Origin of the sequence: Rugamonas violacea, from assembly GCF_016461825.1 — a bacterium.
GTDB lineage: Bacteria > Pseudomonadota > Gammaproteobacteria > Burkholderiales > Burkholderiaceae_D > Rugamonas.
In genome coordinates this window covers 68,866-124,624 of the sequence record NZ_JAEMNU010000083.1, presented here as the reverse complement: position 1 = coordinate 124,624, position 55,759 = coordinate 68,866, and the positions used below count along the sequence as shown (strand labels likewise).

At 66.9% G+C, this 55,759-nt stretch carries 54 protein-coding genes (1 of these 54 cut by a window edge); 31 read left to right on the top strand and 23 right to left on the bottom strand.

Translation table 11 applies throughout. From position 1 onward, the window contains the following. Together H7U20_RS16550 and H7U20_RS16545 are read left to right on the top strand one after the other, a co-directional pair. On the top strand, positions 1–553 hold the end of the coding sequence (locus H7U20_RS16550) for an acyl-CoA dehydrogenase (protein ID WP_199760245.1). The gene continues 1,238 nt to the left of window position 1, outside the view; 553 of the gene's 1,791 nt are visible here — the last part of the coding sequence; its start codon lies beyond the left edge, outside the window; the stop codon is at positions 551–553. A 176-nt stretch (positions 554–729) separates the two neighbouring features. Beyond that, positions 730–1,542 carry a c-type cytochrome gene (locus H7U20_RS16545; protein WP_199760244.1) on the top strand — a complete coding sequence of 271 codons (813 nt, stop codon included), beginning with the start codon at positions 730–732 and terminating at the stop codon, positions 1,540–1,542. A gap of 123 nt (positions 1,543–1,665) precedes the next feature. Here H7U20_RS16545 and H7U20_RS16540 read toward each other — a convergent pair whose 3' ends face one another. From H7U20_RS16540 to H7U20_RS16530, 3 genes are all read right to left on the bottom strand, one after another. Next, positions 1,666–2,643 carry a proline dehydrogenase family protein gene (locus H7U20_RS16540; RefSeq protein WP_199760243.1) on the bottom strand — a complete coding sequence of 326 codons (978 nt, stop codon included), beginning with the start codon at positions 2,641–2,643 and terminating at the stop codon, positions 1,666–1,668. 248 nt (positions 2,644–2,891) lie between these two features. Continuing rightward, complete coding sequence (locus H7U20_RS16535) at positions 2,892–3,494, bottom strand: glycine zipper 2TM domain-containing protein (protein WP_199760242.1); 603 nt, start codon at positions 3,492–3,494, stop codon at positions 2,892–2,894. Positions 3,495–3,529: 35 nt separating this feature from the next. Continuing rightward, positions 3,530–3,946 (bottom strand): NINE protein, encoded by a 417-nt coding sequence (locus tag H7U20_RS16530; RefSeq protein WP_199760241.1) that lies wholly within the window; start codon positions 3,944–3,946, stop codon positions 3,530–3,532. A gap of 231 nt (positions 3,947–4,177) precedes the next feature. Here H7U20_RS16530 and rpsP point away from each other — a divergent pair, with 231 nt between their 5' ends. The 9 genes from rpsP (at position 4,178) to H7U20_RS16485 (ending at position 12,119) form a co-directional block, all read left to right on the top strand. After that, positions 4,178–4,423 (top strand): 30S ribosomal protein S16, encoded by a 246-nt coding sequence (gene rpsP / locus H7U20_RS16525; RefSeq protein ID WP_093385996.1) that lies wholly within the window; start codon positions 4,178–4,180, stop codon positions 4,421–4,423. A 15-nt stretch (positions 4,424–4,438) separates the two neighbouring features. Further along, positions 4,439–4,999 carry a ribosome maturation factor RimM gene (rimM, locus tag H7U20_RS16520; RefSeq protein WP_233410809.1) on the top strand — a complete coding sequence of 187 codons (561 nt, stop codon included), beginning with the start codon at positions 4,439–4,441 and terminating at the stop codon, positions 4,997–4,999. A 44-nt stretch (positions 5,000–5,043) separates the two neighbouring features. Next, positions 5,044–5,790, top strand: a complete 747-nt coding sequence (gene trmD, locus H7U20_RS16515; RefSeq protein ID WP_199760240.1) for a tRNA (guanosine(37)-N1)-methyltransferase TrmD — start codon at positions 5,044–5,046, stop codon at positions 5,788–5,790. 117 nt (positions 5,791–5,907) lie between these two features. Next, entirely contained in the window at positions 5,908–6,291 is a 384-nt protein-coding gene (rplS, locus tag H7U20_RS16510) for a 50S ribosomal protein L19 (protein WP_099415880.1), read from the top strand. Between the two features lie 94 nt (positions 6,292–6,385). Then, the gene (locus H7U20_RS16505) at positions 6,386–7,045 is read left to right on the top strand and encodes a CoA pyrophosphatase (RefSeq protein WP_199760239.1); all 660 of its coding nucleotides are present in this window, start codon (positions 6,386–6,388) and stop codon (positions 7,043–7,045) included. Between the two features lie 98 nt (positions 7,046–7,143). After that, positions 7,144–8,103: a CobD/CbiB family protein gene (locus tag H7U20_RS16500; RefSeq protein WP_199760238.1), complete on the top strand. Its 960-nt coding sequence runs from the start codon at positions 7,144–7,146 to the stop codon at positions 8,101–8,103. Positions 8,104–8,329: 226 nt separating this feature from the next. After that, a complete protein-coding gene (locus H7U20_RS16495) occupies positions 8,330–8,674 on the top strand; it encodes a DUF3579 domain-containing protein (protein ID WP_199760237.1) in 345 nt (114 codons plus the stop codon). A gap of 103 nt (positions 8,675–8,777) precedes the next feature. Continuing rightward, entirely contained in the window at positions 8,778–9,227 is a 450-nt protein-coding gene (locus H7U20_RS16490; RefSeq protein ID WP_199760236.1) for a CBS domain-containing protein, read from the top strand. Positions 9,228–9,359: 132 nt separating this feature from the next. Beyond that, a complete protein-coding gene (locus H7U20_RS16485) occupies positions 9,360–12,119 on the top strand; it encodes a M16 family metallopeptidase (RefSeq protein ID WP_199760235.1) in 2,760 nt (919 codons plus the stop codon). Between the two features lie 209 nt (positions 12,120–12,328). Here H7U20_RS16485 and H7U20_RS16480 read toward each other — a convergent pair whose 3' ends face one another. Beyond that, entirely contained in the window at positions 12,329–13,069 is a 741-nt protein-coding gene (locus H7U20_RS16480; protein ID WP_199760234.1) for a GntR family transcriptional regulator, read from the bottom strand. Between the two features lie 379 nt (positions 13,070–13,448). Between H7U20_RS16480 and H7U20_RS16475 the strand changes: the two genes are divergently transcribed. After that, the gene (locus tag H7U20_RS16475) at positions 13,449–16,151 is read left to right on the top strand and encodes a TonB-dependent receptor (RefSeq protein ID WP_199760233.1); all 2,703 of its coding nucleotides are present in this window, start codon (positions 13,449–13,451) and stop codon (positions 16,149–16,151) included. A 200-nt stretch (positions 16,152–16,351) separates the two neighbouring features. After that, positions 16,352–17,665 carry a glycoside hydrolase family 18 protein gene (locus H7U20_RS16470; protein WP_199760232.1) on the top strand — a complete coding sequence of 438 codons (1,314 nt, stop codon included), beginning with the start codon at positions 16,352–16,354 and terminating at the stop codon, positions 17,663–17,665. 175 nt (positions 17,666–17,840) lie between these two features. Here H7U20_RS16470 and H7U20_RS16465 read toward each other — a convergent pair whose 3' ends face one another. The 11 genes from H7U20_RS16465 to H7U20_RS16415 form a co-directional block, all read right to left on the bottom strand. Further along, on the bottom strand, positions 17,841–19,154 hold the full coding sequence (locus tag H7U20_RS16465) for a tetratricopeptide repeat protein (RefSeq protein ID WP_199760231.1): 1,314 nt from the start codon (positions 19,152–19,154) through the stop codon (positions 17,841–17,843). Positions 19,155–19,367: 213 nt separating this feature from the next. Then, complete coding sequence (locus H7U20_RS16460) at positions 19,368–20,570, bottom strand: ABC transporter ATP-binding protein (RefSeq protein WP_199760230.1); 1,203 nt, start codon at positions 20,568–20,570, stop codon at positions 19,368–19,370. Then, complete coding sequence (locus H7U20_RS16455) at positions 20,570–21,886, bottom strand: MFS transporter (RefSeq protein ID WP_199760229.1); 1,317 nt, start codon at positions 21,884–21,886, stop codon at positions 20,570–20,572. The genes H7U20_RS16460 and H7U20_RS16455 overlap by 1 nt, the downstream gene beginning before the upstream one ends. A gap of 60 nt (positions 21,887–21,946) precedes the next feature. Further along, positions 21,947–23,458 (bottom strand): beta-N-acetylhexosaminidase, encoded by a 1,512-nt coding sequence (gene nagZ / locus H7U20_RS16450; RefSeq protein ID WP_199760228.1) that lies wholly within the window; start codon positions 23,456–23,458, stop codon positions 21,947–21,949. Beyond that, positions 23,455–24,273, bottom strand: a complete 819-nt coding sequence (locus tag H7U20_RS16445) for a carbohydrate ABC transporter permease (protein ID WP_199760227.1) — start codon at positions 24,271–24,273, stop codon at positions 23,455–23,457. The genes nagZ and H7U20_RS16445 overlap by 4 nt, the downstream gene beginning before the upstream one ends. Further along, complete coding sequence (locus H7U20_RS16440; RefSeq protein ID WP_199760226.1) at positions 24,273–25,142, bottom strand: carbohydrate ABC transporter permease; 870 nt, start codon at positions 25,140–25,142, stop codon at positions 24,273–24,275. Before H7U20_RS16440 ends, H7U20_RS16445 begins: the two co-directional genes overlap by 1 nt. 14 nt (positions 25,143–25,156) lie before the next feature. Further along, complete coding sequence (locus H7U20_RS16435) at positions 25,157–26,413, bottom strand: ABC transporter substrate-binding protein (RefSeq protein ID WP_199760225.1); 1,257 nt, start codon at positions 26,411–26,413, stop codon at positions 25,157–25,159. A 158-nt stretch (positions 26,414–26,571) separates the two neighbouring features. Next, entirely contained in the window at positions 26,572–27,585 is a 1,014-nt protein-coding gene (locus H7U20_RS16430; RefSeq protein ID WP_199760392.1) for an SIS domain-containing protein, read from the bottom strand. A 5-nt stretch (positions 27,586–27,590) separates the two neighbouring features. Then, on the bottom strand, positions 27,591–28,688 hold the full coding sequence (gene nagA / locus H7U20_RS16425; protein WP_199760224.1) for an N-acetylglucosamine-6-phosphate deacetylase: 1,098 nt from the start codon (positions 28,686–28,688) through the stop codon (positions 27,591–27,593). Further along, entirely contained in the window at positions 28,685–29,419 is a 735-nt protein-coding gene (locus H7U20_RS16420) for a GntR family transcriptional regulator (protein ID WP_199760223.1), read from the bottom strand. The genes nagA and H7U20_RS16420 overlap by 4 nt, the downstream gene beginning before the upstream one ends. 5 nt (positions 29,420–29,424) lie before the next feature. Further along, positions 29,425–30,294 (bottom strand): glucosamine kinase nucleotide-binding domain-containing protein, encoded by an 870-nt coding sequence (locus H7U20_RS16415; RefSeq protein ID WP_199760222.1) that lies wholly within the window; start codon positions 30,292–30,294, stop codon positions 29,425–29,427. A gap of 330 nt (positions 30,295–30,624) precedes the next feature. Between H7U20_RS16415 and H7U20_RS16410 the strand changes: the two genes are divergently transcribed. Next, a complete protein-coding gene (locus H7U20_RS16410; RefSeq protein WP_199760221.1) occupies positions 30,625–30,906 on the top strand; it encodes a hypothetical protein in 282 nt (93 codons plus the stop codon). Positions 30,907–31,039: 133 nt separating this feature from the next. On the opposite strand, the gene H7U20_RS16405 is transcribed toward H7U20_RS16410, so the two are convergent. The 3 genes from H7U20_RS16405 to H7U20_RS16395 form a co-directional block, all read right to left on the bottom strand. Then, the gene (locus H7U20_RS16405) at positions 31,040–32,410 is read right to left on the bottom strand and encodes a GIN domain-containing protein (RefSeq protein ID WP_199760220.1); all 1,371 of its coding nucleotides are present in this window, start codon (positions 32,408–32,410) and stop codon (positions 31,040–31,042) included. Between the two features lie 194 nt (positions 32,411–32,604). Beyond that, positions 32,605–32,955 carry a hypothetical protein gene (locus H7U20_RS16400; protein WP_199760219.1) on the bottom strand — a complete coding sequence of 117 codons (351 nt, stop codon included), beginning with the start codon at positions 32,953–32,955 and terminating at the stop codon, positions 32,605–32,607. A 549-nt stretch (positions 32,956–33,504) separates the two neighbouring features. Further along, complete coding sequence (locus tag H7U20_RS16395; protein ID WP_199760218.1) at positions 33,505–33,837, bottom strand: hypothetical protein; 333 nt, start codon at positions 33,835–33,837, stop codon at positions 33,505–33,507. A 176-nt stretch (positions 33,838–34,013) separates the two neighbouring features. Here H7U20_RS16395 and H7U20_RS16390 point away from each other — a divergent pair, with 176 nt between their 5' ends. The 11 genes from H7U20_RS16390 to H7U20_RS16340 all read left to right on the top strand — a co-directional run bounded on the left by H7U20_RS16390 (position 34,014) and on the right by H7U20_RS16340 (position 44,108). Beyond that, a complete protein-coding gene (locus H7U20_RS16390; RefSeq protein ID WP_199760217.1) occupies positions 34,014–34,931 on the top strand; it encodes a LysR family transcriptional regulator in 918 nt (305 codons plus the stop codon). A 172-nt stretch (positions 34,932–35,103) separates the two neighbouring features. Beyond that, positions 35,104–35,277, top strand: a complete 174-nt coding sequence (locus H7U20_RS16385; protein ID WP_233410808.1) for a hypothetical protein — start codon at positions 35,104–35,106, stop codon at positions 35,275–35,277. A 32-nt stretch (positions 35,278–35,309) separates the two neighbouring features. Next, the gene (locus H7U20_RS16380; RefSeq protein WP_370593164.1) at positions 35,310–35,918 is read left to right on the top strand and encodes a hypothetical protein; all 609 of its coding nucleotides are present in this window, start codon (positions 35,310–35,312) and stop codon (positions 35,916–35,918) included. A gap of 18 nt (positions 35,919–35,936) precedes the next feature. Beyond that, the gene (locus H7U20_RS16375; RefSeq protein WP_199760215.1) at positions 35,937–37,691 is read left to right on the top strand and encodes an AAA family ATPase; all 1,755 of its coding nucleotides are present in this window, start codon (positions 35,937–35,939) and stop codon (positions 37,689–37,691) included. Position 37,692: 1 nt separating this feature from the next. Beyond that, a complete protein-coding gene (locus H7U20_RS16370; RefSeq protein ID WP_199760214.1) occupies positions 37,693–38,505 on the top strand; it encodes a general secretion pathway protein GspB in 813 nt (270 codons plus the stop codon). A gap of 126 nt (positions 38,506–38,631) precedes the next feature. Continuing rightward, on the top strand, positions 38,632–40,074 hold the full coding sequence (locus H7U20_RS16365) for an esterase-like activity of phytase family protein (protein WP_199760213.1): 1,443 nt from the start codon (positions 38,632–38,634) through the stop codon (positions 40,072–40,074). Between the two features lie 65 nt (positions 40,075–40,139). Then, positions 40,140–40,799 carry a molybdopterin-guanine dinucleotide biosynthesis protein B gene (gene mobB, locus H7U20_RS16360; protein ID WP_199760212.1) on the top strand — a complete coding sequence of 220 codons (660 nt, stop codon included), beginning with the start codon at positions 40,140–40,142 and terminating at the stop codon, positions 40,797–40,799. A gap of 79 nt (positions 40,800–40,878) precedes the next feature. Continuing rightward, positions 40,879–41,079 carry a YjfB family protein gene (locus tag H7U20_RS16355; RefSeq protein WP_199760211.1) on the top strand — a complete coding sequence of 67 codons (201 nt, stop codon included), beginning with the start codon at positions 40,879–40,881 and terminating at the stop codon, positions 41,077–41,079. A 452-nt stretch (positions 41,080–41,531) separates the two neighbouring features. Next, positions 41,532–41,807 carry a BufA1 family periplasmic bufferin-type metallophore gene (locus H7U20_RS16350; RefSeq protein WP_199760210.1) on the top strand — a complete coding sequence of 92 codons (276 nt, stop codon included), beginning with the start codon at positions 41,532–41,534 and terminating at the stop codon, positions 41,805–41,807. 29 nt (positions 41,808–41,836) lie between these two features. Next, positions 41,837–43,519, top strand: a complete 1,683-nt coding sequence (gene bufB / locus H7U20_RS16345; protein WP_233410807.1) for an MNIO family bufferin maturase — start codon at positions 41,837–41,839, stop codon at positions 43,517–43,519. Between the two features lie 121 nt (positions 43,520–43,640). Then, positions 43,641–44,108: a DoxX family protein gene (locus H7U20_RS16340; protein WP_199760389.1), complete on the top strand. Its 468-nt coding sequence runs from the start codon at positions 43,641–43,643 to the stop codon at positions 44,106–44,108. Positions 44,109–44,185: 77 nt separating this feature from the next. Here H7U20_RS16340 and H7U20_RS16335 read toward each other — a convergent pair whose 3' ends face one another. After that, positions 44,186–44,473 (bottom strand): hypothetical protein, encoded by a 288-nt coding sequence (locus H7U20_RS16335; protein WP_199760209.1) that lies wholly within the window; start codon positions 44,471–44,473, stop codon positions 44,186–44,188. A 146-nt stretch (positions 44,474–44,619) separates the two neighbouring features. Beyond that, positions 44,620–44,838 carry an RNA-binding S4 domain-containing protein gene (locus H7U20_RS16330; RefSeq protein WP_093386072.1) on the bottom strand — a complete coding sequence of 73 codons (219 nt, stop codon included), beginning with the start codon at positions 44,836–44,838 and terminating at the stop codon, positions 44,620–44,622. A 179-nt stretch (positions 44,839–45,017) separates the two neighbouring features. Between H7U20_RS16330 and H7U20_RS16325 the strand changes: the two genes are divergently transcribed. After that, positions 45,018–46,181 (top strand): hypothetical protein, encoded by a 1,164-nt coding sequence (locus H7U20_RS16325; RefSeq protein WP_199760208.1) that lies wholly within the window; start codon positions 45,018–45,020, stop codon positions 46,179–46,181. A 123-nt stretch (positions 46,182–46,304) separates the two neighbouring features. Here the strand turns inward: H7U20_RS16325 and fumC are convergent, their stop codons facing one another. Next, the gene (gene fumC / locus H7U20_RS16320) at positions 46,305–47,702 is read right to left on the bottom strand and encodes a class II fumarate hydratase (protein WP_199760207.1); all 1,398 of its coding nucleotides are present in this window, start codon (positions 47,700–47,702) and stop codon (positions 46,305–46,307) included. Positions 47,703–47,927: 225 nt separating this feature from the next. Between fumC and H7U20_RS16315 the strand changes: the two genes are divergently transcribed. After that, positions 47,928–49,382 (top strand): type IV pilus assembly protein FimV, encoded by a 1,455-nt coding sequence (locus tag H7U20_RS16315; RefSeq protein ID WP_199760206.1) that lies wholly within the window; start codon positions 47,928–47,930, stop codon positions 49,380–49,382. A 349-nt stretch (positions 49,383–49,731) separates the two neighbouring features. Continuing rightward, the gene (locus tag H7U20_RS16310; RefSeq protein ID WP_199760205.1) at positions 49,732–50,955 is read left to right on the top strand and encodes an aminotransferase class I/II-fold pyridoxal phosphate-dependent enzyme; all 1,224 of its coding nucleotides are present in this window, start codon (positions 49,732–49,734) and stop codon (positions 50,953–50,955) included. 168 nt (positions 50,956–51,123) lie between these two features. Here H7U20_RS16310 and H7U20_RS16305 read toward each other — a convergent pair whose 3' ends face one another. Both H7U20_RS16305 and H7U20_RS16300 read right to left on the bottom strand, forming a co-directional pair. Then, positions 51,124–51,405: a flagellar protein FliT gene (locus tag H7U20_RS16305; RefSeq protein ID WP_199760204.1), complete on the bottom strand. Its 282-nt coding sequence runs from the start codon at positions 51,403–51,405 to the stop codon at positions 51,124–51,126. Between the two features lie 215 nt (positions 51,406–51,620). Then, on the bottom strand, positions 51,621–52,445 hold the full coding sequence (locus H7U20_RS16300; protein WP_199760203.1) for an HDOD domain-containing protein: 825 nt from the start codon (positions 52,443–52,445) through the stop codon (positions 51,621–51,623). 228 nt (positions 52,446–52,673) lie between these two features. On the opposite strand from H7U20_RS16300, the gene H7U20_RS16295 reads away from it, so the two are divergent. The 3 genes from H7U20_RS16295 to H7U20_RS16285 all read left to right on the top strand — a co-directional run bounded on the left by H7U20_RS16295 (position 52,674) and on the right by H7U20_RS16285 (position 55,752). Continuing rightward, the gene (locus H7U20_RS16295; protein WP_199760202.1) at positions 52,674–54,746 is read left to right on the top strand and encodes a M13 family metallopeptidase; all 2,073 of its coding nucleotides are present in this window, start codon (positions 52,674–52,676) and stop codon (positions 54,744–54,746) included. Positions 54,747–54,809: 63 nt separating this feature from the next. Next, the gene (locus tag H7U20_RS16290) at positions 54,810–55,445 is read left to right on the top strand and encodes a class I SAM-dependent methyltransferase (RefSeq protein ID WP_199760201.1); all 636 of its coding nucleotides are present in this window, start codon (positions 54,810–54,812) and stop codon (positions 55,443–55,445) included. A gap of 121 nt (positions 55,446–55,566) precedes the next feature. Continuing rightward, the gene (locus H7U20_RS16285; protein ID WP_099415843.1) at positions 55,567–55,752 is read left to right on the top strand and encodes a CsbD family protein; all 186 of its coding nucleotides are present in this window, start codon (positions 55,567–55,569) and stop codon (positions 55,750–55,752) included. Positions 55,753–55,759 lie beyond the last annotated feature (7 nt).

The window sequence follows — 55,759 nt, the reverse complement described above, 5'->3', positions numbered from 1 at the left end:
CGGCGGCATGGGCTTCATCGAGGAGACGGGTGCCGCCCAGCACTACCGCGACTCGAAGATCCTCACCATCTACGAAGGCACCACGGCGATCCAAGCCAACGACCTGGTCGGCCGCAAGACCGTGCGCGACGGCGGCGCCGTGGCCAAGGGCATCATCGCCCAGGTGCGCGCCACCGAGGCGCAACTGGCCGCCCTGCCGGGCGCCGACTTCAAGGCCATGCTGGCCCAGCTGTCGTCCGGCAGCAAGGATCTGGAGGCGGTGGTCGAGTATGTCGCCAACAACATGAAGAGCGACATCAAGGGCGTGTTCGCCGGCAGCGTGCTGTACCTGAAACTGGCCGGCCTGGTGCTGGGTGGCTGGCAGATGGCGCGCGCCGCCATCATCGCCCAGCAGAAACTCGACGCCAACGAGGGCGACGCCAGCTTCTACAGCGCCAAGATCGCCACCGCGCGCTTCTTCGCCGACCACATCCTGTCGCAAGCCTCGGGCCTGCGCATCGCCATCATCGACGGCAGCGCCGGCGTGCTGGCCTTGAGCGAAGACCAGTTCTAAGCCGGTCTGCGCTACGCTAGTGAAAAGCGGCCTTCGGGCCGCTTTTTTATTGTGCGGGCCCGGTGGGCTGACGCTTGGCGTCTGCGACGTTCAATAGTATTCTTTGGCAACATGTCGATATTTCCGTGCGGCACGGATGATCGTCATGAGGAATTGATAACATCCAAGGAGACAGTATGAACTTTCGTCAACATCTTGTTCTAATCCTTGCCGCGTTGGGTGGTGCTGCCGCCCACGCGCAAACGGCGCCGGAACTCAAGCCACCGGCCGACTCGAGCATCCCCGCCGGGCCGAAAGGCGTGGCCATCCAGGCCGGCAAACTGTTGCTGAGCGAAACCCACCAACGTCTGCCGGTCAACGTCGGCAACAAACTCAACTGCACCAATTGCCACTTGGCGGGCGGCACCGTCGCCCAAGCTTCGCCGTGGGTGGGCATTTGGGGCGTGTTCCCCGAGTATCGTTCGCGCAGCGGCAAGATCATTTCCTTGCAGGAGCGCGTCAACGACTGCCTGGAACGGTCGATGAACGGCAAGGCGCTGGCCTACAACTCCGACGAGATGAACAACATCCTGGCCTATATGCAATGGCTGTCGAGCGATGTGCCGACCGGCGTCAGCGTCAAGGGGCGCGGCTTCGGCGCGATCGACCAGAAGCTGGTGCCGAACGGGGCGCACGGCAAGCAGGTGTATGCGGACAAGTGCGTCAGCTGTCACGGCGCGGCCGGCGAGGGCGTCGGCAACGGCGCCGGCGGCTACGCCTTCCCTCCGCTGTGGGGCAAGGATTCCTTCAACGACGGCGCCGGCATGGCGCGCACGTTCACGGCGGCGGCCTTCGTCAAATACAATATGCCGCTGGGGCAGGGCGGCACGCTGTCCGACCAGGATGCGCTCGACGTGTCCGAGTTCTTCACCCACCAGCCGCGTCCGGTGTACGCCGGCAAGGCCAAGGACTGGCCGAAGGGCGGCAAGCCCAAGGACGCCCGCAACTGAGTCGTGTCGCGGCGATGCGGATGCCGGCCCGCGCCGGCGTTCGTCCGTTTGGCGCGGCGGACCCCGCCCCTGGGCGGCTTGTCGCCGTCCGGCGGCCCGCCGCGACGCCCGCTTGGCGCCCGCTCAGGCCATCAGGTCGATCACCGCCTGGTACAAGCGCACCGGCTCCTCGGCGATGCGGTTCAACACATACAGGAAGTGCTCTTCGCCGAACACCGCGTATTCGCGGGTGGGGAAGCCGCGCGCCCGCAGGCCCTCGATCTGTTCGCTGCCTAGGCCGATCAGCGATTCGAACTCATAGTTGCGCGGGTCGATGCGCTCCTTGATGATCAGCTCGCTCAGATCGTGTTGGATGCCACGGTCGTGGCTGGCGATCGAGCACTTGTGGCCGCTCAGCAGCAGCTCGCCGGCCAGCGCGCGGTAGGCCGCCGCCAGTTCGGCGCTGTTGCGGTGGTAGGCCACGTCCTCGCCCTCGAGGAAGGCGCCCTTGACCAGGCGGATGCGGCCCGGCAGGCGCATCAGCGCCGGCAGGTCGGCCGGCGTGCGGTGGCGTTTGGCCGGCACGGTGATGCCGACGTTGTCCAGATTCTCTTCCTGGTGCAGGCGGCGGTAGATGGCGTAGATGTCGTCGGCGCGCTCGGCCGCCTCCATCGAGATCATCACCTCGCGGTTGATGCAGGCGGCGGCGTGGGCGATGCGGCGGGCGTTGCGGAAGCCCAGCTCGGGATCGACTAGCGAGCCGATGTGCGACAGGTCGAAGGAGATCGAGCATTTCAGGTTCTGCTCGCCGATGGACTTGCACAGCTCCATGAAGACTTCCGTCTCGGCCATGGCGAAGGCCTCGTCGCGGCAGCTCTCGCCCATGTATTCGGCCGAGGCGGCGTGGCCTTGGGCGTTGATCTGCGCCACCCGCTGCAGCGCCGAGGCGACCGTCTGGCCGGCCACGTAGCGCTGCGACACCTTGTGCATGTGGGGGCGCAGCAGTGGGTCGCGGCAGAATTTTTCCTTGGCCGTTTCGTCGAGCGCCAGCGCGCGCAAGGTGCTGGCGGCCTGGTCGACCAGTGGTTGCCATTGGGCGGGGAAAGTGGGGTCTGGCTGCACGGCGTCTCCTTGCGTGATAAGAATGTTGTTTGGTGGATATGGTGTCGCGGACGAAAAAAAACAGCCCGTGGGCTGCTTCTTTTCGTCTTCGGCTGGGCGGGGAACCCACCGGCAGGAGCCGGGGTCGGACCCGCCGGGTCCGACCCCAGATTTGCGCCGCTGGGGTTTTCCGGCCGGCTTGGCGGGCGCTTGCCTTCTTGCCGCCGAGACCGCCCTTGGCGCTTGCCTTCTTGCCGCCGAGACCGTCCTTAGTTGCGCACGATGCTGCCGTTGGCGTTCTTGACGCGGTCGCCGGCCATCAGGCCCGGGTCGTGGTCGAAGTTGAAGCTGGCCTGCTTGCCGTCCTGATACTGCACGGCGACGGTCCAGACCTTGCTCGACTTGGCCTTTTGCTCGATCTTGTTGCCGGCGTAGGCGCCACCGGCGGCGCCGGCGACGGTGGCCAGTTCGCGGCCGTGGCCGCTGCCGACCTGGTTGCCCAGCAGGGCGCCGGCGACACCGCCGGCGATCACGCCGAGGGCGCTGCCTTCGCCGGCCTTATCGCTGACGTTGACCGACAGCACCTTGGCGCAGTCGTTGCAGGCCGCCGCCGGCTTGGCCGGGCCGGCCTTGAGGGCGGCCTTGGCGGCCTTCACGCTCTTGTCATATTCGCTTTTGGCGTCGCGCGTGCACTGCATGCGGGCGCCGGAGTTGCTTTCCTCGGCGCACAGCTTCTTGTCGTCGGCGTAGCGCGTCGCGGCGCGCTTGCTGTCGATCGAGTATTGCTCCTTGGGGCTGAGCGGCGGCTGGGCGTAGGCGCTGGACATCATGCCGGCCAACAGCAGGGCCGCGATCAAAGGACGGGTTGTCATATTTTTTCTCCGTGGTGGGGTGTCGGGGTGCGGAATTAACCGTATGCGCCCCCAGTGTACAACAAGTCAAACAGGCGTGAAATCGTGGCGATCAGCCCTCCCGCGCCCAGCATCAGCGTGGCGACCAGGATCAGCGCCAGCGGCCAGGTCGAATCCGATTGGCGGCCGGAGCCCTGGTTGAAGCCGGCGTCCCATTTCTCGTCGGACATCAAACCCAGCACCAGCGCCTCGAGGAAGCCGATCAACACCGACAAGGTCATCGGCATGATCTGGTAAAACCAGTCGGCGCCTGGCGCCGCCACGGCGACCAGCACGGCGGCCGGCAGGCAGGCCAGGTGCAGCCAGCCCCAGACGTCCTTGGCGCCGCGCAGGTAGAAACGGTGGGCGCCCAGGCCGCCCAACAGGAAGCCGAGCAGGGTGGCGAAGGTTTTATTCTTGTGCGAAACGGTCATAAATATCGTGACAAATGCACGCCGGTTGCGGGAAAGTGGGCAGTATCGGTCATAATACCGGCCCCGGCCTATCTTTTTTAGGTAACAAGGCTATTGCCGCCTGCGCCGGAACGAGGGATAATCACCGATTACCCCAACACTGCCCAATTATTTGATAACGCTTGCTGCTTTGCGGTCAGGCGCGCTATAATTTGCGGCTTTTTCCGTCTCAGCACACTTTTTGGAAATATTATGGTCGTTATTCGTTTAGCTCGTGGAGGCGCCAAGAAGCGTCCGTTCTTCAACATCGTTGCAACCGACTCGCGCAATCGTCGCGATGGCCGTTTCATCGAGCGCATCGGTTTCTACAACCCGATGGCATCGGGTGGCGAAGTGCCATTCCGCATCACCGCTGACCGTCTGGCTCACTGGGAATCCGTCGGCGCGCAACTGTCGCCAACCGTGGCCCGTCTGGTCGCCGCGAACAAATCGGCTTAAGTCTGGTTCACTGGTTTGACCGATAAGCAAGCATCCGGGGTGCAAGTCCCCGACGATTTGACACAGGTAGGCTTTGTCTACGGTGCCTATGGCGTCGCTGGCTGGGTGAGGGTAAGACCTTTCTCGGAAGATGCGGATGCCCTGCTGAACGTCGAAACCTGGTGGCTCGACAAGCCGGCCATGCGCGATGTCGATGTCACGCAGTGCAAACTGCATGGCGGCGACGTTTGCGCACAGCTGGCGGGCGTGACCGACCGGAATGCCGCAGAAGCGCTCAAAGGCGCCGCTGTGTTCGTTCCGCGCAGTCATTTCCCGACGCTGTCGGCAGATGAATTTTATTGGGCCGATCTGATCGGCCTGACAGTAGAAAATGTACAAGGTGAGCACCTGGGGCAGGTGACTGACATGATGAGCAACGGTCCTCAATCGATCTTGCGCATCAAGCCAGCGGCCGCAGCCGATGCCGATCCGGCAGTCGTGGCGCCAGAGCGCCTGATTCCCTTCGTCGACCAGTTCATCGTCAAGGTGGACAAGGAAGCGAAGAAGATCACCGTCGACTGGGGTCTGGATTATTAAGTCGCTCCCGAGCACGCGTAGTGGACAGTCTGGAAAGGCAGGCCATGCAATTTGATGTCGTGACCCTGTTCCCGGAAATGTTCGGCGCACTGACGCAGTCGGGCATCACCCGGCGCGCCTTCGAACAGAATAAATGTGGCTTGTCGCTGTGGAATCCGCGTGATTTCACCAGCGACAATCACCGCACCGTGGATGACCGCCCCTACGGCGGCGGCCCCGGCATGGTGATGCTGGCCAAGCCCTTGGAAGCGACCCTGGCCGCCGCCAAGCAACGGCAGACCGACGCCGGTCTGCCGCCGCCGCGCGTGCTGTTCATGTCGCCCCAGGGCAAGCAATTGACGCACGAGCGGGTCATGCGGCTCAAAGCCGAGCCGGGTCTGGTGATCCTGTGCGGCCGCTACGAGGCGGTCGACCAGCGCCTGCTCGACCGTTGCGTCGACGAGGAAATCAGCCTGGGCGACTTCGTGTTGTCCGGCGGCGAGTTGCCGGCGATGGCCTTGATGGACGCCGTGATCCGCCAGCTGCCCGGCGTGTTGAACACCGACGCTTCGGCGGTCGAGGATAGTTTTGTCAACGGCCTGCTCGATTCGCCGCACTACACCCGGCCCGACGTCTACCAGGGCGTGGCGGTGCCGCCCGTCCTGATGGGCGGCAACCACGCCGAGATCATGAAATGGCGCCGCCAGCGCATGCTGGAGGCGACCGCGCGCAAGCGCCCCGATTTGCTGACCAAGGCGCGCGCGGCGGGCTTGCTCAGCAAGCTCGACGAAAAGTTTTTGGCGGGTTCGTAAATCCGTCGTTGTACCCTGCGGGCATGTTGCCCGCGTGTTTAACCCCATCCTCTACCGGGCACAGGGCGTCCCGCACGCCATGGCCGCGCCGGCAAGATGGTTTATGGAGTAAGAAAAATGGATCTGATTCAACAACTCGAGCAAGAAGAAATCGCTCGCCTGGGCAAAACCATCCCTGAGTTTGCACCTGGCGACACCGTGATCGTCAACGTCAACGTCGTCGAAGGCACCCGCAAGCGCGCCCAGGCATACGAAGGCGTCGTCATCTCCCGTCGCAACCGTGGCCTGAACTCGAACTTCATCGTTCGTAAGATCTCGTCCGGCGAAGGCGTCGAGCGTACTTTCCAGCTGTACTCCCCGCTGATCGCTTCGATCGAAGTGAAACGCCGCGGTGACGTCCGTCGCGCCAAGCTGTACTACCTGCGCGAGCGTTCGGGCAAATCGGCACGTATCAAAGAAAAACTGCCAAATCGCCGCGTTGTGGCGAAAGCAAGCGCTTAATTGCCGCTTGTGTTTGGATAGAAGGGGCGCCGGCTGGCGCCCCTTTTTTGCATCTGCGCGCTGTCCGCTGTACAGTGGCGTGAGGAGGTAGCACGTGGCCAAGTCCCAATTCGATCCCCAACAATTACCCGCCGGCGACATCGCCGGCGAAGCGCCGCTGGCGGCCGAGCGCCTGGTCGCCGGCTGGCTGCGCCAGCGTTTCGCCGCGCCGCCGCCGTGGACGCCCGAGCACAGCGAGCCGGTCCTGGCCCTGCGCGAGACGCCGACCCCGGCCTCGGTGCTGATCCCGCTGGTGCAGCGCGCCGCCGGCATGACCATCCTGCTGACCCGGCGCACCGCCCACCTGACCGACCACGGCGGCCAGATCAGCTTCCCCGGCGGCCGCGCCGAGGACTACGACGCCTCGCCCATCGACACCGCGCTGCGCGAGTCGGAGGAGGAGATCGGCCTGCAACGGCGCCACGTCGACGTGCTCGGCATCCTGCCCGACTACTACACCGGCACCGGCTACCGGGTCACGCCGGTGGTCGGCCTGGTGGCGCCGCCGTTCGAGCTGAACGCCGACCCGGGCGAGGTCGAGGAGATCTTCGAGGTGCCGCTGGCCTTCCTGATGGATGGCCTGAACCACCAGCGCCTGTCGGTGGCGCTGCCGGACGGGCGCCGTTCCTTCTACGCGATGCCGTATGATCGCTTCTACATCTGGGGCGCGACGGCCGGCATGCTGCGCAATCTATTCCATTTCCTGCGCGCCTGAGCGCGCCGGTGATGAAATTCCCGCAATAAGTTTGATTCCGCCACTGCACTGCGCTATCGTAGCGGGCATTACGGCATTGCTGATTAAAAGGACGTTTGATGACATTTCTTTCCATTCTTTGCGCGCTACTGATCGAACAACTAAAACCCCTGCGCGCAGACAATCCGATCTACGCCGAGATCAAGAGTCTGGCGTTGCGGATGGAGACCTGGTTCAACGCCGGCCACCCGCGCCACGGCCGCATGGGCTGGTTCCTGATGATGGCCATCCTGATGCTGCCGACGGCGCTGATCTACTGGGTGCTGATGCACTACAAGCTGTTCCTCGCCGCCTTCGCCTGGAACATTTTGATCGTCTACCTGACCCTCGGCTTCCGCCACTACAGCCACTATTTCACCTCGATCCAGCTGGCCCTGAACGCCGGCGACGAGGCCACCGCGCGCGGCCTGCTGGCCGAGTGGACCAAGCTCGACACGGTGGGCATGGAAGTCGCCGAAATCTCCCGCATCGCCGTCGAGAAGTCGCTGATCACCACCCACCGCAACGTCTTCGGCGTGTTCTTCTGGTTCCTCATGCCGCTCGGTCCGGCCTGCGCGGTGATGTACCGCGTCGCCGAATACCTGTCGCGCGCCTGGAACGAGCCCGAGCACATGCGCAACGAGGCCTTCGGCCAGTTCGCCGCCCAGGCCTTCTACTGGATCGACTGGATTCCCGTGCGCCTGACCGCCGTCGCCTTCGCCGTGGTCGGCAACTTCGAGGACGCCATCTACGCCTGGCGCAACTTCGCCGACCGCTGGCAGGACGAGGCGATCGGCATCATCCTGTCGGCCGGCGGCGGCGCCATGGGCGTGCGCCTGGGCACCCCGGCCGAGAACGCGGCCAAGGTGCTGCCGGTCGATGCCGCCACCGTCGACACCACCGACGTCGAACCGGAAGTGCTGCCGGGCGAGGAGCCCAGCGTGCGCGCCCTGCAGAGCACCGTCGGCCTGGTCTGGCGCGCCCTGTTGTTGTGGATGATGTTGCTGTTATTGCTGTCCGGCGCGGTCTGGCTGGGCTAAGCGGAAAAACAGGCTTACAATGGGGCTTGCCCGTGGGACATAGCGCGCCGCGCCTGCGCGTGTTGTCATTCTGGCTCCCCTTGCTTGTAAAAAGTGTATGTAATCAAGGGTTTAGCAATTCAGGTCTTCTATAAGATATAATACTGAATATCCGCAAAGGATCGCTTTACCAGCCCGGCGCACCTGCCGGGATCTTCCACGCACACTTGTTACCCACAAGCCGCCTATGGCCGAGACCGCTCAAAACAAGAAAGAACCGCGCGACGAGTTCTTTATTCTTGGCATCACCAGCAATGGCCGCCAGTTCCGCCCCAGCGACTGGGCCGAGCGGCTGTGCGGTGTGATGTCGTGTTTCCGCCCCGAAGGCACCACCTCGCGCAATTCCCACCTGCAGTTTTCGCCGTATGTGCATCCGACCGTCGTCAACGGCGTCAAATCGGTGGTGGTCAACGCCAAGCTGCGCCAGATCGAACCGCTGGCCTACCACTTCGTCGTGGCCTTCGCCAACGACAACGACCTGCAAATGGTCGAAGCCTGCCTGATGCCGGAACCCGAACCGGGCAAGGCCTGAGGCCGCGCCCCCAGGCCCGCGCAATTGAGCGGGATCAGCTTTTTCCCTTTCCCCACGTGTTAACGTAAGCTTTTCCCGGCATGCCGCCGGGCAGGGGACTGCCATGCGTATTGGTGAAATCTGTACCGTGCAAACCGTGCATTGCAAGCGCGACCTGACCGTCCAGGGCGCCGCGCTGTTGATGCGCAACCATCATGTCGGCGACCTCGTCGTGGTCGAACAACCCAACGGCGAGCGCGTCCCGGTCGGCATCATCACCGACCGCGACATCGTCGTCTCCGTCATCGCCCTGGGCCTAGACCCGGCCAGCCTGCTGGTCGGCGACATCATGGTCGAGGAGTTGATGACCGCCAGCGAGGACGAGGACGTCTACGAGACCATCGAACGCATGCGTTTCAAGGGTATCCGCCGGGTGCCCGTGGTCAACAGCCTGGGCGGCCTGACGGGCATCGTCTCGATCGACGACCTGGTCGAATTCCTCGCCGAGGAGATGGGCGAGTTGTCGCGCATCAGCTCGCGCCAGCTGGCCAACGAGAAACAGTTCCGCCAGTAGGGCGCGGCGCCGCCGCCCGCTCCGGCGGCGCGCTGAAGTTTTTCTTATAGCAATATTTCTTCTTCCAACTTCCCTATCGTGCGGCACAGCGAGTATGCTGTATTCCCCGCTTTCATCCATTTATCGCCAAATATGAAATCACCAGTACGGAAACACGGCGTCCGCGCCGGCTTGTTGTTTTGCAGCATGTCCTTCGTGGTCAGCTCGGTGGCCTGGGCGCAAGCCCTGCCGGCCGGTGTCGTCAAAGGCCCCTCGGTCGAGGGCATCACCGAATACAAACTGCCGAACGGCCTGAAGGTGCTGCTGTTCCCCGACGCCTCCAAGCCCACGGTGACCGTCAACGTCACCTACCTGGTCGGTTCGCGCCACGAGAATTACGGCGAGACCGGCATGGCCCACCTGCTGGAACACATGCTGTTCAAGGGTTCGCCGAAGAACCGCAGCATCCCCAAGGAATTCGCCGACCGCGGCATGGACTTCAACGGCACCACCTCCTACGACCGCACCAACTACTACGAGGTGTTCCAGGCCAGCCAGGACAACCTGAAGTGGGCGCTGGACATGGAGGCCGACCGGATGGTCCATTCCTTCGTCGCGCGCAAGGATCTGGACAGCGAGATGACGGTGGTGCGCAATGAATTCGAGTCGGGCGAGAACAGCCCCTTCGGCGTGCTGCTCAAGCGCATGCAGAGCGTGGCCTACGACTGGCACAGCTACGGCCGCTCGACCATCGGCAACCGCAGCGACATCGAGAACGTCAAGATCGAGAACCTGCAAAACTTCTACCGCAACTACTACCAGCCCGACAACGCCGTGCTGCTGGTGGCCGGCAAGTTCGACGCCGCGCAGACCCTGGCCTGGATCGGCAAGTCCTTCGGCGCGATCCCGAAACCCAAGCGCAGCCTGCCGCCGTTCTGGACGGTGGAACCGACCCAGGACGGCGAGCGCGGCTTCACCGTGCGGCGCAAGGGCGACATCCAGATCGTCGCGCTGGGCTACAAGATCCCGGCCGCGCTGCACGCCGACAGCGACGCGCTCAATTTCATGTCCGAGATCCTCGGCGACACGCCGAGCGGGCGCCTGCACAAGGCGCTGGTCGAAAGCGGCCAGGCGGCCCAGGTGTTCAGCTTCGGCCAGACCGGCTACGCCCCCGGCCTGCAGATCATCGGCGCGCTGGTCAAGGCCGGCCAGCCGATCGAGCCGGTGCGCGCGGCGTTGACGGCGGCGGTGGAAAGCTTCGCCGCCACGCCGCCGACGGCCGAGGAGATGGAACGGGTGCGGCGCAATTTCGCCAACGGCATCGAGAAGGCGCTCAACGATCCGCAGCAGGTCGGCGTCGCCCTGTCCGAAGAGATCGCGTTGGGCGACTGGCGCCTGCTGTTCCAGGGCCGCGACCGCCTGGCCGGCATCACCGCCGAGCAGGTCAGCGCCGCCGCCGGCCGCTACCTGAAGCGGGACAATCGCACCGTCGGCGTGTTCCAGCCGGAGGACGCGCCGCAGCGCGCCGAGATCGGCGCCGCGCCCAGCGTGGCCGAGGCCATGCGGGGCTTCAAGCCGCAGGCCGCCAGCCTGAGCGCCGAGGACTTCGAGCCGAGCCAGGCCAACATCAACGCCCGCACGACGATCAAGACCATCGGCGGCCTGAAGGTGGCGCTGCTGCCGAAGAAGAACCGGGGCGGTGTCGTCGCGGTCGACCTGCAGACCCGCTGGGGCGACGAGAAGAGCATGTTCGGCAGGGGCACGGCGGGAACGGCCGCCAACGAGATGCTGATGCGCGGCACCAGCAAGTACAACCGCGAACAGCTGGCCGACGCCTTCTCCAAGCTGAAGATTTCCGGCGGCCTGCACCATTTCGAGACCACCGGCGAACATCTGGCCGAGGCGCTGCGCCTGGTCAGCCACGTGCTGAAGGACGCCAGCTTCCCCGAGGCCGAGTTCGAGCAGATGCGCCAGCAGTGGTTGGTCGGCGTCGAGGCCGGCCGCAACGAGCCGCAGTCGATCGCCCTGCAGGCGGTGGCCGAGTACTTCGACCACTATCCGAAAGGCGACGTCCGCGCCGTGCAGACCATCGACGAGCAACTGGCCGAGATCAAGGCGCTCAAGCTGGAGGACGTGAAGGCCTTCCACCGCGACTTCTACGGCGCCTCGAACGGCGAGCTGGCCATCGTCGGCGACTTCGATCCGGCCGTCGCCAGCAAGGTGATCGAGGAAACGCTGGGCAACTGGCGCAGCCCGGCGCCCTACGCCCGCATCGCCCGCAGCAACGCCGACAAGGCCGCCTGGCGCAAGTCGATCAACACGCCGGACAAGGAGAACGGCTTCTACACGGCGCGCCTGAACCTGGACCTGCAAACCGGCGACGCCGACTACCCGGCGCTGCAACTGGCCAACTACATCTTCGGCGAGGGCGGTTTGAAGTCGCGCCTGATGGACCGCATCCGCCAGAAGGACGGCCTGTCCTACGGCGGCGGCTCGGGCATCGACGCCGACGACATCGACCGCAGCGGCAGCTTCGCCATCTACGCCATCGCCGCGCCGCAGAACCTGGCCAAGCTGGACGCGGCGGTGCGCGATGAGTTGGCGCGCGCGCTGAAGGACGGCTTCACCGCCGCCGAGGTGGCCGGCGCCAAGTCGGGCATGTTGCAACAGCGCGTGCAGAGCCGTTCGAAGGATGGCGTGCTGGCGGCCGGTTGGACCAGGAACCTGCTGCTCGGCCGCACCTACAGCTTCAGCCAGCAGTTCGAGGACAAGCTGAAGGCGCTGACGCCGGAGCAGGTCAACGCCGCCTTCCGCAAGGCCATCGACGCCGGACGCATCAGCGTGGTGCTGGCCGGCGACGAGGCCAAGGCCAAGGCCGCCGCCGCGCCGGCGGTCAAGGCGCAGTCGAAGTAAGCACATCGAGCCAGGAGGGCGCGCCGGCGGCGCGCCAAACGAAAGGGGCGGAGCGCGCAATGCGTTCCGCCCCTTTTTTTGGGAGGGATTCAAGGCGCCCCGGAACGCTTGCCTACCCCACCGGCGAAGAGCTGGGGTCGGACCCGGCGGGTCCGACCCCGGTTTCCGCCGGTGGGATTTTCCGGCGCTCCGCGGACGCGTGCCGAGGCCTAGCTGGTGCTCAACTCGGCGACGAAATCGTACATGTCGCCACGGAAGATCGAGCGGCAAAACTCCACCGCGCGGCCGTCGCGCAAAAATCCCAGACGCTCGACGGCCAGGCCGGCGTCACCCTGGTTGGCCTGCAGCAGCGCGGCCTGCTCGGCGTTGAGCAGCAGCGCGCTGAGGCGTTGCAGCGCGCGCACCGGGCGGTTGCCGGCCCGCTCCAGCGCGTCGTACATCGACACCTGCACCGCCTCGATCGAGGGCAGGCAGGCGGCGACGATGGTGGCGTACTCCAGGCACATCGGCACCTCGTCGGCGTAGCGGATGCGGTGGAAGCGGAATACCGCCGCGCCGGGACTCAGGCGCAGGCGCAGCGCCTCCTCCGGCGTGACGGTGCCCTCGGCGCGCTTGAGCCAGACGCTGCGCGGGTCGCGGCCGCGCGCCCGCATGTCCTCGGAGAACGAGGTCAGCTTGGCGAAATTCTTCTCGATGCGGGTGTTGATGAAATTGCCCGAGCCGGGCCGGCGCACCAGCAGCCCCTCTTCGACCAGGCCGTCGATGGCCTTGCGCACGGTGATGCGCGAGATCGACAGGTCGGTGGCCAGCTGGCGCTCGGCCGGCAGCGCCTCGTCCGGGCCGAACAGGCGTTTGTCGATCGCCTCGCGCAGCGCGCGTTGCAATTGCTGGTACAGGGGCAGGCTGCTGGTCAGCCCCAAATTCTGCATGATCTCTGCGAGCGAAGTCATTCCTGTGGGTCTCCCGTCGTGGCGGCGCGTACTTGGCGCGCCTGCCTTTGTGTCAAATGTGTCGCTGGATAATACCAAAAAAAGACCGCGACGTTGGTATTACTCGGCGCTCTACGGTTTCTACCTACGACGCTGGGGAATGCATCAAAACGGTGCGGAAATTTGCGCAAAGTGGTCTGTGTGTGGCTTGCAACATGCTAATAATCGCTATTAAATTGGTAGTGTTCCGGTATTTAACCGGCGTATATTGGCGTTGGATTGGTTCTGTAAGTGCTGGCAAAGAAGGGATCCTTGGGACGCCGCATTGTTGGCGGACACCAATTGATCTTTATAAAAAAGAAACGGTTTCCGCAGCGAAGCCGCAATCAAGGGAGAAAACATGAAACGCAATCTGAGCGCAATTGGTATGGTCGACATGAACACGGCCGGCCGCAGGCTGAAGCCGATCGCGGCGGCCGTGGCGCTGCTGGTGATGGGCGCGGCGCTGCCGCTCCAGGCCCAGGCCCAGCAGGCCGCCGGCAAGGACGAGGTGGTGGTGGTGACCGGCATCCGCGCCTCGCTGCAACAATCGCTGAACCAGAAGAAGCTCGCCGACAGCCTGGTCGAGGTCGTCACCGCCGAGGACGTCGGCAAGATGCCCGACAAAAACGTCGCCGATTCGCTGGCCCGCGTGCCCGGCGTGACCACCACCAGCGCCGGTTCGGCCGAGGGCTCGTTCGGCGAGAACGAGCACGTCCAGTTGCGCGGCCTGCCGTCGCAGCTGACCCTGACCACCTTGAACGGCCACACCGTGTCGAGCGGCGACTGGTACGGTCCGAACATTTCCAGCGGCGGCCGCAGCGTCTCCTACACCGTCCTGCCGTCCGACCTGGTGGGCCGCATCGTCGTGCACAAGTCGGCGCAGGCCGATCTGATCGAAGGCGGCGCCGCCGGCACGGTCGACATCCAGACCCGCAAGCCGCTCGACTTCAAGCAGGCGCTGAGCACCTCGCTGTCGGCCGAGGCGGCCTACTCGACGGCGGCCAAGTCGACCGACCCGGCCGTCACCGCGCTGTTCAACTGGAAGAACGCCGAGAACACCTTCGGCGTGCTGGCCCAGCTGTTCTCGCAGACCCGCAAATTGCAGCGCGCCGGCTCCGAGGGCGTGTGGTGGGACAAGACCGGCGCCAACTACGCCGACCCGGCGCTGGCCGGCAAGAACATCAGCCTGCTCAGCGGCGCCGTGCTGTTCGAGCAGGAGCGCAAGCGCCAGGGCGGCTATATCGAAGCGCAATGGAAGCCGCTCGGCAACGTCACGCTGGACCTGTCGGGCTTCCGCTCGACGGTCGACGCGAAGAACTACAACACCAACTACATGGCCAACACCATCAACGCCGTCAACGGCCCCGGCGGCGACGGCAAGTCGGTCAAGCCCAGCGGCCCGGTCACCGTGGCGGGCAACACCATCACCTCGGTGTTCTACGACAAGAGCGCCTTCGGCAGCAACAGCGCCGGCGCCTATTCGGTGATCGAGGACGTCGCCGCCCGCCCGGATGCCAAGACCGACTCGACCTTCGTCAACTTCGACGCCAAATGGGTGGTCGACCAGGACTTGACCGTCACCGGCAAGCTGGGCCACACCAGCGGCGGCGGCCGCACCAAGGACGTCGGTTTCGAAGTGCAAAGCGGCTGGAACCAGGGCGCCGGCTACAGCCTGACGCCGGACGGCATCTTCGTGCTGAACGTGCCCGGCGGCGACAAATTCGTCCGCGCCGGCGGCGGCATCGGCGGCTGGGGCAGTTACACCGAGTCGAGCGACAAGGAAAGCTACGGCCAGGCCGACGGCGAACTCAAGCTCTCCTTCGACAAGCTGCCGTCGATCAAGTTCGGTGTGCGTTACGCCAAGCACCAGCGCGACCTGACCAAGCTGGCCATGACCTTGGGCGCCGGCTCGGGCGACGACGCGCAGATTCCCGACAGCGCCATCGGCAACTACGGCAGCAACTGGTACGGCAATCTGCCGGTCAACCCGACGCCGGGCTTCAGCCCCTTCAAGATCAGCAACGACTACGTCGCCTCGTGGGTGGCCAAGTACGCCACCTTCAACAGCCACGCCACGCAGCAGGAATACAACATCAAGGAGAACGCGGCGGCGGCCTACCTGATGGCCACCTTGCAGCCGAGCGAGGCGGTCGGCGGCAACGTCGGCGTGCGCGTGGTGCGCACCGAGATGGACATCCGCGCCTTCCTGCCGGGCGGCCAGCCGAACTACGAGCAAAGCTTCAAGGACTTCCTGCCCAGCCTGAACCTGCGCGCCGATCTGGCGCCCAGCCTGGTCGGCCGCTTCGCCCTCAACCGTGGCATGTCGCGGCCCGATTTCGGCCAACTGGCCGGCAACGAGCTGAGCGACCTGCAGCACACCGGCGTGGGCAGCAACCCCTTCCTCAAGCCCATCCGCAGCAACAACATCGACGTCGCGCTGGAGTGGTACTTCGCGCCCAAGGCGATGCTCTCGGCCGGCCTGTTCGCCAGCAAGCTCAAGGGCGTGATCGCCTACGGCCATAGCGTGCTGGCCTACGCCGACGCCTCCAAGCAGGGCGCCATCGCCAACTACGACATCTCGGCGCCGGTCAACACCGACGGCACCCTGAGCGGCTTCAACGGCGCGTATGAGCAGAGCATTTGGGGCGGCTTCGGCGTTTCGGCCAACTACAGCTACGCCGACGGCAAGCAGAGCGGCAAGTTGGCCGACGGCACCTGCAACGGCAAGGCCGGCGAAGACTGCTCGCTGTACGGCACCTCGAAGAACGCGTACAACATCGGCGCGTTCTACGAGGATGAGCGCTTCAGCGCGCGGCTCGGCTACAGCCACCGCTCGACCTACAAGCTGGGCAATCGCGGCGGCAGCGATTATTTCCAAAGCGCCAACGGTTCCCTGAACGTCTCCTTGAACTATACTTTCAACAAGTCGGTGCAGTTCACGCTGGAAGCGCAAAACCTGAACGACCCGCTGCTGACCGTGTTCAAGACCGACACCACGCAGATCGCCGGCGTCTACAAGAACGGCAAAACGGTCTACGGCGGCGTGCGCATCAAATACTGACCCCGCCCGTCCCGCGCCCCACCACCTCCCCCCGGGCTCAGCCCCCGGGGTCAGTGCCGACATTCGGACACGAGCTCGAGCGTAGGCTGTCGCCGCGGCTTCTATAGCAACCGGGAAATGTCCGAATGTCGGCACTGACCCCGGGGGAGGGCCGCCATTGTTGGCGGCCTTTTTTTGATGGCGATGAATGGAGTAAACGTATGCGCATGACTGTGAATGTGGCGGGGCTGGCTTGGGCCGGGTTGGCGGCGTTGGCGCCGCCGTCGCTGCATTGCGCCGAGATCGTCGGCTACTATCCGGGCTGGAAGTCGGCCAGCTTCGCGCCCAGCGCCGCCAACATCGATGCGCGCAAGTTGACGGTGCTGATGTATGCCTTCCTCGATACCTGCCGCGACGGCCGTCACGGCAATCCCGATCCTGCCACCGGCGGGCTGGCGCCATGCCAGGACGCCGGCGGCGCGGCGCACCAGCCGGCCGACGGCACGCTGGTGCTGGCCGACGCCGTGCGGGACGCCGCCAACCTGCGCGCGCTGGTCGCGCTCAAGCAGGCCAATCCCAAGCTGCGCGTGCTGCTGTCGGTGGGCGGCTGGAACTGGTCGAATCAGTTTTCCAACCTGGCCGCCGAGCCGGCCGCGCGCGCCGCCTTCGTGGCGTCGACGCTGGCGCTGCTGCGCCGCTTCGACCTCGACGGCGTCGACATCGACTGGGAGTATCCGGGCGCGGTGGGTGTGGCCTGCACCATCGGCCAGCTGTGCGAGCGCGCCGCCGACAAGCAGAACTACGTCACCTTGGCGCGCGAGCTGCGCGCCGCCTTCACCCTTGCCGGCCGCGCCGACGGCAAGCACTATCTGATCACCATCGCCGCCGGCGCCAACGCCTCCTTCGTCAGCGACGGGCCGCAGGGCGGCGCCTGGATCAAGGCGTTGGCGGCCAGTCTGGATTGGATCAACATCATGTCCTACGACTTCCATATGCCGTGGGAGAAGAGCAGCGGCCACCTGGCCGCGCTGGATGTGGACCCGGCCGATCCGCTCAAGGATGGCGGCTTGTACGGCGTGGCCTCGGTGCGCCGCTACCTGGCCGCCGGCGTGGCACCGCAGCAGCTGGTCTTGGGGCTGCCGTTTTATGGCTACGGCTGGAAGGGCTGCGCGCCCGGGCCGGCCGGCGATGGCCAGTACCAGGCCTGCGCCGGCGCGGCCGACGGTGGCAACGATGGCGCGTCGAGCTACAGCTTCGCTCATCTGTTACAACAGGGTTTGCTGCTGGCCGATGGACAGGGCCGCTATACGCTGGGTGGCAAGGGCTATGTGCGGCACTGGAACGCCAAGGCGCAGGCGCCGTATCTGCACCACGCCGGCAGCGGCAGCTGGATCAGCTATGAGGACGAGGCGTCGTTGCGCGCCAAGGCGGCGTACATCCGCAGTGCCAGGCTGCGCGGCGCGATGTTCTGGGAGTTGAGCGCGGACGGCGGCCAGACGCTGGGCGGCGCCTTGGCCGAGGCGCTGGGGCGCTAGCGCGCGGAGAAACCCCACCGGCAAAGAGCCGGGGTCGGACCCGGCGGGTCCGACCCCAGATCGCGCTCCTGGGTTTTGTCGGCGCCGCGCGGGCCTTTGAAAAACAAAAAAGCTGGGCGGTTCGTGTGAACCGTCCAGCTTTTTTGTTAGGTGGCCGGCTGGCGCCGGCGCGGCATTACTTGGCGGCGGCCGGCGCTGCGGTTTCGGCGCGGTTCAGCCAGATCAGCCAGTAGCGGGCCAGGTCGTTGCGGCCGTCGGCGCCTTGGATGGCGCTGAGCGCCTTGACGGCTTCGGCTTTTTTGCCGGCCATCGCGTAGGCGTAGGCCAGGCGCAGCTTGGCGTCGTCAGGGTTTTTCAGCACGCCCTTGGCGATCCCTTTTTCCATCAGCTCCAGACCCTTGTCGAACTGGTCCATCGTGACGTAGGCGTAACCCAGGTTGACCAGGCCGACGCCGTCCTTCGACTTGGCGGCCGAGGCTTCGCCGCTGGCGATGGTCTTGGCGTCGTCCGCCGCGCCCTTGTTGGCCTGGTCGCGCAGCTTCTTGTGCTTGGCGGCGTTCGGGCCGGTGCCCAGTTCGCCCGTTTCGAAACCGGCGTCCATGGCCTTTTTCGCTTCGACGAAGAAGCCGGCCTGCAGCGCCAGTTCGGCCAGGTCGGTGTAGTCCTCGGGTGCCAGCTTGCTCAGCACGGCCTTCTGCAGGCGCAGCATGTCGAGCTGGAGGCGCTGCGAATAGCTGGCCTTGCCCTGGGTGCGGCTCAGCAGGTCGGTCCAGTAGGCTTCGGTCGGGTAGTAGGTGACCAGGCCTTCGATCGCCACCAGGTACAGGGCGGTGTCCTTGGTCTTGGCGCCGACGTTGGCTTGCAGTTGCAGCAGTTCGATGGGCGGGCGGGTGCCGGCGGCCTTGGCGGCGGCCAGGTCCTTCTCGACTTCGGTCTTGACGGTGGCGAAGTCATTGTTGAAGAACATGGCGCGCAGGATGTATGGCCGCACCGACTTGGTGTCGCCCGACTCGGTCTGGTAGCGGGTGAACCAGGCGATGGCTTTCGGGTAGTCCTTGGCGTTGTAGTACATATTGCCCAGCGCCTGGATGAACTGGATCTGGTCGGTGCCAGGCAGCTTGCCCGAGTTGATCACCGCTTCCAGCGCCGGCATGGCCAGGGCGTTGTTGTTGGTGGACGAGCCGAGCGCCACGCGCATGCGGTTCAGGACGAAGTCTTCGTATGGGGTCTTGTTGGCCATCGCTTCGGCCTGGTCGATGCGGCTTTGCACCTCGGCGTAGTTCTTCGCCGTCATCAGGTCCTTGATCTGGGTCGGGTCGACCAGCTTGTAGATCTCCGGGCGCACCGTATCCGGTTTAGGCGCTTCCGCGACCGGCGCGGCGGCTTTTTCGGCGGCGCTGGCGGACGACATGCCCAGCAGGGCGGGGGCGGCATTCAGGCCGATGGCGGCCAGGATCAGGCTGATACGGGCGAGACGGAAGTGGGACATGGATTATCCTTCAATCAAAGACACGATGACGCGCGGCGCTGGTGGGCCGCATCGTCGCTTAGGGACCTGCGAATTCGGTGAATCCGCCAAAACCGCACATTCTGCCACTCCTTGCGGGGAAGGAGAAGGGCGGCCCGGCAAATCGGCCATATTGTTACATAAAACCGGCGCCGGCCGGCGCGCGGGCTAGCGTGCGCGCGGCGCCGCGCCGCGTCAGGGCGGCGGCAGGGCGCGGCCGCCGGCGTCGAACAGCAGGCAGCGCTGCGGCGGCAGATGGATGCGGGCGCGGCTGCCGGCCAGCGGCGGCGCCGAATCGGCGGCCTGCTTGACGGCGATCATCTCCGGCGCGCCGTCGAGCGTGGTGTAGACGATGGCGACGTCGCCCAGATACTCGACATGGCCGACGCCGACTTCGATCAGGTTGGCGCCGTCCTGCCGCGCCTCGTGCAGCGTCAGGTGTTCGGCGCGCACACCGAGGCTGAGCTGGTCGCCGACGGCGACGCCGCCGTGATTGCCGCCATCGTCAGCGCCAGCGCCGGCGCCATGGCCGGCGACACCGGCGACACCGGCGACACCGGCGGCACCGGCGGCACCGGCGGCGCGCTGCGCCACCGCCACCGCCACCACGGCGCCGCCGGGCAGGCGCACCGTCACCTGGCCGGGCGCCAGCGCCAGCACCTCGGCCGGAATGAAGTTCATCTTTGGCGTGCCGAGGAAGCCGGCGACGAAGCGGTTGCCGGGCCGGTTGTACAGGTCGAAGGGCGTGCCGACCTGCTCGATGCGGCCGCCGTTGAAGACGACGATGCGCTGGCCCAGTGTCATCGCCTCGACTTGGTCGTGGGTGACGTAGATCATGGTGGTCTTGAGCTCCTGGTGCAGCCGGCTCAATTCGACGCGCATCTGCACGCGCAGGCTGGCGTCCAGGTTCGACAGCGGCTCGTCGAACAGGAACAGCTCGGGCTTGCGCACGATGGCGCGGCCGATCGCCACGCGCTGGCGCTGGCCGCCGGACAGCTCCTTCGGTTTGCGCTTGAGCAGCGGGCCGATTTGCAGGATGTCGGCGGCGCGTTCGACGGCGCCGCGCACCGTGTCGGCCGGCTGGCCGGCCAGCTTGAGGGCGAAGGCCATGTTCTCGTACACCGTCATGTGCGGATACAGCGCGTAGGACTGGAACACCATGGCCAGCTTGCGCTGCGCCGGGGCGATGTCGTTGGCCAGCTGGCCGCCGATGTGCAGCTCGCCGGCGCTGATGCTTTCCAGGCCGGCGATCATGCGCAGCAGGGTCGACTTGCCGCAGCCCGAGGGGCCGACGAAGACGACGAACTCGCCGTCGGCGATGTCGAGGTCGACGCCGTGGATGGTGTCGTGCTTGCCGTCGTAGCTTTTGACGATCCCGCGCAGGCTGACGCTGGCCATCAACCGGCCTTGGCCACGGCCGGCTTGGGCTGCGCCACCGCCTCGTCTTCCGGCTGCGGCCGCGCGCTCATCGGAATGATCTGCGACAGCACCGCCACCGGCACGGCGCTGAGCATGACCCAGATGAAGAAGTGCTGGTAGCCGATGGCGATCTGGATGTCGCCGCTGACCAGTTTGAACAGCACCAGGCCGAGCTGCATGATGCCGGTGGCGAAGGCATAGTGGGCGGTCTGGTATTTGCCCGGCGCGACCACCTGCATCATGTACAGGATCAGGCCGACGAAGCCGAAGCCGTAGCCGAACATCTCGACGCTGAGCGCGGTGCCGATCACCAGCAGCTCGGTCGGCTGGTAGGCCGACAGCAGGTAGAACACCACGTTGGGCAGGTTGACCGCCAGGATCAGCCAGAGGATGGCGCGCTTCAGGCCCAGCCAGGAGGTGAAGTAGCCGCCGGCGATGCTGCCGACCACGAAGGCGACGGTGCCGACGGTGCCGTAGACGGCGCCCACTTCGGCGGTCGACAAACCCAGGCCGCCCAGTTCGCGCGCCTCGCGCAGGAACAGCGGACCGATCGCCTGCACCTGCGCCTCGCCGGCGCGGAACAGGATGATGAAGACGATGGAGACCCAGATGCCGGGTTTTTTTAGGAAGTCGACGATGACTTCGAACAGGGTGCGGGCGATGGCCTTGGCGGTGATGTCGGCGGCGATGACGTTCTTCGCCTGCGGCAGCGCCCAGCTGTTGTAGGCGCCCAGCGCCAGCATCAACCCGGCCAGGATGCCGAAGCAGATGGTCCACGCCGGCACCACGCCGAGGGTCTTCTCGAAGTGGCCGGCCAGCAGCAGCAGGGCGCCGGTGGTGAAGAACTTGCCGGCGTTGAAGAAGGTGCCGGTCCAGCCGGCATACTGCGCCTGGCCTTTTTCATCCAGGCTGGTGATGTACAGGCCGTCGCAGGCGATGTCGTGGGTCGACGAGGCGATCGCCACCAGCGCCAGCATGGCCATCGAGGCGGCGAACCAGAACGGCGCCTGCAGCGCCAGCGCCACCAGCCCGAGGCAAACGCCGCCGAGGATCTGGAAGCCGACCACCACCAGCTTCTTGCTGCTGGCCAGTTCCAGGAAGGGACTCCACAACGGCTTGAAGACCCAGGCCAGGCCGATCACGCCGGTCCAGTGGTTCAACTCGTCGTTGGGAACGCCCATACTCTTGAGCATTTGGCTGGCCACGATGGCCACCGCAAAGAAGGGCAGGCCCTGCGCCAGGTATAGGCTGGGGACCCAGAATTTCGGATTGCGTACGTCGTGGTTCTTATTCATCGCTGCGTCATCTCCATGTGTCGGCGTGGTCGCCGGCTGGTTTGTTGTCGGTTTGTGGGATCAGTCGAAGCCGGGCACCGGCACGCGGCCGCCGGCCTCCAACTGGCCGGCCAGCCAGGCGTTGACGGCGTCGAGCGCCGGCGCGGCGAAGCCGTAGGTGATCAGCGCCGGCGCGGCGAAGTCGAGCGCCTGGTAGGGGTTCCACAGCGCCAGGTGCAGGTCGGGGCGCCAGGTGCTGCGGGCGTGCGCGCCGTAGCGCAGGCGCGAGGTCGAGGCCAGCACGGTGTAGCGGCCGTCCTGCGGCAGCGCGCTCCAATCGAAGGTCTCGGCGTCGGCGTAGGTCACCAGTTCGACCTCGAACAGGCGGCGCAGCGAGTCGGCCACCGCCTCGGCCGGCACGCCGGCTTCGGAGACGCCGTCGCTGACCACGTCCTGGCGTACCACCAGGCGCAGCCTGGCGTCGCGCGCCGGGCGTTGCGGCGCGCCCTTGGCGCTCAGCGCGCGGCGCCAGCCCTCGGCCATCAGCACGCGGTCGCTGAGGTCCTCCTTGTACGAGCGCGGCTGGCACGGGTAGGCCCGCGCCAGCGCGGCCAGGCGCGCCAGGGCTTGGTTCATGTCGTCGATGAGCAGGCTGCCGTCGGCCAGCGCGTCGGCGATGGCGTCCAGCGTCTCTTCCTGTGTTTCGTTGGTGCCGAGCGCCATCACCATGTCGGCGCCGGCCTGCAGTGCGCGCACGGCGGCCTTGCCGACGCCGTAGCGGCCGGCGATGGCGTGCATGTCCATGCCGTCGGTGATGATGATGCCGCGATACTGCCACTCCTCGCGCAGCAGATCGTGCAGGATGCGGCGCGACATGGTGGCCGGATTGTCGGCGTCGAGCGAGGGGTAGACGATGTGCGCCGTCATCATGGCCGGCGCCACCGGCGCGGCCATGCGGAAGGGGGCGAATTCGAACTGTTCCAGTTCGGCCAGCGGCTTGTCGACGGTGGGCAGGTCGCGGTGCGAATCGACGTGGGTGTCGCCGTGGCCGGGGAAGTGCTTGACGCAGCAGGCCACGCCCTCGGCGTGGCTGCCGGCCATCCAGGCCATGCCCAGTTCGGCGGCGCGGCGCGGCTCGGCGCCGAAGGAGCGCTCGGCGATGACCGGGTTGTGCGGGTTGTTGTTCAGGTCCAGCACCGGGGCGAAGTTCCAGTTGAAGCCGAGCGACTTGACGGCGCGCGCCACGGCGGCGCCGGTGCGGTAGGCCAGGTCCTTGTCGTCGGCCGCGCCCAGGCCCATCGCCGCCGGCGGCGCCGGCACCCAGGTCGAGCGCACCACGGCGCCGCCTTCCTGGTCGATGGCGATCAGCGAGTCGGGACCCATCACCTCGCGCAGCGCGGCGGTCAGGCGGCCTAGCTGCTCGGCGTCGCGCATATTGCCGCGGAACAGACAGACGGCGCGGATGGCGTTGGTCCGCAGGAAGGCGGCGGTGGCGGCATCGAGCTCGGTGCCGGGAAAGCGGATCATGATCAGCTGGCCGGCGATGCGGCGCAGCGCGTCGCGGCAGGGGGGGGGTGTTGCGGGGTGGTTCATTTCACAGCTCCGTCCATGCCACGCATGAAGAATCGTTGAGTAAAGAGGAAGGCGGCCAGGGTCGGCAGCACCGTCAACACGGTGCCGGCGGCGATCACCCGGGTGCTGCTGCCGAAGGTGCCGCGCAGGTAGAGCACGCCGACCGACAGCGGGAATTCATCGGGCTTGCTCATCACGATGGAGGGCCAGATGTATTCGTTCCAGGCTTCGACCGCCGTCAGGATGCCGACCGTGGCCAGCCAGGGGGCGATCAGCGGCAGCATGATCTTGCTGAAAATGGTCCACTCGGAGGCGCCGTCGACGCGGGCGGCGTCGATCAGATCCTGCGGCACCTCCTCGAAGGCTTGCTTGAGCAGCAGGATGGCCACCGCCGTCACCACGTTGGGCAGGATCACGCCGGTGTAGGTGTCGACCAGGCTGAGTTTGGTGACGGTGATGAAGTTGACCAGGAAGTTGACCTCGGACGGCAGCACCAGCGTGGCCAGGATCAGGCCGAACACCAGCTTGCGGCCACGGAAGCGCAGGCGCGCCAGCGGGTAGGCGGCCATCGAGCACAGGGTCAGTTTCCAGAACACCGTGCAGGCGGCGATGAAGACCGAATTGCGCAGGAAGGACCAGAGCGGAATCGCGCGCAGCACCTCGGCGAAGTTTTCCAGCGACGGCGCGCGCGGCCAGAAGGTGGGCGGGAAGGCGAAGATGTTGCCCTCGGTGGAGAGCGCGGTGACCAGCGTCCACCAGAACGGGAACACGCAGACGACGGCCAGCGCGCACAGGATGAGGTAGTGGCCGAGGACCTGGAGGTGGCGTGGTTTCATCAGCGGTGTTTAGGTTTGAGGTAGCGCAGGCAGAGCAGGGCGATGGCCACGCAGATCAGCGAGACGACGAAGCTGGCGGCCAGCGCGCGCGGCAGCTTGAGGTGCTTCAGGCCCTGGTCGTAGGCGTAGTACAGCGCGGTGAAGGTGGAGTTCATCGGTCCGCCCTGGGTCAGCACGTCGACTTCCTGGTAGGCCTTCAGCGCGGCCAGCACCGACAGGATGGTGCAGACCATGATGGTCGGCCGCAGCATCGGCACGGTGATTTTCCAGAAGCGCTGCCAGCGGTTGGCGCCGTCGAGGATGGCGGCTTCCTGCATGTCGGCCGGCACCGCCTGCAGCGCCGCCAGGTACATCACCATATACCAGCCCAGGCCGCGCCACAGCGTGACGAACATGATGGCGAACAGCGCCAGCGCGTCGTTGGACAGCCAGCCGACCGGCGCGCCGACCAGGTGCATGGCCATCAGCACGTAGTTCAGCGCGCCCTGTTCGTGGAACATGAAGCCCCACATGATGCCGACCACCGAGACGGTGGTCACCACCGGCACATAGAAGGCGGCGCGGAAGTAGCGGATGCCGGGCAGCTGGTTGTTGACCAGCACGGCCAGGCCGAGCGCGCCGATCTGCACGAAGGGCACCATCAGCAGGAACAGCAGGGAGTTGCTCAGGCCGGTGACGAACATGTCGTTGTCGAAGATGTAGCGGAAGTTGTCCAGGCCGACCCAGTGGGTGGGGCGGATCAAGCTGTAGTCGGTGAAGGCCAGGTAGGAGCCGAAGCCGACCGGCCAGAACGAAAACACCGCCAGCAAAATCAGGGCGGGGGCCAGGAACAACCAGGCTTGCGGGCTGTGGCGACTGTGCTTGTGCATGGACTGGCTCATCGTCAGCGGCGGCGCAGCGCGGCGAGTTTCTTGTTCCAGATCGTCACCGCCTGGTCGAGCGCCTGCTTGACGTCCTGCTTGCCGGTGACGCCCGCCTCGACCGCCTTCACCAGGTAGCGGCGCAGCTCGTCGTAGTCGTCGATGCCGGCGACGTACAGGGTGTGCGCGTGCGGCATCGAGACGGCGCCCGCCGCGACGGCCTTTTCGGCCGCGCCGGCGCGCGCCGGCACGGTGGTGAAGAAGGCGTCGTTGGCGGCCTGGCGCATGGCCGGGTAGACGCTGGCCTGCTTGGCGAAGGCCAGCTGGTTGGCGTCGTTGGTGAGGAAGCGGGCGAACTTGCCGACCGCCGGCAGCAGCCTGGCGTCGACGCCGGTGGGCACGGCGAAATGGATCAGCCAGCCGCCGTCGGCGATGCCGGTCGGCCCCAGCGGCGCCGGCGCCACGTCGGTGATGGCGTAGATGTCCTTGGCGTCGCCCTCGATGCGCTTGAGCGCGGTGGGCGGCGCCAGCAGCATGCCGAGGCGGCCGCCCTTGTAGGCGTCGATCGCGGCGGGGAAGTTGTCCTCGGCGAACAGGCTGTCCTTGAGCAGGCCGCCGGCGCGGTAGGTGGCGGCGAGTTTTTCGATCAGCGCGACGTGGCGCGGCGAGTTGAACACGGCGCGCCGCTCGACGATCAGCGGCAGGCCTTGCTGCAGCATCAGGCCGTCGATCTTGGCCAGCGCCGGGCACAGGCCGGCCTTGCCGGTGCGCTCGGCGATCTGGCGGGCGAAGGCCAGTTGCTCGTCGAGGTCGCGCGGGGCGCGGACGATGCCGGCGGCCTGGAAGATTTGGGTGTTGTAGGCGATCACCGCGACATTGCTGTAGAGCGGGAAGCCGTAGGTCTTGCCGCCGAAGGTGAGGTCTTCCAGCGTCGACGGGATGTAGCGCGGGCGGGCCTCGCCGAGCAGGGCGTCGACCGGCGTGAGCAGGCCGTCGCGGGCGAATTCGTCGGCCCAGGGCACGTTCAGGTTGACCAGCGCGGGCGGCGTGCCGGCGACGATGCGGGTCACCAGTTTGGTCTGGATCACGTCCCAGGGGAAGTCGACCCATTCGATCTTGACGCCGGGGTTGCCGGCCTCGTACTGGCGCACCAGGCCTTCGAAGTAGGGGGTGAATTTTGGCTTCATGCTGAAGGTCCAGAATTCGATCTTCTGCGGCGCCGCCGCTTGCGCGGACAGGCCCAGTGCCATCAATGCTGCGAGCAGTAGTTTGATCTTCATTGATGGACGGGCTGCGGGTGAGTGCTGCGGTCGGAATTCGAATAATCGTTGAAGCGTCGTTGCCGCGCCGGCAGGAATCCATGCCGAGCCTCGATTCGGGCGCGCTATGGGTTCCCGCCTGCGCGGGAACGACGGTTTCGCCTCCAACTAATCAATGCCTAGTTGGTCTTGGTGACTTTGCTCAGGTGGCGCGGGCGGTCCGGGTCCATGCCGCGCGCCGCCGACAGCTTGGCCGCCATGACGTAGAAGGCCTGCACCGCGACGATCGGGTCGAGGTCCGGCGTCGCCGCGACCGGCAGGGTCAGGTCGCGTTCGGCCACGTCGGCCGGCGCGGCCAGCAGCACGCGGGCGCCACGGCCGCGCATTTCGGTGGCCAGTTCCAGCAGGCCGGCCTGGGTCGGGCCACGGGTGGCGAAGATCAGCAGCGGATAGCCTTCCTCCACCAGCGCCATCGGGCCGTGCTTGATCTCGGCGCCGCTGAAGGCTTCGGCCTGCAGGGCCGAGGTTTCCTTGAATTTCAGCGCCGCTTCGAGCGCCAGCGGGAAGCTGATGCCGCGACCGACCACCATGATGTTCTTGGCCGGGGCCAGCACCTCGATGGCGGCCGACCAGTCTTCCTTGGTGGCGGCGGTCAGCGATTCGGGCAGCGCCTCCAGGCCGGCCAGCAGCTCGGGGTCGTTCTGCCATTGCGCCACCAGGCGGGCACCGGCCACCAGGCTGGTGATGAAGCTCTTGGTGGCGGCGACGCTTTGCTCCTTGCCGGCGCGCAGCGGGATGGCCCATTCGGCGGCCTGCGCCAGCGGCGAGTCGATGTCGTTGACCAGGGCGATGGTGGTGGCGCCGCCGTCGCGGAAGTAGCGGATCGGCTCGACCACGTCCGGGCTCTGGCCCGACTGCGAGATGGCGATGGCCAGCGTGTCGCGGGTGATCAGCGGCGATTTGTGCAGCGTCACCAGCGACATCGGCAGCGAGGCGACGACGCGGCCGAGGCGGGCCATGATCAGGTAGGCGGCGTAGGCCGAGGCGTGGTCGGAGCTGCCGCGCGCCACCGTCAGCGCGGTGGAGAACGAGGTGCTCCTCAATTTGCGACCCAGTTCGGCGTAGCGCTCGGTGTCGTTGGCCAGTTGGTGGGCAACGCACTCGGCGGCGGACAGGGCTTCTTTCAACATCATTGAGGTCACAGCAGTTCTCCTTCGATATAGACGGCTTTGAGTTTGAGATCGCGGTCGAGCACCACCACGTCGGCATAAGCGCCGGGGGCCAGGCGCCCGCGTTCCTGCAGGCCGAGATAGTCGGCCGCATAGGTTGAGACGCGGGCCGAGGCGTCCGCCAGGTCGAGGCCGAGTCCGACCAGGTTGCGCAGCGCCTGGTCCATGGTGAGGGTGCTGCCGGCCAGCGTGCCGTCGGCCAGGCGCACGCCGCCCATGCACTTGTGCACGGTGTGGCGGCCCAGCATGTACTCGCCGTCCGGCATGCCGGTGGCGGCGGTCGAATCGGTGACGCAGTACAGGTGCGGAATGGCGCGCAGGGCGACCTTGATCGCGCCCGGGTGCACGTGCAGCAGGTCGGGGATCAGTTCGGCGTACTGGGCGTGCGCCAGCGCGGCGCCGACCATGCCCGGCTCGCGGTGGTGCAGGCCGGTCATGGCGTTGAACAGGTGGGTGAAGCCGGCCGCGCCGTGCTCGATGGCGGCGACGCCGTCCTCGTAGGAACCGAGGGTGTGGCCGATCTGCACGCGCATGCCGGCCTCGGTCAGCTCGCGCACCAGGTTCAGGTGGCCGCCGATTTCCGGCGCCACCGTGATCAGGCGCAGCGGCGCCAGTTCGGCCAGACGCTGCACGTCGGCCAGCTTGGCGGCGCGGGCGAAGTCGGGTTGCGCGCCGAGCTTGCCGGAGTTGATGTAGGGGCCTTCGAGGTGGGCGCCGAGCACCCGCGCCTCGCCCGGATGGCGCGTGGCGCAGGCGGCGCCGATGGCGCGCAGGGCCAGCTCGATATCCTCCGGCGGCGCCGTCATGGTGGTGGCCAGCATGCTGGTGGTGCCGTATCGGGCGTGCACGGTGGCGATGGCGCGCACCGCGTCGCCGCCCTCCATGACGTCCTTGCCGCCGCCGCCGTGGACGTGCAGGTCGATGAAGCCGGGGATGACGTAGTCGTCGCCGTTCTGGCTCGGGTCGGTGGCGCTGCCGTGGATGGCGGCGATGCGCTGGTCGAAGGTGATTTCACCGCGCACCCAGCCGGCCGAGGTCAGGATGTTGCCTTGGATTGCACTGCTCATCTGCGTGACTCCGCTACGAATTCATAATAATCACTGCGGCAATACGAGTGGGTCAGTTCCACCGCTGCGCCGTTGTCGAGATAACTGACGCGGGTGATGTGCAGCATGGCGGCACCCGCAGGAATGTTGGCCAGGCGCGCCTGTTCGGCGCTGGCGTTGACGGCGCGGATATGCTGCAGCGCGCGCATCGGGATGGTGCCGTTGGCTTCCAGGTAGCCGTACAGCGAGTCGGTCACGCTGTGCGGATTGGGCATGTAGATGGCCGGGATGGTGGTCGTCTCGATCGCCATCACCACCTCGTCGGCGGTGCGCAGGCGTTTCAAACGCGCCACCGGCATGTTGGGCGACAGGCCCAGCGAAAGCAGTTCGAGCGGCGCGGCGATGCCGATGTCGCGCTGCAGCCAGCGCGAGCCGGCGGTGAAGCCGCGCTGGCGCAGCTCCTCGGAGAAGCTGGTCAGGCGCGACAGCGGTTGCTCCAGCTTGGGCGTGATGTAGGTGCCGGAGCCGCGCTTGCGGGTCAGCATGCCACGGTCGCACAGCATGTCGATGGCCTTGCGCGCGGTGACGCGCGAGATGGTCAGCATCTCCGACAGCACGCGCTCGGACGGCAGCGCCTCGTTGGCGCGCCAGTCGCCGCTGGAGATGCCGTCGGACAGCTTGTTGGCCAACTGCATATACAGCGGGGTGTCGCTGTCGGCGTCAGGCTTGAAATCGCTCAACTGGGCTAGCACTGTGGCTACTCCTTCAGGTGTTGTTGGATCAGCCGCAAGGCACCGGCAGCGGAGTCGCCTTGCGGCGGCACGACCCGCTTCAACAGATCCTGCGGCAGATAGGCGCGCAGCGGCGCGGCCAGTCCGCCGCACAGGGCGATCGGCAGCGCGCCGGCGGCGTCGAGCGCGTGGCCGATCAGCGCCACCTGGCGGCCCGCTTCGAGCAGCAGGGCGCGCGCTTCGGCGTCGCTGTCGGCGTGCTGCAGCACGATGCGGGCCAGTTGGGCGTATTGGGTCTGGCTGGCGTTGGCCAGCCAGACCTGGATGGCGTGGCGGTTGCCGCCGCAGGCCTCGATGACGGCGCGGGCGTAGTCGCTGCTGTCGCGGCGGCCGTCGACGACTTGTTCCATGTGGCCGGCGGCGCGCAGGCCGATCCAGGCGCCGCCGGCCTCGTCGCCGGCCGGGAAGCCCCAGCCGCCGACTTCGCGGCGCACGCCGTCGGCCTGCAGGATTTCGCCGACGCTGCCGGTGCCCAGCGCGATGATGGCGCCGGGCCGGCCGGCGTGGGCGCCGAGCAGGGTGGTGTAGGCGTCCGATTCGAGCGCGACGGCGGCGTAGCCGGGGTTGGCGGCGACGAATTCGGCGGCCCATTCGGGGTTGTGGACGCCGGCCAGGCCGAGGCCGATGGCGACGCCGGCGCGGCCCGGGTGGGCCAGGCCGGCGGCGGCGAAGGCCTGCTCGACGGCCCGTTCCACCGAGGCCCAGGCCTTGGCGATGCCGTGCAGCAGGCCGGAGGGGCCGGCGGCGCCTTCGGCCAGTTCGACGCCGTCGCGGCGCGCCAGGCGCACGCGGGTGCCGCTACCGCCACCGTCGACGCCGATTAAGTATTCGATCATGTTTGTATGAGCACGCAAATGAGTGGGCCAACGCGGGTTCCGCCGCGACCCGGCACGGTCGCTGGGGGCGCTGAAACCGGGGAGTTGTGGGGCACTATATGGTTGCCAAACCAGCTTGTCAACAGGTATTTAACTGGTATTAAATTTTTTGGAAGTGGCATTGCGCCACCTTGCTACCATTGTCCGCTAAGCTATTGTTTTTGAAGGGAATGATGGCCGCGCCATTTGGTATTGTCGAGGTGTTGAGTAAACGCCACTTCGGACTGGTTTTGCCCACCCCGGCGGCGACAGGAGTACACTGTCGCCTTTACCCTGAGTTGGAACGAATACATGAACAAGGCAGTACAAAGCGATTATTGGGACGAGTGGCAGAGCGAAGCGCTGGCGGCGGGCGTCAAGCCGGCCCTGGCCAAGCTGGGCATGGAGGTGCTGCGCGCGCACCGCAAGAACCGTTGGCCGAAGCATTTCCTCGGCCAAATGGACGACGGCCCGCTGATGCTCAGCATGTGCCTGGAGGAGCCCGACGAGAGCGAACTGCTGTTCATCGAGAACCTCTACCCCTACGACGACAAGCTGATCGCCGCGACCAAGAAGCGGCTGTGCTTCGAGTGAGTTGACGCGCGGGCGGGCCGGCCGGCCAAATCGGCGGCCTGAACGCGGCACGCAAACGACAACGCCCGGACTGGATAGTCCGGGCGTTGTCGTTTGTGGGGACACTGAATCAGGGCGGTGACGCGGCGGTGGGCTAGTCGCGGCCCTCGCGCTGGCCGTGGCGGTCGATGGTCACCAGGCGGGCCACGGTGTTGTTGGTTTGCAGGCGCGGCCTGAGCTTGACTTGGGCGCTGCCGGGGCCGCGCACCACGACGTCGGCCTGCTCGGCCTGCAATTGGCGGCCGTCGAGCTCGCCGGTGCCGCGCAGCTGCGCGCTCAGCGTTTGCGTGCGGCCCTCCAGTCTCACCTGGCCGGGGCCGTTCATGGTCAGCTTGACGCTCTTGCATTCGGGACTGGCCTGCAGTTCGCCGCTGCCGCTCATTTCGGCCTCGAGCGCGTCGCTGATCTTGTTCAGGTGGATGTTGCCGGGGCCACGGCTGCGGGCGAAGGCGCGCGCCACCGCCAGTTGGCGCGCGTCGAGCTTGCCGCTGCCGCTGAGTTCGGCGCTGAGCGTGGCGCTGCTGCCCGACAAGGTCATGTTGCCGGCGCTGCTGAGGATGACGCGGGCGTTCTGCGCCTGCAGGCCGCGCGCGGTCAGGTCGCCCGAGCCGTGCACTTCGGCGTCGAACTTCTTGATGTTGCCGGACACGCAGGCGTCGCCCGGCCCGCGCAGGACGGCGCTGACGCTGTCGGCGGCCAGGTCGCAGGCGTACAGGTCGCCCGAGCCGCTCAGCTCGGCGCGCAGCTCGCGGCTGGCGCCGCTCAGGCGCAGCGAGCCGGGGCCGCGCAGCACGGCGCTGACGCGCGCCGCCTGCAGCTCGGCGACGCGGACGTCGCCCGAGCCGGCCATCTCCAGCACCAGGTCGCCGCTGACGCCGGCCGCCTCGATGTCGCCGGGGCCGCTGGCCTGCAAGGTCAGGCTGGCCGCTTTCAGCTGGCGCAGGTCGACGTCGCCGCTGCCGCTGGCGTGCACGGTCAGCGCGCCCACGCTGCCGGCGGCGCGCACGTCGCCCGGGCCGCCGGCGTCGAGGCTCAGCTTGTCGCCCTTGAACTGCTGCAGCTCGATGTCGCCGGAGCCGGACGATTTCAGACTCTTCAGTTCGGGCGCCTGGACGTACAGCACCAGCAGCCTGGGCTGCTTGCCGAAGCTCAGGTTCCAGCCGGAGCGCTTGGCCGCGCGCAGCACCAGCGTGTCGCCGACCACCTTGCTGTCGATCTCGGCGAACTGCTTGCTGGGGCCGCGCAGGTCCAGGCCGCGCTCGCCCTGGGCGCTGACCACCAATTGGTAGGGGCCGGACACGTCGATGGCGCTGAACGGCGGCAGGCTGCGGTGCTCGACGCCGATGGCGGCGTCGGCGACGCTGGACGGCCGCGAGCGGTCGTCGGCGCGGGCCGGCTGGACGGCGATCAGACTCAGCAGCAGGGGCAGCAGCAGGGGCAGGGCGGGAGTGGTCAGCGGTTTCATGGGGCGTCGTCGTGGGGGCGGGGGTGGCTAGACAATATGATAAAACGCCGGCGGGTGGAAGGTCCGTGGGACAGAAGCGCGAAATGGCGGGACCAGATGCGCAAAAACGCGGCTGGACGGTGCCGGGGAGGCGGCGTGGTGGACAAAAAAAAAGCCCTTGCGAGCAAGGGCTGTGGAAACGGTCAGGTTTGCGCCTAGGCCGTGAACTTCTCGTCTTTTTCCTTTTGTCCGCTAATGACCAGCAGGACCGCGCCGAGGAACAACATCGAGTACATCTTCGGCTCGGGCACGGTGGAGTACTTGGTTTTTGGCGCCAGGGCATGGGCCGCGAACTGACCGGCCGCCTTGCCGGCGCGCTCGGTTTGGACGGGCGCGAGGGAGCTGCGTGGTTGGCCCCAGGGCGCGCTGCCGTGTTTGAGTTCGGTGTTGCCCAGGAATTGTTCGGCGCCTTGCAGCGCGTCGCCCAGCGTGTTTGCTTCGGTCTCGACCGCCAGGGTCGGTGTGCTGCGGGCCGTGCTGCGTGGCGCTGCGGGTGGAGCTGCCATTGTGGCCGGCAGCGTGGCAAGCATGAAAATGAAGGATGATGCCCTTATTATGTTTTTCATCAAATTCCCCGGTGTTATTGATACCAAAAAGCTGGTATGCGTTGCTGTCCGGCTAGGGGCGGTGCCTTGCCCGGCCGTGTGGCCCACGCTGTTTTTTCCCGAATGAAATGTCCGCCAAGCGCCGCCCGCCAAACGTTGTCTAGGTGGCGGGAATGGCTGGTATTTGCTGAGCGGCCGAAGTCAATTAAATCATAGTAGCCACGCGCTGCATATTTAAATTTGACAATATCCGTTGTTGTTTTAGAACGGCGAAACTATGGGCCAACTTGGTGCGGAAGGGAAGTTTTCCAGGGGGCATTTTTAGCGACCTCGACGGCCGCTGGCGGCGCCTGTGCGGCCGCCGCGGAAATGGGGGATGGGGGGCGGCGCGGGCGCGGCGCGACTGCGCCGGCCCGATTGCGGCTTGCTGCCTACTCAGTTGAGATGCAGTTGTTGCTCAGTTGAGACGCGGTGCCTGCTTGGCCTTTGCTCGGCTTTCTAGGTTTTCGCTCAGTTGTTGCTCAATTGCAGGTCCTCGGCCAAGGTCGAGCGGTGTTGTTTTAGCGCCTCGACCGCTTCGGCGCGCACCTCGGCCCGGCTGCGCGCGGCGACGCCCGGCGTGGCGCCGGGGCGGGACCGCGCCACGGCCTGGTCGCCGGCCTGCTCGCCGATGTTGACGCGGGCCAATAGATGCTCGGTTCTCGGCGCCGCCGCAGCCTTCTCCGCGCGCTCGCCGGCGGCGGCGGCGGCGGTGGCGGCGCTCGCGGTCTCGACGGCGTTGGCGGTGGCCAGGCCGGCGGCGGCCAGCAGGGTCAGGGTGGCGATCAGTTTCCGTGCGTTCATGATGTGGCTCCAAAAGAGTGTTGGGATGGCGCCACGCTGGCGCCGGACGGGCTGCGTCGGGCTGCTCGCGTCGTGCGTCAGCCATCGATGAACGCAGTGTAGTCGTTGCGGAATCAGCAAAAAAGGCGAATACTCGCAATGCACAATTTCTAAAACGGAAATAATAGAGGTGGGCTATGGACCGGCTGCAATCGATGCGGGTGTTCTCCAAGGTGGTCGAACAGGGCAGTTTCGCGCGCGCCGGAAGCGCGCTGGCGATGTCGAACGCGGTGGTCACCCGCCATGTCGCCGACCTCGAACAGCATCTCGGCGCGCGCCTGCTCAACCGCACCACGCGCCGGCTGTCGCTGACCGAAACGGGGCGCCACTATCTGGAGCGGGTGCGCAGCATCCTCGGCGACATCGACGACGCCGACGCGATCGCTTCGTCGGCCGCCCAGCGGCCCAGCGGCACGTTGCGCATCTACTGCCATCCGGGCTTCGGCCGGGGCCAGCTGGCGCCGCTGCTGCCGCGCTTTGCCGCCGAGCAACCCGACATCGTGCTCGACGTGACCATGAGCGACCGCAACGTTGATCTGGTCGAGGACGGCTTCGACGTCGGCATCTACCTCGGCATCCAGAAGATCGACCCGAGCATGGTGGCGCGCCGGCTGGCCACCTCGAGCGTGATTCTGTGCGCGGCGCCGGCCTATCTGGCGCGGCGCGGCACGCCGGCCACGCCGCGCGAGCTGAGCGGGCACGACTGCCTGAACTACGCCTACGAGGAACTGCGCCACCACTGGCCGATGCGCTGCGGCGACAAGGAAGTCGAGGTGCCCATCGTGAGTAAGTTGATCTCGAACAATGCCGACGTGTTGCGCCACGCCGCCATCGCCGGCATGGGCATCGTCATGCGCACCTCGTGCGCGCTGGACGACGACCTGGAGAGCGGCCGCCTGGTGCGGGTGCTGCCGCAATTCTATAGCCGGCGCCTGGCCATCATCCTGGTGTATCCGAGCCGGCGCCAGCTGTCGGCCAAGGTGCGCAGCTTCATCGATTTCATGGTCGGCGTGTTCCCCGATCCGCAGGCCGACCCGTGGTTGCCGGCGGGCTGAGCGGCGCCGGTTGAAGTTTGCCGCGCCGCTGCCGTTACCGTCGATAGAACACCTGCGCAACAGGGCGCGGCCGAGAGTAGTTGATTTTCCGGGCTGATGTCATAATGCTTGCAGTGCTATGCCGTGGAGGCCCGCATAGGCGCCGGTGAGGGGGGCTGCGATGATCAAGTATATGGGGACGAAAACCACCGACGATGGTGGCGTGCTCTACATCTTTTTGGTTAACGGGGTGCCGAAGGAGATACGCGAAAGCGCCCTGAAGCAATACCCCGGCTGCTACGAGGCGCTGCCGGCCACGGCCAAGGCGCGCATCAGCGCCAACCGCGCCTGGATGTCGAAACTGTAAGCGTTGGCTGCGGCCGCCCTCGGCGCGCGGCCTTGTTCAACCCTGGAGTCTGGCATGGTGTATCCATCATCGTTGTTGCAAGCGACGCCGCCGGGCGGGCGCCGGCCTTGCTGAGCGCGCGCCGCCGTGGCGGCCAGTGGCGTGCCGCCTTGCCGGCGCTGCTAGTCGCCGTCCTGACGGCGCCGGCGGCGCTGCTGGCCTTGCCGGCCGCCGCCGCGCCGACCACCTTCGGCACCATCATCGGCAACGGCCTGCAGTGCCGCGACGAGATCAACAACCAGTACTACTACGACTATCTGCTCGGCGCCTTCGGCCCGGCCTACAAGCGCGAGGGCGGCGCCTACTGGTTCAAGACCGACGCCACGCTGTGGGGCGTGCAGATCAGCGAAGTGATGGTCAGCGACGACAGCAGCGCGCTGGTGTTCGTCGGCGCCGTCGCCGAGGCCACGCCGGAAAAGCTGGAGCAGGCCATCGCCGAGCAGCTGGGCGTGCACTACATCAAGATCGACAGCTCGGCCTTCCCCGTGCGCGAGGCCAGCCCGGCCGCCCGCATCGTCTATTTCGACACCAAATCCAAGATCTACTGCGCCAAGTTCAAACCGTTGCCGCCCGCGCTCAACAGCCGGCGACCGGTACGCTGACGCATCGCCAGGGCCTTCATGTACACCCAATTTTTCAATCTGAAACAATCGCCGTTCTCCATCGCCCCCGATCCCCGCTATCTGTTCATGAGCGAACGCCACCGCGAGGCGCTGGCGCATCTGCTGTATGGCGTCGGCGGCGGCGGTGGCTTCGTGCTGCTGACCGGCGAGATCGGCGCCGGCAAGACCACGGTGTGCCGCTGCTTCATGGAGCAGATCCCGGACAACTGCAAGCTCGGCTATATCTTCAATCCCAAGCTGTCGGTGGAGGAACTGCTGCTGTCGGTGTGCGACGAGTTCCGCATCGAGCTGGCGCCGCAGGGCGCCGGCGCGGTCAGCGTCAAGACATACGTCGACGCGATCAACCGCTACCTGCTGGCCAGCCACGCCCAGGCCTGCAACAACGTGCTGATCATTGACGAGGCGCAAAACCTGTCGGCCGACGTGCTCGAACAGCTGCGTCTGCTGACCAACCTGGAGACCAGCGAGCGCAAGCTGTTGCAGATCATTTTGATCGGCCAGCCGGAGTTGCGCGCCATGCTGGCGCGGCCCGAGCTGGAACAACTGGCGCAGCGGGTCATCGCGCGCTACCACCTGGGTTCGCTGTCGACTGCCGAGACCGGCAGCTATGTCGAGCACCGGCTGGCGGTGGCCGGCGCCAGCTCGGCGGCGGCGCCCCTGCCGCGCCGCTTGATGCCGCTGCTGCATCAATTGAGCAAGGGCGTGCCGCGCCGCATCAACCTGCTGTGCGACCGCGCGCTGCTGGGCGCCTATGTGGAGAACCAGCCGCAGGTGACGCGCGGCATTCTGCGCAAGGCGGCGGCCGAGGTGTTCGCCGGCGAGCGCGCCGCCAAGCCGGCGCTGCGGCGCTACTGGCCTTATCTGGCCGGCGGCGTATTGGCCGGCGCGCTGATCAGCGGCGCGGCGGCCTGGCATCTGTTGCCGGCGTCGACGCTGGCGACTCCGCCGGCGGACGGCAAGCCGGCCGTGGCCGCCAAGCCGCTTGCCGGCGCCGCTGCTGGCGCCGGTGCCGCTGTTGGCGCGACTACTACCGGCGGTAACATCGCCTCGGCCAATCGTGTCGGCGCTGTCGCCGCTTCGGCCGTTGGCCCTGGCGGTGTGCCTGGCTCCGCCGTTCCTGTCGCCCCAGCCTTTATGGTGGGCGCCGGCGCGGCCGATGCCGAGGCGGTCCTGCGTCAGCTGGCCGCGTTGTGGGGGCTGACCTTGCCGGACGGCGAGCCTTGCCAGATGGCGGCGAAAATGAATTTGCGCTGTCTGCAAGGCAAGGCCACGCTGGCCGAGCTGCGCCGCCTGGACCGTCCCGCGCTGCTGGTGCTGAACGACAATCCGGCCGCGCCGCACTACGCGCTGTTGATTGGCCTGAGCGACAAGGCGGCGACGCTGAGCGTGGCCGGACGTCAACAGAACATCGCGCTGGCGGCCTTGGAACAGCGCTACGCCGGCGAGTACAGCACCTTCTGGCGCGCGCCACGCGGCTGGCGCGAGCAGGTCGGCGGCGGCGACCACGGTGCCGACGTCGATTGGCTGGCGCGCCGTCTGGCCCAGCTGTACGGCCTGAAGAAGCCGCTCGAAGGCCAGCCGCTGGACGCCGCGTTACAGCAGCGTCTGCGCGAGTTCCAGCAGGCCCAGCAACTCAAGGCGGACGGCGTGGCCGGTCCGAAAACATTCATCCGGCTGAACCAGCTGGGCGGCGTGGCGGAGCCGCGCTTGCTGCTCAGCGCCAGCGCGGCCGACGTCGTGGCGGGGAAATAATATGTCGTATATTTTGGAAGCACTCAAGAAGTCCCAGGCCGAGCGTCAATTGGGCGCCTTGCCGACCATTCACGCGCCCAGTTTGCACGGCGAGGTGGCGGCCGCGTCCGGCGCGGCATGGAAGAAGCCGCTGCCGCTGGCCGTGATGGCGATGGCAGCGATCATCGTCGCCTTGCTGGCGCTGGTGTGGCGCCAACCAAGCCCGGCGGTGGCGCCGGTTTCGGCCGACGCCGGCACCGCCGCCACGCCTGCCGTTGCCGGCAATGTGGCCGCGCCCGCCGCGCCCGCCACTTCCGCCGCTGCCACCACTACAGCAACGAACCCGAGCTTGACGGTCGCGCCGTCAGCCCCTGTCGCGGCGCTGTCGGCGCCGACAGCTGTGGCGCAGCCGGTCGCCATGCCGCCGGCGCCTGTCGAGCCGGTCGAGACACTCAAGCCGTCCAAGGCCGCTGCGGCACCGACGCCGGGGTCGACGCTGGCCGAGCGGCCGGAACCGGTGCGCAAGCCGGCCTCGCCCGCCTCGACCGACGTCGCCGCGCACGCTCAGCCGCTGCCATCCACCGTCGCGCCTGCCGCGCCGGACGACACCGTGCAGAGCGTGCGCGAGCTGCCCGAGCCCATCCAAAGGGCGATTCCGCCCATCGCCGTGGGTGGCTACATTTACTCGAAGAATCCGGCCGACCGTCTACTGCTGATCGACAAGGTGCTGCGCCACGAGGGCGAGGAGGTGGCCGCCGGCCTGGTGTTGGAAAAGCTGTTGCCCAAGGCCGCCGTCTTCAACTACAAGGGCTATCGCTACCGCGTGCCTTACTAGTCGGCGGTTGCCGGTTGCCGGTTGCCGATGGTCGGCGGCGGTCCCGGCTTGCGTGCTGAAACGGTCATCAAACGGTCATGTGTAAATGCTATCGTCCAGGCATTGTCAATTTGCTTGGGATGAACCATGAAACACTTGAGACTGCTGCCACTGCTGATCGCCGCCGCCTATTACACCCCGCACGCCCACGCGGTCGAGTTGATCGCCGTTGGCAGCCTGGGCAGCCTTGGCTTCGACTTGTCGAGCAGCACCGCCGGCGCGCTGGAAAACGGCGCCGCCGGCAATTTGCTGGGCGGCGTCGGCTCCGGCCTCGCATACGCCGGCAACAACACCTTCCTGGCGACGCCGGATCGCGGCCCCAACGCCAGCGTCTACAACCCCCTGGTCGACAACACCACCTCCTACATCCCGCGCTTCCAGACGCTGAGCCTGGGCTTGAGCGCCAACACCAGCGGCAAGGGCCTGGCCTTCAATCTGACGCCGACGCTGAGCGCCACCACCTTGCTGTACAGCCCGACGGCGCTGGTCTACGGCGATGGCTCGGCCGGCACCGGCGGCGGCCTGACCCTGGGCGGCGGCACGCCGAAGTTGAACGATGTCGGCCACTACTACTTCAGCGGCCGCTCGGACAACTTCGACGCCAGCAAGTCCAGCGCCAATCCGAACAATGGCCGTCTTGATCCGGAGGCGGTGCGCGTGTCGAAGGACGGCAAGAGCATCTTCGTGTCCGACGAGTACGGCCCCTACGTCTACCAGTTCGACCGCGCCAGCGGCCAGCGCATCAACAGCTTCGCGCTGCCGGGCAGCCTGACGGCGGCCAAGCCGAACGCCAACGGCGACGCCGAGATCGCCGGCAACACCAGCGGCCGTCTGGCCAACAAGGGCATGGAGGGCCTGGCCATCACGCCGGACGGCAAGACCCTGGTCGGCATCATGCAGGCCAACCTGGCGCAGGACGCCAAGGGCACCTTGCGCATCGTCACCATCGACATCGCCACCAAGGCCACCCACGAGTACGCCTACCAGCTCAGCACCGGCAGCGGCGTCAGCGAGATCGTCGCGCTGAACGACCACCAATTCCTGGTCGACGAGCGCGACGGCAAGGGACTGGGCGACGGTTCCAAGGCGGTCGCCAAGCAACTGTTCATGGTCGACCTGAACGGCGCCGCCAGCGTCGACGGCGTGGCCAAGCTCAACGCGGCCAGCCCGTCGGTCAGCAAGTCCTTGTTCCTCGACCTGGTGCCGCTGCTCAAGGCCAACGGTTACGCCGCCAATCAAATCCCGGCCAAGATCGAGGGCCTGGCCTTCGGCGCCGACGTCAGCATCAACGGCGTGCTGAACCACACGCTGTACGTGGCCAACGACAACGACTTTTCGGCCGCCGGCGGCGACAACAAGTTCTTCGTCTTCGGCGTGACCGACGCCGACCTGGCCAAGGCCGGCGCCAGCTACGTGCCGCAGACCATCTCGGCGGTGCCGGAGGCGAGCAGCTACGCCATGTTCATGGCCGGCCTGTGCATGATCGGCCTGAGCGTGCGGCGCCAGCGCAACGAGATCTTCAAGCCCTGAGCGGCGGGGCGGGCCGGACTGGCTGCGTATAATGGCGGCAACATCAGCCAGTAGAGGGTAGTGCAATGCAACAAGAGTCAACGGCGCGGGCGCGCCATGTGATCGGCGTGGTCGGTCGTTCCGGCAGCGGCAAGACGACGCTGCTGGAGATCCTCGTCGGCCACCTGGCGGCGCGCGGACTGAAGGTCAACATCATCAAGCACAGCCACCACGATGTCGAACTGGAGCCGCCGCAGAAGGACAGCGCGCGGCTGCGGCTGGCCGGCGCGGCCGAGGTGATGATCGCCTCGCCGTTCCGCTTCGCCGTCATCCACGAGCTGCGCGGCGCCGAGCAGCCCACCTTGGAGCAGCAACTGGCCCGTCTGGCGCCGGCCGACCTGACCCTGGTCGAGGGTTTCAAGTCGTATGCCTTCGACAAGCTGGAAGTCTACCGCGCCCTCGGCCAGGCGCCCTTGTATCCGGACGACCCATGCATCGTCGCGGTGGCCTCCAACCAGCCACGGCCGGCCGAGCTGCGCGACGGCGTGACCTGGCTCGACCTGAACGCGCCGCAGGCCGTGCTGGACTGGCTGCTGGCGCGCTTGGCGTTGCCGGCGACTGCGGCGACTGCGGCGACTCCCGCGACTCCCGCGACTCCCGCGACTGCGGCGACTCCCGCGACTGCGGCGACTCCCGCGACTGCGGCGACTCCCGCGACTCCCGCGACAACGGCACTGCCGGAATAATTGGCAGCACGGCCTAAAGCTTTGCCGAAAACGTCCGTAAAGATAGGATAGGCATTCTTGTCCTGTACTGGAGAACCACATGGACGTATCGAGTATTGCTCAGCTATCGACCACCATCGCCGACACCGGCACCAAGCAGGCCGTTGGCGTGGCCGTGTTGAAGAAGGCGCAGGACATTCAGGCGTCCAGCGCCGCCGCCCTGATCGAGGCGATTCCACCGGTTCCGGCCGCGCCGAACCTGCCCTCGCATCTGGGTAACACGATCAACACCACGGCCTGAGCCAGGCCGCCATGGTGTCCGCCGCGCGCGCCATGCGCGCGCGGGCGGTCGCGTGCCGACATATGGCGCCAGCGCACCGTCGCGGCGTCCTTCCTTTCTTTAAGCTAGTTTCTGCCCTTGGCTGACCGTGCGTTCGCGCCGTCGGCCTGTCCGTGTCTTTCTCTTTCTCTCTGTCTCTCCGTCTTGTCAACAGGCCGCCGCGGCGCCGCGTTAGTCACGCCAGGGCGGCGCATGCTGCGCTGCGGCGTAATTATTTTTTTGGTTGTTTTGTTTTTGTCACCAGTATTCAGTAGAATCGCCTGAGTTTTGCCGGGTTGAGATCCCCGTTCAAAAAAATAAAAAAATCTGTGTAAGGCTGCAGGAGTGTGGCGCGACTATCGTTCAGTTGCTGACCATCAGGTCGCACTCTTCATAACGAAACTTTACTTATTTTCCCTTTAAGGAGACTTACCATGAACAAACGTCAAGCCCTGATCGCCGCCGCCCTGGCCACCGTCTGCGCCGCCACCGTCGGCACCGCTTCGGCCGCCGCTTCGGCCTCGGCCGCCGCCGAAAAAGAGAAATGCTTCGGCATCGCCAAGGCCGGCCAAAACGATTGTGCCGCCGCCAACGGCGCCCACTCCTGCGCCGGCCAGTCGAAAACCGACAACGGCGCCGCCGAGTGGAAATACGTCGCCAAGGGCACTTGCGAGAAGGCCGGCGGCAAAACCGCCGCACCGGCCAAGTAAGCGGCCGATTGACTGGCGGAGTCCGCAACATGTCGCGCCGAAGCGTCGCCACCGCCCCCATGTTGGGCTTCGGCGTCGGTCTGCGGGCCGCGCACTACCGCCAGTTTCTCGAGCAGCGGCCGCGCGCCGACTGGCTCGAGGTGCACACTGAAAACTACCTCGATCTGGCCGGCTGGGACTGGCACGTGCTGCAGCAGTTGCGGCGCGACTACCCGCTCAGCCTGCACGGTGTCGGCCTCGGCCTGGGCTCGGCGCGCGGCTTTTCCGATACCCATCTGGCGCGCGTGCGCGAACTGGTGCGGCGCGCCGAGCCGGTTTTGGTCTCCGAGCACCTGTGCTGGGGCGCCGTGGCCGACCGCCAGCTCAACGACTTGTTGCCGCTGCGGCTGGACCGCGCCGCGCTCGACCTGCTGTGCGAGCGGGTCGGCCGGGTGCAGGACGCGCTGGGCCGCCAGTTGCTGCTGGAAAACGTCTCGACCTATGTGCGTTTCCACGGCGACGCGATGGGCGAGGCCGAGTTCCTGGCCGAGCTGGCCGCCCGCAGCGGCTGCGCGCTGCTGCTCGACATCAACAACCTGTACGTCAACCAGTGCAACCACGGCGAGGACGCGCTGGCGGCGCTGGCCGCCATTCCCGTCGGCGCCGTCGGCGAGATCCATCTGGCCGGCCATCTGGTGACGCCGCTGGCGGTGATCGACCACCATGGCGACGTGGTGGCCGAGCCGGTCTGGCGGTTGTACCAGGCGGCGTTGCGACGTTTCGGCACGCTGCCGACGCTGATCGAGTGGGACACCGACCTGCCCGCGCTGGAGATCCTGCTGGGCCAGGCCGAGCAGGCGCGCGCGCTGGCGGCCGAGGTCGCCGGCGAGCTGGCCGGCAGCGCCGTGCTGCGTTTCGACGCGCCGGCCGGCCACGCCGCCGCGCCGGCCACGCCAGTGTCGGCGCCGGCGCCGACACTGGCGGCCGCGCAGCAGGATTTCGCCGCCGCCCTGTTCGATCCAACGTGCGCGCCGGCGGCGCTGCTCCAGTTCAAGGGCGAGCAGGCGGCGCAGCGCTTCGCCCTGTACCGCGGCAACCTGAGTGCGACCTGGAGCAAGACGCTGGCGGCGGCCTATCCGGTGCTGCGCGCGCTGGTCGGCGAGGAGTTTTTTGACGGACTGAGCCAGGCCTATGGCCGCGCCCGGCCGTCCGACGACGCCGACCTGAACCGTTTTGGCGCCCGCTTCGCCGATTTCCTGGCCGGCTTCCCGCCGGTCGCCGACTATCCCTACCTGCCCGACATGGCGCGGCTGGAGTGGGCGTTGCACCGCGCCCACTACGCCGCCGGGGCGGTGGCGCTGACGGCCGAGCAGCTCGCTGAGTTGGCGCCGGAGCAGCTGGAGGCGGCCGGCCTGCGGCTGCATCCGGCCTGCGTGCTGTTGCAGTCGGACTGGGCCACGGTGCCGCTGTGGCTGGCGCACCAGGCCGGCGCCGGCGTCGGCTTCCCCGACGACATGGCCGTGCCCAGCCACGGCCTGGTGATGCGGCCGCATTGGCGCGGCCGCCTGTTGCCGCTCGGCGCGGCGGGCCACGCCGCGCTGGCGCAACTGGCCGGCGGCGCCAGTTTCGGCGTCGCGCTCGACGCCGCCTTCGAGCGCGACGAGGCGTTCGACGTCGGCGCCAGTCTGCGGCAATGGATGGAACACGGCCTGATCGTCGCGATCACGGCCTGAGTAGTCGAACACCGAAGCGGGCGTCGACGACGCGGCCGGCCGGCTGCCGTGCCGCCGCGCCGTTCACCCGCACTTTCACCCGCACTTTCACCAACACTTATCACGCAAAGAGAAAACAATGATGAAAACGATCTTGGGCGTACACCGGCAACTGTCCCGTTTCGACGCCACCCTGAGCGATTGGGGCGGCTCCATGCTCAGCCTGGCCCTGCGCTTTTACGTCGGCTCGCAATTCTTCCGCGCCGGCCTGCTCAAACTGGGCGACTGGGGCGGCACCCTGGCCCTGTTCCGCGACGAGTACAAGGTGCCCTTGTTGTCGCCCGAGTTGGCCGCCTATGTCGGCGTGGCCGGCGAGTTGAGCTTTCCGCTGTTGTTGTTCGTCGGCCTGCTGTCGCGGCCGGCCGCGCTGGGCCTGTTCGCCGTCAACCTGATGGCCGTCATTTCCTACCCGCAGCTGTTCAGCTTCGAGTGTCCGGCGGCGATCAACGACCATTTCTATTGGGGGGGGATGTTGCTGGTGTTGCTGGCCTTCGGCCCGGGCCGTTTCTCGCTCGACGCGGTGATCGAGAACCAGCGGCTGGGACGATAGGCGCCGTGGCGGACGGGGTGCGGACGGGGCGCGGACGGGGCGCACCGCGCCGGCGGCGGGCGCGCGGCGCCGTCGCCTCAGCGGAAGGCGCGCAGCACGCGCGCTTCGCCGTCGGCCTCGTGGTGCAGCGCGCAGGCCTCGTTGGTGGCCTGGATCATGCGGTCGAGTTGCTCGTCCTCGAAGCGGGCCAGTTCCTCGGTGGCCGCCTGCAGCGCCTGCGCCAGTTTGGCCCTGGCGCTTTGATACAGCGCGGTGTGGTACTGGTCGGTGTTTTTCAGCAGCTCCTCGGCGTTTTCGATCACCTGGCGTAGATCGCCGATCAAGCGTTCCTGGCTTTGCATGCTGTGCTGCTGAGGGCCGTCCATGGCGTTCCCCTGTGACTAGTTGAAAAGAACCTCGCGGCCCAAAAGGTCCACTATAACGACGGCCAAATCGGGGCGGTTTGTGCACGCTCAATCGCGTGCCGGCTCCTTTCAGCTTAGTTCAATATTGCCCAAATGCAAGAAGAAAATCAAGCGGCGTCGACGCTGATCTTGACGTCGCCCACGCTGACCTGCTGGCCGGCGCGGATCTTCGCCGTCTTGCGCAACTCTTTTTTGCCGTCGACCTTGACCACGCCGCTGGCCACCATCACCTTGCCGGCGCCGCCGCTGTCGCACAAACCGACCAGCTTCAACAACTGGTTCAACTCGACAAATTCCCCGCTCAATTCAAAACTGACTTTCTGCATTTTATCCTCTGTTGCTGTGATGTGTAGTGTGGCTTGCATTCACTCCAGCGAGTGTAGCGGCATTCCGACAAGCGTATAGTTTACTCGATCCGAGATGTCGCTTTGGCATTGCTAGGTGGAAAATCAATTGCTAAGCTGGAATTGCTACTTGTGGCAATGCTCGTTCGCGAGAGGTCATCATGAAACCGTTCAATTTCCCCCTCCATTGCGGCGCCTTGTGTCTGGCGCTCGCGGCCACGGCGGCCAGCGCGGCCGATCCGTTCAGTGTCACAGCCATCTCGGCGGCGGACAATTCCTTCCGTATTTACCAACCATGGCAGTACCCGGTGGGCGGCGGCGCCCGGCCCGCCAGCGCCAACGCCTTGTTCGCCGCGATGGACCGCGAGGCGGCGTTGATCGAGCGAAGCCAGCCGGGCCGCAGCCTGAGCATGGCGGGCGACGGCAGCGCCATCGCCTTCGCCCGGCGCGACGCGCGCGGCATGGTGATCGGCTTCGGCGCCGGCGGCATGGGCGAGAAATTCTTCGGCCTGGAGGCGAGCGGCCTGACGCCGCTGGAGCTGTCCGGCGGCGCCCGCTTCAACGCGCCTTATTACGCGATGCTCAGGGACGCCAGCCACGCCGGCGTCAGCTTCGCCACCAGCGGCGGCGGCCGCCTGCGCCTGGGCGCCTTGTCGGCCAACGGCCTGCGCGCCGACCCGCTCGGCTTGATCCCCGGCGAGCGCAACAAGCTGTTCCTCAGCAGCGCCGAATTCGAACAAAAGATGGGCCGGGCGGTGGGCATCGTCAGCTTCGGCATGTTGCGCGAGAGCGGCTCGCTGCTCGGCAGCCAGCAGACCCAGGCCTTGGCCTTGAAGACCAGTCCGACCACGGTGTTCACCTCCGTGTCGGTGGGCTACGCGCTGTCGCCCAATAGCTCCTTGGTGGCGATGGCCTCGTCCGGCCGCACCGCCGGCTTCGGCAATCCGGACAGCCTGATCTCGCAGGTGACCGGGGTGCGCACGGTGGCCTACAGCGTGGGCTGGTCGCGGACCCAGTTGTGGCACCCGACGGACCGGCTGGGATTGACGCTGTCGGTGCCGGTCATGGTGCGCGACGGCACGTTGCAGCTGAGCGGCCCGGCGACGCGGCTGGCCCCCAACGCGCTGAGCTACGACGGCCGTTTGCTGAACCTGCGGCCGACGGCGGTCGAGCGCGACCTTGAACTGAGCTACGCCCGCGTGCTGGGCTACCAGGGCAGGCAAGGAAAGTTGACCGGCGCGCTAATGTTGCGGGTCAATCCCGGCCACGACGCCACGGCGCGGCCCGATTTGCTGATCGGCGTGCGCTACAGCTTCGGTTTTTGAGGCGGACGCTCCCGACCTTGGCCTCGGTCCCCGGCCCACGGCCTTGGCCTCGGCCTTGGCCCCGCCAGAAAGGGCGGGCCGCGGCGCCGGCCGCGCTCCGGCCGCCTCCCTTGTGCCGGGCGCCTAACCCTTGGCGTTCGGCCGCGTCATGGCCAGCGGCACGATCCATTGCTCGAATTGCTGCTCGCTGACGAAGCCCAGCGCCAGCGCGGCCTGCTTCAAGGTCGTGCCTTCATGCTGGGCCTGCTTGGCGATCTGCGCCGCGCGGTCGTAGCCGATATGCGGCGCCAGCGCCGTCACCAACATCAGGGAACGCTCCATCAGTTCGCCGATGCGCTCGCGGTTCGGCTCGATGCCGCGGGCGCAGTGGTGCTCGAAGCTGTGCATGCCGTCGGCCAGCAGGCGCGCGCTTTGCAGGAAGTTGTGCGCCATCAGCGGCTTGAACACGTTCAGCTCGAAGTTGCCGGAGGCGCCGCCGAAGGTGATCGCGACGTCGTTGCCGAACACCTGGCAGCACAACATGGTCAGCGCCTCGCACTGGGTCGGATTGACCTTGCCCGGCATGATGGAACTGCCCGGTTCGTTTTCCGGGATGCTGATCTCGCCCAGGCCGGAGCGCGGGCCGGAGGCCATCCAGCGCACGTCGTTGGCGATTTTCATCAGCGCCGCGCCCAGCGTCTTGAGGGCGCCGTGGGCCGACACCAGCGCGTCGTGCGCGGCCAGGGCGGCGAACTTGTTGTCGGCGCTGCGGAAGGGCAGGCCGAGGGCGCGCTCCAGCTCGGCGGCGATGCGCTGGGCGAACTCGGGATGGGCGTTCAGGCCGGTGCCGACGGCGGTGCCGCCGGCGGCCAGTTGCAGCACGCCGGGCAGGGCGTTCTCGATCGCCTGTTCGGCGAAGTCGAGCTGGGCGACGTAGCCGGAGAACTCCTGGCCCAAGGTCAGCGGCGTGGCGTCCTGCAGGTGGGTGCGGCCGATCTTGACGATGTCGGCGAAGGCCTCGCTCTTGGCCGCCAGGGTGGCGCGCAGCTGGCGCAGCGCCGGCAGCACGGCTTGGCGCAGCGCCTGGGCGCAGGCGACGTAGACGGCGGTGGGGAAGATGTCGTTGGACGACTGGCCACGGTTGACGTCGTCGTTCGGATGCAGCAGGCGGGTTTCGCCGCGCAGGCCGCCCATCAGCTCGGAACCACGGTTGGCCAGCACCTCGTTCATGTTCATATTGGTCTGCGTGCCGGAGCCGGTCTGCCACACGGCCAGCGGGAACTCGCCGCCATGCTTGCCGGCCAACACCTCGTCGGCGGCCTGGGTGATCGCCACCACCTTCGGTCCGTCGAGCAGGCCGAGGTCCAGGTTGACGCGGGCGGCGGCGCGCTTGACGCTGGCCAGCGCGTGGATCAGCTCGGGCGGCATGCGTTCGCTGGAGATGTGGAAATGCTCCAGCGAGCGCTGGGTCTGCGCGCCCCACAACTGCTCGGCGGGCACATCGATCGGGCCAAAACTGTCGCGTTCGGTTCTGCTGCTCATGGCATTCCTTGCTGTGAAAGTGGGGTGGTCCATTTTAGCGCAGGGACAAGATTGATGTTTTTGTCACGGCGAAGCAGATGGTGGCCGACAGCAATTATTTACGGAGGGCTACAAAACGGCGATTTTCAGCCGTTATAGCTGATACACTTCAAGAATTCGCATCTAAGCGACCACGACATGCAGCGCAGACCACTTTTTTCGATGACCTCGCGCGCTGGCGCCATTGTGTTGGCGGCATTGCTGTGTCCGTCTGTCCGCGCGGTCGAGCTGGGCGACATCACGGTGCGCTCCTATGTCGGCCAGCAATTGTCGGCCGACATCGAGCTGATCTCGCTGGCGCCCGACGAGGTGGCCGGCCTGCCGGTGCGGCTGGCCCTGCCCGACGTGTTCAGCGGCGCCAACATCCGCATGAATCCGGTGCTGGGCAGCGTGCACATGTCGGTGGTGCGGCGCGACCAGCGCCAGTTCCTCCACGTCACCACCTTGCAGGCGGTCGACGCCAATTACCTCCATCTGTTCCTCGAACTGGGCGCGCCCGGCCGCCAAGTGGTGCGCGCCGCCACCGTCTGGCTGCAGCCCGATCCCCATCCGGTGCCGCCGCCGACGCCGGCTTACCTTGCCGCGCCGGCCGCCGCGCCGGTCGGCACGCGCGCCGCCGCGCCGCCTGAAGAGTTGCTTGACGAGCGGCCGCCGGCGCGCGTGGCGCCGCGTTTGCCGGCGTCGGCCGCCAGCCGTCAGCCGGCCGTGGCCACGCTTGCGCCGGCACCCGTCGCCCGTCGCCGCATGCCTGCCGTCGCGGCCGAGACCGCCGATGCCGTCGATGCCACCGCCAAACGGATGCCGCCGTCCGTCCGGCCGGATGCCGGTGCGGCCTGCGTGGCGAAGTCGGCCGGCCTGAGCGCCAAGGAGTGCGTCGCCCTGGATTATCGCAATGCCACCTTGTCGACCAAGCTGGTCGAGCTGGAGGGCAAGGTCAAGGTGCTGCAATACGCGCTGGAGGCGCCGCCGGCCGCCGCCAAGATGGCGCCGGCCATCGCGCCGCCGCCTGCCATCCGAACAGCCACGGCCACGGCCGGGGCTGGTCATGCCGCCTCAGCCGGGGTCGGCCATGCCGCCGCGCCGGCTGCCGCACCGGTCGCCGCCCTGGCGCAGTCACACGCCGAGTCTGCTCCGGCGCACGCGCCGGCTGCCGCACCGGCCACCGCACCGGCGGCGCATGCCGACGCTGCGGCCCAGGGCGCGGCCGCGCCGCACGCCGCCGGGTCCGAGTCCAAGTCCGAGTCCGAGTCCGCGTCCGTGTCCGCAACGGCGTCGGCGTCGGCTGCATCGGCGGCCGCGCACGCCGCGCCGCCGCCCATCGTGGCCGCGCCGGCCGCCAAGCGTCTGCCCAAACTGAAGTACAGCGACAAGAAGGAGAAGCCGCCCGAGCCCGCCAGCCACAGCGGCCTGCTGGCCGCTGGCGGCGGCGCCGTGCTGCTGGCCTTGGGGCTGCTGTGGTACGTGTTGCGGCGGCGCAAGGCCGCCGGCAAGGGCAGCGCGCCGTTGAAGATCTGGCAGGGCTGGCGCAAGAAGAAACCGGCCGAGCCTGAACCGGCGGCGGCTGGTGGTGCTGCTGCTGCTGCTGCTGCTGCTGCGCCCGAGGTGATGCCGGAAGAGTTGCTGGAGCAGGAAAAATCCTAAAGTCAATATGCATATTGAACAGACTCGACAAATTTCAAAAATGTCGGTTATACTAACTCCGTGCTCTTAGCAGTACAGACAGGCCCTGGTCCGGCGCAGCCACCAACGATAGTGTGGCGCGGCAAGTGGAATGAGCGTTGAAGAAACGACTTGGCCTGGAAGCGGTTTGCGATGCCGACAATGCGCTCGCGAACGCCGGATGCAACCGGCGACGAGGCGACACCAGGAGATACCTGGTGTTCGCTCTCCAGAATTCCTCCCCCCCAAGTGATCGTCAGTGCGGCCCACCCGGCCGCGCGAGGCTCAATGGTGCCCGCGCCGCAGGCGTGACCCATTTTGAAAGAGCCCCATGACCGCAGCAGACTCCCCATCTCAGCAATACCAGACTTTCAAGCAACTCGGCCTGAAACTTGACATGTCGCGCGGCAAGCCCGCGCCGGAGCAGCTCGACCTGTCCAACGCGCTGATGGAGGCGCTGCCCGGCTACAAGGCGGCCGACGGCACCGACGCGCGCAATTATGGCGGCAGCGTCGGCCTGCCGGAGGCGCGCGCGCTGTTCGGCGAGCTGCTCGGCGTGCCGGCCGCGCAAGTGGTGGTCGACAGCAGCGCCAGCCTGTCGCTGATGCACGACGTCATCGTCTACGGCCTGTTGTCCGGCGTGCCCGGCCACGCCCCGTGGATCGGCCAGCAGCCGATCAGCTTCCTTTGCCCGGTGCCCGGCTACGACCGCCACTTCGCCATCTGCGAAGCGCGCGGCATCAAGATGATCAACATCCCGATGACCGAGCAGGGGCCGGACATGGACCTGGTCGAGCGCCTGGTCGCGGCCGACGCCAGCATCAAGGGCATGTGGTGTGTGCCGAAATACAGCAACCCGGGTGGCGTGGTCTTCTCCGACGAGGTGGTGCGCCGCCTGGCGACGATGACGACGGCGGCGCCGGACTTCCGCCTGCTGTGGGACGACGCCTACCGCTTCCACCATCTGAGCGAAGAGAAGCGCGCCTGCGCCAGCATCCTCGACGCCTGCGCCGCCGCCGGCAATGCGGACCGCGCCATCGTCTTCGCCTCCAGCTCGAAGATCAGCTGGGCCGGCTCCGGCGTCGCCGCCTTGGCCGCCTCGGCGGCCAACATCGCCTGGTGGACCGGCCACGCCGGCATCCGCAGCATCGGCCCGGACAAGATCAACCAGCTGCGCCACGTCCGCCTGTTGAAGGACACTGCCACCGTCGAGGCGCTGATGGAGCGCCACCGCCTGCTGCTCAAGCCGAAGTTCGATGCCGTGCTGGCGCAGTTCGAGCGTCTGCTGGGGCAGGTTGACGGCGTCAGCTGGACCCGTCCCGACGGTGGCTACTTCATCGACCTGGTGACGCCGAACGGCATGGCCAAGCGCACCGTCGCGCTGGCCAAGGAGGCCGGCATCACGCTGACCCCGGCCGGCGCCGCCTACCCCTACGGCCGCGACCCGGAAGACAGCCACATCCGCATCGCGCCGAGCTTCCCCTCGCTCGACGAGATCACCAAGGCGGCCGAGGGCATCGCCCTGGCGCTGTTGACGGCCATCGGCGAGAAGTAAGCGGAGGCGGCCCCGGGGCAGCCTGCTAACCCCTGCGGCGAAGAGCCGGGGTCGGACCCCGCTGGGTCCGACCCCAGGTTTGCGCCCTTGGGTTTGGTCGGCATTCAGGCGGCCATGGCACAAACGCAAAAAGCGCCCGCGGGCGCTTTTTTCTTGGGCGGCGGCGTCTTACTGCCGCGGCGACTGGCCGGGAACCTGGTTCATCCAAGGCTCGGTGACGTCGCGGATGGCGCGGTCGTTGGCGAGGATTTGTTTCAGCAGGTCGATCTTGCGCAGACGCGGCGCGCCGCTCAGGGCGGGCACGCCGGCGGCGGCGCCGCGCGCTTCGGAGGCGCACTGGCCTTCCAGCCGGCGCAGGCCGTCCCAGTCGCTCATACGGGCGGCCGCCACCATCTGATTGCTCAGGCCGGCAATATTTTCATACATCGACAACACTTCGGTGGAGGTCATGGGCGCACCCTGGAAAATGGAAAAAGACTACCGCTTGTCCAGATTAACGACGTGCATTTGGGAAACTTGAGGGCGATTTTGAAAATAATTCAGATATTTTCGAAAATAATCGCGAAAAAACCGGCGGCGGGCGGGGAAATGTTGTCGGAAAAACAAAAAAAAGCCGGAAACGCGCTGACGCGTGTCCGGCCTTGGCGCCGCCGAGGGCGGGGGGATTAACGCACCAGGTCTTCCAGACCGGCGCTCAGTTCGTCCGGCGACGGCATTTTGTCGACCAGCGCGTTCGGCGCCAGGCCGAGGGCGTCGGCGATCTCGGTCGGGTAGCAGGAGGTGATTTCCTCTTCCGTCAGCTTGCCGTCCTCGACGCGGGCGCGCCAGGCGGCCAGGTGCACCACGGCGGCCAGACGGTTGATTTCCGGCGTCAGCGGATTCGGGAAGGCGCTGATGGTCTCCGAGAAGGTGGTCGGGAACTTCCAGCGGCGCGCCAGTTCGGCGCCGACGTCGGCGAAGCTGTAGCCGAGCGAGGTCATTTCGGCGTCGATGCGGCGCGAGTCCAACGGGCCGGCGATCTTGTCGAGCGCCATCGCCTGTTCCGGCATCGCCGAGTGGATCACCAACTGGCCGATCGAATGCATCATGCCGATGGTGAAGGCCAGGTCGGTGTTCTCGCCGCACTGCTTGGCGATCCATTTGGCCGAGACGGCGGTGTGCAGGCTGTAGCGCCAGAATTGTTTCAGGTCAAGGCCGGGCACGGTCTTGAAGCCGCTCACCAGGCCGGAGCTGATGACCAGCGTGCGCACGGTGACGAAGCCGAGCATCAACACGGCGTCCTCGACGGTGCCGATGCTGCGCGAGACATGGTAGTAGGCCGAGTTGGCCAGGCGCAGCAGCTTGGCGCTCAGCACCGGATCCGTCGACAGCTTTTTGGCGATCTCCTCGGTGGAAACGCTGGCTTTGTCGAAACTGCTGATCAGCTCCTCGACGACCTTGGGAGCGGTGGGCAACGCAGTTGGATTCTGGAACAGTGCATCAAGTTTCATATTTTTCTCCTCATTGGAATTCGCGTTGCTACCAGTGAACTATATCGCCATTCCCAGAAGGAAAAAAGGAATATTGCTGCCCCAGCGTATCTTTTCCCGCGATGCGGCGACGGCGCCGCATTGAGTGCTGTCATTTCAATATCTATTCAGTACAATCTGCAGTTCGTCGCAGCGCGGCCGACGCGCGGCGCGCGACCATTTCATTCGATCCCTTTTCCAAGGACAACCATGCAAGCATCCGTTCGATCGCCGCGCCACACCCCCTTGAAGATCGCCCTCGGCCTGGCGCTGTACGGCGCCGCGCTGAGCGCCGCGCCGGCCTTCGCCGCCGCCGATAGTGTGCCCGCCGTCGCCGGCCAGCCGGCCGGCAAGGCCGCGCCGCGCGCCGGCGACGACTTCTTCGACTACGTCAACGGCGACTGGCTCAACAGCGTCGAGATCCCGGCCGACCGCAGCAACTGGGGCGTGGGCGCCGCGCTGGTGGAGGACACCAACAGCCGCATCGTCAAACTGATCGAGGGTGTCGCCGCCGACCCGGCCGCCACCGCCGAGGCGAAGAAGGTCGCCGCCTATTACGCCAGCGCGCTGGACCAGGACGGCATCGACGCCAAGGGCCTGGCGCCGTTGCGGGCGCAGCTGGAGCTGATCGACGCCATCGCCGACAAGGCCGCGCTGACCCGCGCGCTCGGCGCCGGCCTGCGCGCCGATGTCGACCCGCTCAACTCGACCGATTTCTTCACCGAGAACCTGTTCGGCCTGTGGATCGCCCAAGGCCTGCAAGACCCGGCGCACAACCGGCCGTATTTGCTGCAGGGCGGCCTGGGCCTGCCGGACCGCGCCTACTACCTCGACGCCAAGCCGGCCATGGCCAAGCTGCGCGCGCAGTACCTGGCGCACATCGCCGCCACCTTCAAGCTGGCCGGCATCGACCGCGCCGACGAGCGCGCCGCCCGCGTCTTCGCGCTCGAACGCAAGATCGCCGCCACGCACGCCACGCGCGAGGATTCGGCCGACGTCCTCAAGGCCAACAACAACTGGCGCGCCGCCGACTTCGCGCGCAAGGCGCCCGGCCTGGACTGGAACGCCTTGTTCGCCAGCGCCGGCCTGGCCGGGCAGGACAGCTTCATCGTCTGGCACCCGAGCGCGATGCGCGGCGCCGCCGCCCTGGTCGGCTCGGTGCCGCTGGAGACGTGGAAGGACTTCCTGCGCTTCCACCAGATCAACCACGCCCACACCGTGCTGCCGAAAGCGCTGGCCGACCAGCACTTCGCCTTCTACGGCCAAACTTTAACCGGCACGCCGCAGCAGCCGCTGCGCTGGAAGCGTGCGCTGGCCGCCGTCAACGAAGCCATGCCGGACGCCGTCGGCCAGCTCTACGTGGCGCGCTACTTCCCGCCGCAAGCCAAGCTGCGCCTGCAGGAAATGGTCGGCAAGATCGTCGACGCCTTCCATCACCGCATCGACCAGCTGAACTGGATGGCGCCGGCCACCAAGGCCGAGGCCCACGCCAAGTTGAAGACCTTGTACGTCGGCGTGGCCTATCCCGACCACTGGCGTTCCTACGACACCCTGGAGGTGGCGCCGGGCGACGCGCTGGGTAACTTCCAGCGCGCCGAGCAGTTCCACACCCGCCAGCAGCTGGCCAAACTGGCGCAGCCGGTCGACCGCACGCAATGGGCCATGCCGGCGCAGTTGGTCAATGCCGTCAACCTGCCGATGCAGAACGCGCTGAACTTCCCGGCCGCCATCCTGCAGGCGCCGTACTTCGATCCGGCCGCCAGCGATGCCGTCAACTACGGCGGCATCGGCGCCACCATCGGCCACGAGATCAGCCACAGCTTCGACGACCAGGGCGCCCAGTTCGACGCGCAGGGCCGCCTGCGCGACTGGTGGACCAAGGCCGACGGCGCCCATTTCAAGCAGGCCTCGGCGGCGCTGGCCAAGCAGTACTCGGCCTACAAACCCTTCCCCGACCTGGCCATCAACGGCCAGCAGACGCTGAGTGAAAACCTGGCCGATCTGGCCGGCCTGGCCGCCGCCTATGACGCCTACCGCGCCACGCTGCGCGACAAGCCGGTGCAGGCCGACGCCGACCAGCAGTTCTTCGTCGGCTACGCGATGAGCTGGCGCGAGAAGATGCGCGAGCCGGCGCTGCGCCAGGGCATCCTGACCGACGGCCACTCGCCCGACAAGTGGCGCACCGCCACCGTGCGCAACCTGGACGCCTGGTACCCGGCCTTCGACGTGCAGCCGGGCCAGACGCTGTATCTGGCGCCCAAGGAGCGCGTGCGCGTCTGGTAGCTCCTCTGGTAGAGTAGCGCGACTGGCGGCGCGCATCGCGGCGCCGCCTTCGCGAGAGCATGTATGCCAGACCGAGACCCCACCCCGATCGAACAGATCACCCAGTTGACCTTGCAGCACTACGAGCACAACGCCGAGCAGTTCTTCGCCGGCACCATCGACCACGACGTCAGCCAGAACATCGCCGCGCTGCTCGACGCCATCGCGGCGCCGGCGCCGTTGCACCTCCTCGATCTGGGTTGCGGCCCGGGCCGCGATCTGAAAACCTTCGCCGCGCTGGGCCACCACGCCGTCGGCGTCGACGGTTCGGCGCGCTTCGTCGAGATGGCGCGCGCCTTCAGCGGCTGCGAGGTGTGGCAGCAGGACTTCGTCAAGCTGGACCTGCCGGCGCGGCGTTTCGACGGCGTGTTCGCCAACGCCTCGCTGTTCCACGTGCCGGCGGCCGCCTTGCCGCAGGTGCTCTTGGACCTGCGCGCCTGCCTGAAGCCGGGCGGCGTGCTGTTCAGTTCGAATCCGCGCGGCGACAACCGCGAAGGCTGGAACGGCCCGCGCTACGGCAGTTACCACGACTGGCCGGCCTGGCAGGCCTTCATGGCCACGGCCGGTTTCCTACCGCTGAGCCACTACTACCGGCCGGCGGGACTGCCGCGCGAGCAGCAGCCGTGGTTGGCCAGCGTCTGGCGCAAGCCTGTCGAGTAAACAATGTTGGCGTTCTGTACGCGAACGCACGGAAGGCTCCGCCTGTCGGCCCTATGATGGTTTCAAGCACACGGCACAGGCCGTGTACTGAGCTGTTTAACCCATCATCAAGGAGTTCATCATGAACAAGGATCAAGTTAAAGGCACCGCGAAAGACATCGGCGGCAAAATCCAGGAAGAGGCTGGCAAGCTGGTCGGTAGTTCGGAACAACAGGCCAAGGGCCTGAACCAGCAAGCCGAAGGCAAGCTGCAAAAAGGTCTGGGCGACGCCAAGGAAGCGGTCAAGAACGCCATCGACAAAATCTGATAGAGCG

Coding starts and splice junctions, on each gene's coding strand:
- H7U20_RS16495 (WP_199760237.1), top strand. CDS start 8,330: ATGGCCGAGACCGCTCAAAACAAGAAAGAACCGCGCGACGAGTTCTTT.
- rpsP (WP_093385996.1), top strand. CDS start 4,178: ATGGTCGTTATTCGTTTAGCTCGTGGAGGCGCCAAGAAGCGTCCGTTC.
- H7U20_RS16295 (WP_199760202.1), top strand. CDS start 52,674: ATGCAAGCATCCGTTCGATCGCCGCGCCACACCCCCTTGAAGATCGCC.
- rplS (WP_099415880.1), top strand. CDS start 5,908: ATGGATCTGATTCAACAACTCGAGCAAGAAGAAATCGCTCGCCTGGGC.
- H7U20_RS16285 (WP_099415843.1), top strand. CDS start 55,567: ATGAACAAGGATCAAGTTAAAGGCACCGCGAAAGACATCGGCGGCAAA.
- bufB (WP_233410807.1), top strand. CDS start 41,837: ATGTCGCGCCGAAGCGTCGCCACCGCCCCCATGTTGGGCTTCGGCGTC.
- H7U20_RS16470 (WP_199760232.1), top strand. CDS start 16,352: ATGCGCATGACTGTGAATGTGGCGGGGCTGGCTTGGGCCGGGTTGGCG.
- trmD (WP_199760240.1), top strand. CDS start 5,044: ATGCAATTTGATGTCGTGACCCTGTTCCCGGAAATGTTCGGCGCACTG.
- H7U20_RS16390 (WP_199760217.1), top strand. CDS start 34,014: ATGGACCGGCTGCAATCGATGCGGGTGTTCTCCAAGGTGGTCGAACAG.
- H7U20_RS16300 (WP_199760203.1), bottom strand. CDS start 52,445: ATGAAACTTGATGCACTGTTCCAGAATCCAACTGCGTTGCCCACCGCT.
- H7U20_RS16410 (WP_199760221.1), top strand. CDS start 30,625: ATGAACAAGGCAGTACAAAGCGATTATTGGGACGAGTGGCAGAGCGAA.
- nagZ (WP_199760228.1), bottom strand. CDS start 23,458: ATGAACCACCCCGCAACACCCCCCCCCTGCCGCGACGCGCTGCGCCGC.
- H7U20_RS16395 (WP_199760218.1), bottom strand. CDS start 33,837: ATGAACGCACGGAAACTGATCGCCACCCTGACCCTGCTGGCCGCCGCC.
- H7U20_RS16460 (WP_199760230.1), bottom strand. CDS start 20,570: ATGGCCAGCGTCAGCCTGCGCGGGATCGTCAAAAGCTACGACGGCAAG.
- H7U20_RS16350 (WP_199760210.1), top strand. CDS start 41,532: ATGAACAAACGTCAAGCCCTGATCGCCGCCGCCCTGGCCACCGTCTGC.
- H7U20_RS16430 (WP_199760392.1), bottom strand. CDS start 27,585: ATGATGTTGAAAGAAGCCCTGTCCGCCGCCGAGTGCGTTGCCCACCAA.
- H7U20_RS16310 (WP_199760205.1), top strand. CDS start 49,732: ATGACCGCAGCAGACTCCCCATCTCAGCAATACCAGACTTTCAAGCAA.
- H7U20_RS16500 (WP_199760238.1), top strand. CDS start 7,144: ATGACATTTCTTTCCATTCTTTGCGCGCTACTGATCGAACAACTAAAA.
- H7U20_RS16335 (WP_199760209.1), bottom strand. CDS start 44,473: ATGGACGGCCCTCAGCAGCACAGCATGCAAAGCCAGGAACGCTTGATC.
- H7U20_RS16475 (WP_199760233.1), top strand. CDS start 13,449: ATGAAACGCAATCTGAGCGCAATTGGTATGGTCGACATGAACACGGCC.
- H7U20_RS16330 (WP_093386072.1), bottom strand. CDS start 44,838: ATGCAGAAAGTCAGTTTTGAATTGAGCGGGGAATTTGTCGAGTTGAAC.
- H7U20_RS16445 (WP_199760227.1), bottom strand. CDS start 24,273: ATGAAACCACGCCACCTCCAGGTCCTCGGCCACTACCTCATCCTGTGC.
- H7U20_RS16305 (WP_199760204.1), bottom strand. CDS start 51,405: ATGACCTCCACCGAAGTGTTGTCGATGTATGAAAATATTGCCGGCCTG.
- H7U20_RS16355 (WP_199760211.1), top strand. CDS start 40,879: ATGGACGTATCGAGTATTGCTCAGCTATCGACCACCATCGCCGACACC.
- H7U20_RS16455 (WP_199760229.1), bottom strand. CDS start 21,886: ATGAATAAGAACCACGACGTACGCAATCCGAAATTCTGGGTCCCCAGC.
- H7U20_RS16375 (WP_199760215.1), top strand. CDS start 35,937: ATGTACACCCAATTTTTCAATCTGAAACAATCGCCGTTCTCCATCGCC.
- H7U20_RS16435 (WP_199760225.1), bottom strand. CDS start 26,413: ATGAAGATCAAACTACTGCTCGCAGCATTGATGGCACTGGGCCTGTCC.
- H7U20_RS16325 (WP_199760208.1), top strand. CDS start 45,018: ATGAAACCGTTCAATTTCCCCCTCCATTGCGGCGCCTTGTGTCTGGCG.
- H7U20_RS16365 (WP_199760213.1), top strand. CDS start 38,632: ATGAAACACTTGAGACTGCTGCCACTGCTGATCGCCGCCGCCTATTAC.
- H7U20_RS16400 (WP_199760219.1), bottom strand. CDS start 32,955: ATGGCAGCTCCACCCGCAGCGCCACGCAGCACGGCCCGCAGCACACCG.
- H7U20_RS16535 (WP_199760242.1), bottom strand. CDS start 3,494: ATGACAACCCGTCCTTTGATCGCGGCCCTGCTGTTGGCCGGCATGATG.
- H7U20_RS16530 (WP_199760241.1), bottom strand. CDS start 3,946: ATGACCGTTTCGCACAAGAATAAAACCTTCGCCACCCTGCTCGGCTTC.
- H7U20_RS16545 (WP_199760244.1), top strand. CDS start 730: ATGAACTTTCGTCAACATCTTGTTCTAATCCTTGCCGCGTTGGGTGGT.
- H7U20_RS16440 (WP_199760226.1), bottom strand. CDS start 25,142: ATGCACAAGCACAGTCGCCACAGCCCGCAAGCCTGGTTGTTCCTGGCC.
- H7U20_RS16465 (WP_199760231.1), bottom strand. CDS start 19,154: ATGTCCCACTTCCGTCTCGCCCGTATCAGCCTGATCCTGGCCGCCATC.
- H7U20_RS16405 (WP_199760220.1), bottom strand. CDS start 32,410: ATGAAACCGCTGACCACTCCCGCCCTGCCCCTGCTGCTGCCCCTGCTG.
- H7U20_RS16490 (WP_199760236.1), top strand. CDS start 8,778: ATGCGTATTGGTGAAATCTGTACCGTGCAAACCGTGCATTGCAAGCGC.
- H7U20_RS16485 (WP_199760235.1), top strand. CDS start 9,360: ATGAAATCACCAGTACGGAAACACGGCGTCCGCGCCGGCTTGTTGTTT.
- H7U20_RS16385 (WP_233410808.1), top strand. CDS start 35,104: ATGGGGACGAAAACCACCGACGATGGTGGCGTGCTCTACATCTTTTTG.
- H7U20_RS16340 (WP_199760389.1), top strand. CDS start 43,641: ATGAAAACGATCTTGGGCGTACACCGGCAACTGTCCCGTTTCGACGCC.
- H7U20_RS16370 (WP_199760214.1), top strand. CDS start 37,693: ATGTCGTATATTTTGGAAGCACTCAAGAAGTCCCAGGCCGAGCGTCAA.
- H7U20_RS16290 (WP_199760201.1), top strand. CDS start 54,810: ATGCCAGACCGAGACCCCACCCCGATCGAACAGATCACCCAGTTGACC.
- fumC (WP_199760207.1), bottom strand. CDS start 47,702: ATGAGCAGCAGAACCGAACGCGACAGTTTTGGCCCGATCGATGTGCCC.
- H7U20_RS16415 (WP_199760222.1), bottom strand. CDS start 30,294: ATGATCGAATACTTAATCGGCGTCGACGGTGGCGGTAGCGGCACCCGC.
- H7U20_RS16480 (WP_199760234.1), bottom strand. CDS start 13,069: ATGACTTCGCTCGCAGAGATCATGCAGAATTTGGGGCTGACCAGCAGC.
- mobB (WP_199760212.1), top strand. CDS start 40,140: ATGCAACAAGAGTCAACGGCGCGGGCGCGCCATGTGATCGGCGTGGTC.
- nagA (WP_199760224.1), bottom strand. CDS start 28,688: ATGAGCAGTGCAATCCAAGGCAACATCCTGACCTCGGCCGGCTGGGTG.